Here is a 54547-nt window from a genome sequence, read left to right as displayed (position 1 = left end):
TCGGCCGCACCTTCACCTTCGCCAATTTCTCCGAAGCCTTCGCCTTCATGACCAGGGTGGCGCTGACCGCCGAGAAGATGGACCACCATCCCGATTGGTCGAATGTCTACAAGACCGTCAGCGTGACCCTGAACACGCATGACGCCGGCGGCGTGACGGCGCTCGACATCGAATTGGCGAAGAAGATGAACCGCTATTTCGGCGCTGAACACGGGCTGTCCAACGTCCAGGCCCGGCGCGGACCCGGCAAATCGGCGCCCGCATCTTGCAGCCGGGTTAAGCTTTCACCACATTTTGATCGGCGGACGTGCGCTGAGACGCGCATGAGGCCCGCGAGGAGAGATTGATGGCGCAAGAATCCGGTTTTGATTTCTTCGGCTTTGGCGACAAGCTGGCCGGCGAAGGCGAAGTGCGCGAAAAGTTCTGGCGCACGGCCAGGAAGGCCGCTCGGCAGATTCCGTTCATGGAAGATGTCGTCGCCGCCTATTACTGCGCCATGGACAAGAAGACGCCGCTGCGCGCCAAGGGCATATTGGTGGCCGCGCTCGGCTATTTCGTCCTGCCGGTCGACCTCATCCCCGACTTCATCTTCGGTCTCGGCTTCACCGACGACATCGCCGTGCTGACCGCCGCGATCACCGCCGTCAGCGCCCATATCACGCCCGCGCACCGGCAAGCCGCCAAGGACGCCATCGCCGATAAGAGCTGAAGTCCCGCCGGCCGAATCCCACCGCGACGGCTCGACCGCTGGACAGGGGCGTTCAGCGGCGGGTTAGAAGTCAAACTCTTGCCGTTTTCGTGGCCTCCAAGTCGCCAAAGGGACACCGAGCCGGCCGCTGACAAGGCGGCGGCGCGGAAATGGCGGCGGTTTCCTGGGGTGAAGGTCCTTTTCTCTTGGGAAATTCACCGTTTGGTAACCCAGATTAAATCAAAATGAAGCGACGGCAGGACGCCACGCGGCCCGCCTCCGCACCATTTGGAATACGGGAAAAACGATGCGCGGATTGATTGCACTAGTTTCGAGCCTGGTCCTGGCGGCCTCGGCGGCGCCGGCGCTGGCGCAGCAGGCGACCAAGATCGGCCAGCACAATGCCTGGGGCACCTACAGCTACCAGGCTTCGGGCGGCAAGGTCTGCTACGTGCTGACCGTGCCGACCGACAAGCAGCCGCCGACGCTCGACCATGGCGACATGTTCTTCTTCGTCAGCCAGCGGCCCGGCCAGCAAGTGTCCTATGAGCCTCAGTTCATCGCCGGCTACAATTTCCAGGAAGGTTCCAAGGCCACCGTCACCATCGACAAGAAGAGCTTCTCGATGTTCACGCGCGGCAAATCGGCCTGGGTCGAGAACGCGGCGGAAGAGCCAGTGCTGATCGCCGCGATGAAGACCGGAACCGACATGAAGGTGTCGGCGAAGTCGGGCCGCGGCAATCCCACGAACTATATCTTCTCGCTTAAGGGCATTTCGGCGGCGCTGTCCTCGATCGCCAAGTGCAAATAGGCCATCTTCGTTTTTGAACCGAAGGCCGGGCCGTAACGCCCGGCCTTTGCTTTTTCAGCCCAGCCCTGATTCCGGTGCGGCCTCCGCCCGCCGCCGCCGGATCGCCTCGGCGATGAACACCCGCGACAGGGCGTGATAAAGCGGCTCGTGCGAGATCAGCCGCGCCGTGCCGTAGCCCAGCATCGAAGCCAGCATCAGGCCGATGACATTGTCGTGATTGCCGGTCATTTCGAGGATGATGACGAAAGCCGTCATCGGCGCTTGCACGACGCCGGCGAAATAGCCCGCCATGCCGAGCAGGGCCGCGACGCCCGCGCTGCTCCCGAACATCAGGCCGAGCGAGCTGCCGATGCCGGCGCCGACCGCCAGCGAGGGCGCGAAGATGCCGCCGGGAATGCCTGAGATCATCGACAGCAGGCCGGCCGCGAATTTCTCGGCAAAGAAGAACCAGGGCAGCGGCGTGCCTTCGACCGCGCTGCGCGCCTGCGCGTAGCCGGTGCCGAAGGTCAGCCCGCCCGAGGCGATACCGATCACCGCGACCGCCAATCCGCAGATCGCGGCCACCAGCAGCGCGCGCCACAGCGGCTGCAGCGCGTTCCAGCGTCGGATACGCCGCGTCGCCTTCAACGCCAGCAACGAGAACAAGGCGCCAAAGCCGCCGCCGATGACGCCGCAGGCGATCACCAGCGGCCAGTCGACGGCAAACGAGATCGTCTCCTTGGACACGCCGAAATACGTGTAGTTGCCGAGCACGCCGAGCGAGGCGAGGCCGGCCAGGATGACCGCCGTCAGCACCAGCCCGTTGGTGCGCGCCTCATAGGTGCGGCCCATTTCCTCGATGGCGAAGACGATGCCGGCGAGCGGGGTGTTGAACGCCGCCGCGATGCCCGCCGCCGAGCCGGCCAGGATCAGGCCGCGCGCCTGCGCCATGCCGCCCCAGCGCGCCGCCTGCAGCATCAGCGACGCGCCGACCTGCACGGTCGGTCCCTCGCGGCCGATCGAAGCGCCGCAGAACAGGCCGACGATGGTGAGCGCGATCTTGCCCACCACCAGCCTGAGCGACAGGATATGGCTGCGGTCGTCATCGTCGCGCAGGTGGCGGGCGGCGATCGCCTGCGGAATGCCGCTGCCTTGCGAGCCCGGGAAGAAGGCGTGCGCCAGCCAGGCGCACAGGACAAAGCCGAACGGCGTGATGGCCAGCGGCAGATAGAAAGGCCAGCCGCCGTCATTGCCGATCACGACATGAAACAGCGCCTGCGCCTTGTCGGCCAGCACGGCAAAGAGCACGCTGATCAGGCCGATCGAGATCGCACCGGCCCAGAACACCAGACGCGGCTGCCAGACGCGGCGCGAGGCCCACATGGCGCGCGAACGCCGCAGCATGGGGTGTTTTCGCGATTGGCCGGCCATGTCTATCCTCGGGGGAAAACCCAGCCCTAACACAGGCATGACGCCGATCAAGTGTGAGTCTGCCGATCGACGGGATCAAAAGCCCACCGTCGCGGTTGTGTCCCTTTGAACAAGGAGCCCGCAGTCATGAGCTATGTCAGATTCGCCGCGATGATCCTGGTTTTTCTTCAGCCAGACCCGGGTGTGGATGGCCATCGTGATGGGCGCCGCCATGGCCATCGTCATGATCGGCTTCATGTGGGGGATGTACGAGAGCGTGGCCGCGAATATCGGCATCGTCATCGGCGGCATGCTGGTATTCGCTGGTGCCTTGTGGCTGGTCAGGAGCCAGGAAACCGTGAGCGACGTCTCCTACATGAAGGCCATGATCCCCCACCACTCGATCGCGATCATGACCAGCGAACGCGCCCATATCCGCGACCCGGAGGTGCGAAAGCTCGCGGATGGCATCATCGACGCCCAAGTGCGCGAGATCACGCAAATGAAGCGTCTGATCGCGCGGCTCGACGCCAATCCCCTGGCGGCCGGCGCTCCCGACCTGCCGTCCTACCGAGCCCGCGGGGCCGCGCCGCCACCGCCGGAAACCGACCAGAGCACCGGGATCAATACGCTCTCCATCGACAGGTAGGCGCGGGGATGGACGCGCGGAATATGGAAGCCGCTCGACCCGCCGGCCTCCAAGCCGGCGGGAACATCCTTGCGGGATCGTCACATGGCCATTTTTTCACATTCGGCCTGGGCCTTCTTGGTCGAGGTGTCGATCATGTAGGCTTTGCCCTTGGCGTCGGTCATCATCATCATGCAGTGCTTGATCGGCTTGGCCATCTTCATCATGTCGGCGCCCATCTTCGCGTCCGGCGTCATGGTGCCCATATGCCCGTCGGGCATGATCGCCGTCACTTGTCCGCCTTTCATCATGCTCATGGTGCCCATCGCGTCCTCGGCAAACGCCTGCGAGGCGCAAAGCGCGGCGAGGCCGGCAATGACGGCGAGCTTGATCGATTTCATCCTGCATACTCCCATTCTGTAGGGGCACAGTTGCCCCATTCAGGGTTCGAACGCGCGATGGGGATCGTTACGCCAACACGACTAAGTGATCGCCGCCAACGACATCGCGTCCACCGGCGGCGATCGTCCTTCACGGGGACGGTGGCGATCGGGACACCGACGGCGGACCCCAGTTTGGCGTGCACGGCATGACTTCGCGCTCAACCTGTGCTATGCGCCGCGCTTCATATCGGGCCGATGGATGAAATCGGCCGCAAACCGCTTATATCAGTGGAACCATGACCCTTTCGCTTGATCTTACCGCCGAAGGCGCCCGCGACGCTTTGCGCGGCCGGGCCGTGACGGCCGAAAAACCCTCGCTGATCGGCCTGACGCGAGCCGAGCTCGCCGCCGCTCTTGTCGAATCCGGCACCGTGCCGGAGCGCCAGGCAAAGATGCGCGCCCAGCAGCTCTGGCACTGGATGTATGTGCGCGGCGTTTCCGACTTCGCCGGCATGTTCAACATCTCCAAGGATCTGCGCGCCGAACTCGACAAGCATTTCACCGTCGCCCGGCCCGAGATCGTCGAGGAGCAGATTTCCGCCGACGGCACGCGAAAGTGGCTGTTCCGCTTTCCGCCCCGCGGCGCCGGCCGGCCGGTCGAGATCGAGACCGTCTATATCCCCGAGGAAGGCCGTGGCACGCTGTGCATCTCCTCGCAGGTCGGCTGCACGCTGACCTGTTCGTTCTGCCACACCGGCACGCAGAAGTTGGTGCGCAACCTGACCGCGGAAGAAATCCTGGCGCAGTTGCTCACCGCGCGCGACCGGCTCGGCGACTTCCCCGACCGCGACACGCCGGATGGCGCCATCGTGCCGGCCGAGGGCCGGAAAGTGTCCAACATCGTCATGATGGGCATGGGCGAGCCGCTCTATAATTTCGAGGCGGTGAAGAAGGCCCTGCTGATCGCCTCCGACGGCGACGGCCTGTCCCTGTCGAAGCGTCGCATCACGCTGTCGACCTCCGGCGTCGTGCCCGAGATTTTCCGCACCGGCGAGGAGATCGGCGTCATGCTGGCGATCTCGCTGCATGCGACCAACGACGATCTGCGCGACCTTCTGGTACCGATCAACAAGAAGTATCCGCTGAAGGAGCTGATCGCCGCCTGCCGCGCCTATCCCGGCCTCTCCAACGCCAAGCGCATCACCTTCGAATATGTGATGCTGAAGGACGTCAACGATTCCATCGAGGACGCCAAGGGGCTGATCAAGCTGCTCAAGGGGATTCCGGCCAAGATAAACCTGATCCCGTTCAACCCGTGGCCGGGCACCAACTACCAGTGCTCGGACTGGGAGACGATCGAGAAGTTCGCCGACTACATCAACAATGCCGGCTATGCCTCGCCGATCCGCACGCCGCGCGGCCGCGACATCCTGGCCGCCTGCGGCCAGCTGAAGTCGGAATCGGAACGCATGCGCAAGGTCGACCGGCTGGCGCTGGAAGCCATGATGATCGCGGGGCACGGCGAGGTGTGAGCCGCGATCTGCCCTGGGGCCGCATCGCTTTCGGTTTCTTTGGCTATCTTGCCGCCGTCCTGATTGCGGTCAACGTTACCGTGTTCGCGATTCTGGCGCCGAGCGCCCTGCCGGACAATGGGGCGTGGGGATCATTCTATGCCGATAAGCGCGATCTTGGACTCATGTACGCGTCGGGCTTCATGATTACGCCACCGACGGCATTGCCCGGTTTTCTATTGACGCTGTTCGTTGCGCGCCGGACAAGCTGGGTCGGATGGCTGCCATTAGCGTGCGCCGGCACGCTTAATGCCGTTCTTGCACTGGCGATCTTCGACATCGTCCTACAAGTGCCCGACCACGTCCCACTGAAGACGCCTCTGTTGGCAATGCCTCTCATGCTACCCTGCCTGATTGGTGGTTTCGCTGGAGGCATCGCTTACTGGGCAGTGGTCAGACGCTCCCTTCCAAGCAACGCAGAGTTTTTTTGGCCATGAACCGCCTCTTCGTCTGCTCGAAACGTATCACCATGATTGCAGTCGGCTACCTCGCCGCCGTGCTCACCTCGATCCTGGTGCCGGTGCTGCTGATCGTTCTGCTGGCAGGGATCGAGGACGGCAACTGGTCGATCATTTTCACATTCGACTGGCTGGCCTCCTTCCCGCTCGCCGTGTTGACCGTGGCGATCTGCGCGTTGCTGATCGTCGGTCCGGCGATCTTCGTCGCCGAACGGCTGGCGCTGCGAGGATGGTTCTACTTCGCCGTCACGGGCGCGGTCACGTCGATCGCCTTCGGTGTTTTTGTGCCGGGCTCCGCTGGAGGCTTCGTTTTCAATCCGGGCTTCCTGGGTTTTCTGGCCGCCGCCGGCATTGCCGCCGGCTGGGTCTACTGGCTTCTGGCCGGACGCAGCTCGGGTCGTCTCACGGGCCGTGACCCCAGATGAACCGTCTCGTCGCCTATATCGTGCGCTTCGCCATCATCCTATTCGGTTATGCCGTCGCCTCGCTGGCGGCGAGCGCTTTCCTCAACATCCTGTTCCTGGCCTCGCTCGGCTACGCGCCGGCGCAAGCGCATCCGGCGGCAACGGCATCGCTCTATTTTTCAATTCCCTTCGTCGCCCTGTTCGTCGCCTATTTCGGCTTCATGCCGGCGGCGATCGTCATCCTGATTGCCGAAATCCTCGGCCGGCGCGACTGGTTGTTCTACGCGCTCGCCGGCGCGGTTGTAGCGGGGGTTTTCCTCGGCCTCGTCGACAATGTCCGCGATTCCCCTTTCGCGGTCACCGAAGCCAGCGCCATCATGGCGGTGCTCGGTGGCGGCATGGTCGGTGGGATCTTCTATTGGCTTGCCGCCGGGCGCTGGGCTGGAAGCTGGTGGAAGGTTTCTACTTCGCCTGGGCCGTCAGGATCTTGAGCGCGAACGCCGAGAACACGCCGGCGAAGAGATAGTCGACCACCCGCGTCACACGGGGGCTGGCTTTCATCGCCGCCGAGAATTTTTCCGCCGCCAGCACCATCGGTACCGTCACCGGGATCGACAGCACGATGAACATGGAGCCGAGGAAGAACAGCTTCCCCGGCGCGTTCGGATCGTGCGCGGAGACGAATTGCGGCAGGAAGGTCATGAAGAACAGGATGATCTTCGGGTTGAGCAAATTGACGCCGAGTCCCGCCGCCCAGCTGCGCAACAAGGAAATCCGCGGGCCGGTCTTCTTTTCCGGCGAGAAAGCCGAGCCCTTGGCGATCGCCTGCCAGGCGAGGAAGACGAGATAGCCGGCGCCAAAGATCTTCAGCACGAAGAAAGCCATCGGCGAGGCGACGATCAGCGCCGAGACGCCGACCACCACCAGCGTGGTGTGGATCAGCGTGCCGCACAGCGCGCCGGCCATCGAGGCAAAGCCGGTGGCGCGGCCCTGGCTCAGCGTGCGCGACACGAACAGCGTCATGTCGGGGCCTGGCGTGATCGCCAGGATCACGGTGGCGATGGCGAACTGGATCAGCGTGGTGGTGTCGGGAATGAAGGACATGGCAGGCCCCGGGGGAACGCGTCGGCTATACAGGACCCGTCTCGCCGGCGCCAGATGGGGCCAGCGCGTCCTCCGGTGGAGTTGGAGCGGTTCGGCCAGTTTCGCCAGCTTACATTTCGCAGCTTACAGGCGGCGTTCTTGAGCGCCTGGTGACCGGCGGCATGGCCCGGGGATCGGTCCTCCCGATCAAGCCCGGCGTCGCACTGCCGCGCTGGATCAGCAACCTTGCGCCGCGTGCGCTTGCTCGCTTTGCCGTTCCTGCTAAAAGGCGCTCCGACAATCCGTGACGCCTTGCCTCAGGCGTCCGCTTTTCCACGGAGCAGAAATGTCCAAATTCAAAGACGTCAAGAAGGTCGTGCTCTCCTATTCCGGCGGCCTCGACACATCCATCATCCTTAAATGGCTGCAGACCGAACTCGGCGCCGAAGTCATCACCTTCACCGCCGACCTCGGCCAGGGCGAGGAGCTCGAACCGGCGCGCAAGAAGGCCGAGATGATGGGCATCAAGGACATCCGCATCGTCGACGTACGCGAGGAATTCGTCGCCGACTTCGTCTTCCCGATGTTCCGCGCCAACACCGTCTATGAAGGCACCTATCTCCTGGGCACCTCGATCGCGCGGCCGCTGATCTCCAAGCACCTGGTCGAGATCGCCAGGGAAACCGGCGCCGACGCCATCGCGCATGGCGCCACCGGCAAGGGCAACGACCAGGTCCGTTTCGAGCTTTCGGCCTATGCGCTCAACCCCGACATCAAGGTCATCGCGCCGTGGCGCGACTGGTCGTTCAAATCGCGCACCGACCTGATGAACTTCGCCGAACAGCACCAGATCCCGGTGCCGAAGGACAAGAGGGGCGACGCACCGTTCTCCGTCGACGCAAATCTGCTGCACTCGTCCTCCGAGGGCAAGGTGCTGGAAGACCCATGGAGCGAGCCGCCGGAATTCGTGCACCAGCGCACCGTGTCGCCGATGGACGCGCCGGATGCCGTCACCGAGATCGAGATCGAATTCCTGAAGGGCGACCCGGTCGCGCTCAACGGCAAGAAGCTGTCGCCGGCCACCATGCTGGCGGCGCTCAACGATCTCGGCCGCGACAATGGCGTAGGCCGGCTCGACCTGGTCGAGAACCGTTTCGTCGGCATGAAATCGCGAGGCGTGTATGAAACGCCGGGAGGCGCTATCCTGATCGTGGCCCATCGCGCCATTGAATCGATCACGCTCGACCGGGGTGCCGCGCACCTCAAGGACGAGTTCATGCCGCGCTACGCGGAGCTCATCTACAACGGCTTCTGGTTCTCGCCCGAGCGCCTGATGCTGCAGGCGATGATCGACAAGAGCCAGGAAGACGTCGAAGGCACGGTGCGGCTGAAGCTCTACAAGGGCAATGTCATGGTCACCGGCCGCAAATCTGGGAAGACGCTCTATTCCGACGCGCTGGTCACCTTCGAGGACGACCGTGGCGCCTATGACCAGAAGGACGCCGCCGGCTTCATCCGCCTCAATGCGCTGAGGCTGCGGACATTGGCCGCGCGCAACCGCAACAGCTAGACGGAATGCGCTGTCTCGGTCGATGCCCGGTGCCGCTGCTCTTTCTGGCGGCGCCGGTCATGGCTGGGGACTTCGCGCCCACCTCCCTGGACCTCGCCGCCCTCATCGAATGCAGGGCCGATCTGCCGGCGTATAATGGTCTTGCCCTCTGGCTGGGCGGTGAGCCAGACGCGGCGCAGACCCTTGGCTGGAAGGAGGTCGCTTCCGGCAATCCCTTCCTGCGGCAGTATCGATTGCCGGTCCCGGTCCATGTCTTCGGGCGCGAGACCGCGACGATCGTCTTTACCGCGACAGGGCCGATGGCCGTGCTTGATGGCATCGCAGCGCCGGACCTCGCCCGCCAGCTCGACGTCCCGGCGACGGTCTCGACGCCGGACAAGTTCCTCGGCGAGAAGGTCATGGCCGAAAGCAGCGAGGATGCCGGCGGCGTGAGCCTTGCCACGCGCATCACGCTCAACGTCTCGACCGTCGAGTCCCACCCCGGCAGGACGCTGGCCGGCTGCTCCTATGCGCTCGACGTGAAATGAAAAACCCGGCGCGGAGCCGGGTTTTTCGTTCAATGGCCGTGCGGATCGATCAATCGGCGTCGATCGCCGTGGCGATGCGGGCGATGGCCTGCTGATAGACGCTTGCGGAATTCCAGCCGGCGATCGCGCCCATATTCGACTGCGCGCTCGCGCCAGCCCGCCAGCCGTGACCCTTGAGGAAGTTGGCGGTGGAGGCCAAAGCGATCGCCTTGTCGCGCAGGTTTCCGCTACCGACCGCATACTTCAAGACATTTCCGGGCAGGAACTGCGTGTGGCCGATCTCGCCATGCATGGCGCCGACCGACGAGGCGGTCAACGCTCCGCGATCAACCAGCTTCAGGGCCGCGATGGCGTGCGGATGGAAGTAATCCGGACGGCGGCAATCATAGGCAAGCGTCACAATGGCGGAGACCGTGTTCTGGTTGCCCATGGAAGCACCGAAGCCGGTTTCCATGCCCCAGATGGCGAGCAGCACGCCCGGCGACACGCCGTAGTTGGCTTCGATCTGGTTGAACAGCGCCGCGTTCGACTTCTTCAGCGAACGGCCCTTGGAGATGATCGCCGACCCGCCGCGGCGTTTCATGAAATCGTCCACCGAGCCGCTGAAGGCCTTGTGGATGGCGCGGTCGGCGGAGATCGTCCTTGTTGCGTAGGTCGCGCCGGCCAGAGCAGCCAGACCCCTCGACCCGACACCTTCGGACTTGGCCTCGGCGGCGAAGTCCTGTTTCCAAGCGTCGAAGCCGGCGCCGGTCTTGCCGCAGCTGGCCGCCGCTTGCGCGCCGGTTGCCAGCCCGAGCACCGCCACCACCGCCGCCGCTAAAATCCTACCCTTGGCACGAAATGCCATGTTGTTCTCCTGGTTGCCTGATTCACGTCCCGTTTGCGAATTTGCCAGCGAAACGCGCATTTGTCACCGTCTGTGGCGCGATGCTGGCGAATGCCGGGGAATTTGCCTACGATCAAGTGATTATTATGGCGAGTGTCAGGCATGAAAGACGCTGATGCCGCCCATGGACCGGGGCAGGCGCGCCTGGACCGGCGAAGCAAAATAGTCGCGATTGACCGCGGAACACCGGCCGGTGGTTCGCGTTTGGGCACGGGCCGCCATGCATCCCTTTCAGATGAATCATGCATCCCTTCTGACGAATTGAGACCGAGATGAAACTTTTCGACTGCCCGCATTGCGGCCACCGTCTCTATTTCGAGAATGCCCAGTGCCTGAACTGCAGCAGTCTCGTGCTCTATGATCCCGAGGGCGCGCGCTTTGTCTTGTCCGGCGTCGACGGCGCGATCCAGTGCACCAATGCCGACGAATGCGCCTGCAACTGGATGGCCGAGCCGGGACAGGTCTTCTGCCGTGCCTGCGTGCTGAACCAGCTGATCCCCGATCTCTCGGTCGACGGCAATCGCCGCCGCTGGATTCGCGTCGAGGCGGCGAAGAAGCGCGCCATCTATTCGCTGCTCGCCTTCGGCCTGCCGGTGGCGCCCAAGCAGAGCCCGACGGACGAGATCGGGCTGGCCTTCGACTTCCTCGCCGATCCGATCGGCGGCGGCCCGGGCGGCGAACGGATTCTCACTGGTCACGACAACGGCCTGATCACGCTGAACGTCGCCGAAGCCGATTCAGCCGAGCGCGAAAAACGTCGCGTCCAGATGGGTGAGAATTACCGCACGCTGCTCGGCCATTTCCGCCACGAGCTCGGCCACTATTACTGGGACCGCCTGATCCGCGACGATCCGCAAAGGCTGGAAGCGTTCCGCGCCTTGTTCGGCGACGAGCGTGCCGACTACGAACAGGCGCTGAAGGCTTATTACGCCAATGGCGCGGCGCCCGACTGGCAGCAAGACCACATCTCGGCCTACGCCACCTCGCATCCGTGGGAGGACTGGGCCGAGACCTGGGCCCACCACCTGCACATCACCGACACGCTGGAGATGGTCCATGCGCTGAATTTCCCGCTCGGCCGGCTGGAGACGGTGGAGGCGAACGAACTGCCGCAGGGCGATACCGGGGGCGAGCCGCAGGCAGCACCCTCGGAGCCCGCCAACACGCCCGAGCCCTTCGACAAGGTCCTTGCCCGCTGGCTGGTGCTGTCGGAAGCCTCCAATTCGATCAACCGCTGCATGGGCTTACCCGACCTCTACCCCTTCGTCATTTCGGACGCGACCGCGCGGAAACTGGCGTTCGTACACGATCTTCTGACCGGCTTGCCGATGGAGGCCGGAACAAATCGTGAGTTGGCTCGCGCATTTTAGCCGGAACGCATGCGCTGCTGTCCCGTTGTCACCGCCGAGGGACTGTGAAACGGAGAGAACCCATGAAATCCTTATTGTTTCCCGCAATAGCCGGGATGCTGACCGCAATGTCGGGCGCGGCATTGGCCGATACCGCTGTCTCGGCAGTCACCGATCTCAACGTGCGTGCCGGTCCCGGCCCGCAATATCCTGTCATTGGCGTTCTCGCCGCAGGCCAGTCGGCGACGCTCAACGGCTGCATCGAAAACAGCAAATGGTGCACCATCGCCGAAGCTGGCGGCCAGGGCTGGGTCTATTCCGACTACGTCACCGCCGATTTCGGCGGCAGCCGCGTGGTGCTGACGCAGCGCCGCTCCGCCGTTGCCGTGGTCTCGCCGCCGGACGACATCGGCAACTATTCGACCGACTATACCGGTGCGATCATTTCCAGCGATCCGGTGGTTGGCGACTTTCCAGCGCCGCCGGCCGCGGTACGGACCTATGTCGACACCCATCGCCTCGACCCCGTCTATCTCGACGGCGAGGTGGTCACCGGCGCGACCCTGCCCGATACGGTCGAGCTGCGCGAAATTCCTGACTACAACTACCGCTATGTCTATGTGAACGGCCAGCGGGCGCTGATCGATCCGCAGACACGGCGCATCATGTACGTCGTGCGTTGACGCGATGCCGGCGGTCGCCGAAGCGGCCGCCGGCGAAACCTGGATTGGCCCCCGCGGCAGGCTGGCCCGCGCCTGCGTTCCGTGGGTGTGCGCGTATTCCTGCTGATATCGATTCCGGTTCCCGAAGCCATCAGCTGGATCAAGCAGCGATGGATTGGGATCGAGGACAAGCGTGACGATCGACGACACCGCCTTCGAGCGCTATCGCAACACGCCGAACGCCAGGACGACCTTGCCGCGCCTGTTGCTGGGAACGCTGATCGCCGTCCTGTTCTGGGCCGCCACCACCGCGGCCGTGCTGTTCGGTGGCACCCATGTTTACTTCGCCTGGCAGGGGGCGGCGGCTTCGCCATACGGCGTGGAAGGTTTTCTCGCCTCGCCCGTCGGCATCCTCTGCGCGCTCGCCTCTTTCGCCGGGATCTGGATCGGCCTGTGGATCGTGATGCGCTGGGTGCATGGCGAGCCGCTGTCGGCGCTGCTTGGCGCCGGCCGCCGCGTAGCGCGACCGGACTTCCTCAAGGGGCTGATCGCGGTGCTGATCACGTCGGCCTTGTCCGAAATCCTGCTCTATCTGCTGCAGCCCGGCATTGCGCGCGGCACGATCAGCCTGTCGTCATGGCTGCTGTTCGCGATCCAATCGCCACGCTCACCTTGCTGCAGACTTCGTCGGAGGAGGTGCTGTTTCGCGGCTATCTGCTGCGTGGCCTGGCCAATCGGTTCAGAAGCCCGTGCGTCTGGGCGCTGCTGCCCGGCCTGCTGTTCACCTCGCTGCACTGGAGCGGCGGTTCGTCGGCCGCCATCAACGCCAGCGTGCTGGTGTCGATCGCTGCCTTCGCGCTGCTTCTGACCCTCGTGGTCTACGCCACCGGCAATCTCGGCGCGGCACTTGGCGCCCATCTTGGCAACAACCTCACCGGCTTCCTGCTGATCTCGCATCAGGAGAGCTACAATTCCTTCGCCTTGTTCACTGCAAAGCCGCTCGAGGGACCGGGCTGGATGATATCGGATGCCATCCTCATTGCGCTCATCGGTATTGCCTGCAGCCTGCTGACGATTGTTTTGCTGCTGCATCCGCGCTCGCCGCTGAGGGTCTCAGCCCAGGTCCCCAACGGCCCGAGCACGGCCTGATCGCGGCCCGGGAAACGGCGCGGCACCGGCCTTGCCTTGACTCTCGCGCCAAATTCCTGTCTACAGCCCACCAATTCCGCGACGAGTATCCCTCCGAGCAAGCCGACCAGGATGCCGAAACCTCTTTGAGGCCGAGTGCTGTAAACAGATCCTGGAGGCCAACACCCGGCAGCGCTGTGCGCCCCCGGGTGCTTTTTGGTTTTGGGCTTTTGCTTGGACTGGCTTTTGCTTGGAGACTGGGCGCGAACGCATTACCTCTCGGGCACCATCCGGTGCCAGGGAAAAGGAAAACGAATGTTTGAATCGCTGCAGGAGCGTCTTGGCTCCATCCTGAACGGCCTGACCGGCCGTGGCGCGCTGTCGGAGGCGGATGTCTCGGCAGCGTTGCGCGAGGTGCGCCGTGCGCTGCTCGAGGCCGACGTGGCGTTGGAAGTGGTGCGGTCCTTCACCGACAAGGTGCGCGAGAAGGCCGTCGGCGCCGCGGTGCTGAAGTCGATCAAGCCGGGGCAGATGGTCGTCAAGATCGTCCATGACGAGCTGGTCGACATGCTCGGCGCCGAGGGTGTCGCCATCGACCTCAACGCACCGGCCCCGGTCGTCATCATGATGGTCGGCCTGCAGGGCTCCGGCAAGACCACCACGTCGGCCAAGATCGCCAAGCGGCTGACCGAGCGGCAGAACAAGAAGGTCCTGATGGCCTCGCTCGACACGCGGCGTCCGGCCGCGCAGGAGCAGCTGCGCCAGCTCGGCGAGCAGGTCAAGGTGGCGACGCTGCCTGTTATCGCAGGCCAGAACCCGGTCGATATCGCCAAGCGCGCCGTGCAGGCGGCCAAGCTCGGCGGCCATGACGTCGTCATCCTCGACACCGCCGGCCGCACCCATATCGACGAGCCGCTGATGGTCGAGATGGCCGACATCAAGAAGGTGTCGAGCCCGCACGAGATCCTGCTGGTCGCCGATTCGCTGACCGGCCAGGACGCCGTCAACCTGGCGAAAAGCTTCGACGAGCGCGTCGGTATCACCGGCCTGGTCCTGACCCGCATGGACGGCGACGGCCGTGGCGGTGCCGCGCTGTCGATGCGCGCCGTCACCGGCAAGCCGATCAAGCTGATCGGCACCGGCGAAAAGATGGATGGGCTGGAGGAATTCCACCCCAAGCGGATCGCCGACCGCATCCTGGGCATGGGCGACATCGTCTCGCTCGTCGAAAAAGCCGCCGAGAACATCGATGCCGAGCAGGCGGCGGCGATGGCCAAGAAGATGCAGTCGGGCAAGTTCGACCTGAACGACCTCGCCCAGCAGCTTCAGCAGATGTCGAAGATGGGCGGCATGGGCGGCATCATGGGCATGATGCCCGGCATGGGCAAGATGAAGGACCAGATGGCCGCCGCCGGCCTCGACGACAAGATGTTCGGCCGCCAGCTCGCGATCATCTCCTCGATGACCAAGGCCGAGCGCGCCAATCCCGACATTCTCAAGCACTCGCGCAAGAAGCGCATCGCCGCCGGCTCCGGCACCGATGCCGCCGAGATCAACAAGCTCCTGAAGATGCATCGCGGCATGGCCGACATGATGAAGGCGATGGGCGGCAAGGGCAAAGGCGGCGGCCTGATGCGCGGCATGATGGGTGGCCTTGCCTCCAAGATGGGCCTTGGTGGTTTGGGGGGCGGCATGATGCCCGGCGGCATGGGCGGCATGCCCGATCTGTCGAAGATGGACCCCAAGCAGCTCGAAGCCTTGCAGAAGCAGGCGCAGGCCGCCGGCCTCGGCGGCATGAAGGGCCTGCCCGGCGGTCTTCCCGGCGGCGGCTTGCCCGGCCTGCCCGGCGGCATGAAGCTTCCCGGCCTTGGCGGCGGTGGCGGCCTGCCCGGTCTCGGCAAGAAAAAGTGAGGACGCTATGAACGAAGAAAAGGACATGGCCGACGCCCGCACCATCCTGGCCGGCTACCGCGCCTCGATCGACAACATCGACGCGGCCCTCATTCACATGCTGGCCGAGCGCTTCCGCTGCACCAAGGCGGTTGGCGTGCTCAAGGCCGAGCATGGCCTGCCGCCGGCCGACCCGGCGCGCGAGCAGCAGCAGATCGCCCGCCTGCGCCAGCTGGCGCATGACGCGCATCTCGACCCGGATTTCGCGGAGAAATTCCTCAACTTCGTCGTCCGCGAAGTGATCCGGCACCACGAACAGATCGCCGCTGCCAACGGCGTGACGAAAACGGGTTGAAGAAACCCTGACTTATCAAACGAAATCAGAGCTTTTAGGAGAAAAGAAATGGCACTGAAGATCAGACTGGCCCGTGCGGGCTCGAAGAAGCGTCCTTACTACCACGTCGTCGTCGCCGATGCCCGTTCGCCCCGCGACGGCCGGTTCATCGAGTCGCTCGGCTCGTGGAACCCGCTGCTGCCGAAGGACGGCGAGCGCATCAAGGTCGACGCCGACCGCGTCAAGCATTGGCTGTCGCACGGCGCCCAGCCGACCGACCGCGTGCTGCGCTTCCTCGATGAGGCCGGCCTTGCCAAGCGCGAAGCCCGCTCCAACCCGAAGAAGGCCGAGCCCGGCAAGAAGGCGCAGGAACGCGCCGCCCTGCTGAAGAAGGCCCAGGAAGACGCCGCTGCCGCCGTCGCCTCGGCCGCTGCCGCACCGGCCGAAGCGGAAGCCGCTACCGCCGAGTAATCGCGTCCTATTCCTTGCGGGAACAAAATGGCGGGTCAAAAGCCCGCCGTTTTGTTGTTTGCATTTGTCACTCACCTGCCCTTTGCTGTTTCATTGGAAAGCTTCTGATTTCCGGCTGAGGATCGGATGGACGAACGGGCAGTCGCGGAGGAAATCCTGTCCGGCTTCGTCGCCGGAACCCTGTTGCGATGCCCCGAGGCCACGACAGGTGTCGTGGTGCTGAGCGGATCGAGCGGCCGCGTCGACGTCGGGCGCGCCAGGCTGTTTGCCGATGTGGGCGTCTCTGCCCTTGCCCTCCGGTGGTTTGGCGGCCAAGACCAGATCCCAGGCATATGCGAAATCCCCCTGGAGATTTTTTTCGCCGCGACCGACCGTCTTGTCGGTTTGGGATGCCGGCGCATCGTTTATGTCGGCACGTCCAAAGGTGCCGAGGCGGCCTTGCTCGTGGCGGCGCATGACCCGCGCATCGACGCCGTTGTCGCGATCAGCCCGACATCGGTGGTCTGGGGAAACATCGGGCCGGGCCGCGATGGCGTCAGCTGGCCCGAGCGGTCGTCGTGGACACTCAAGGGACTGCCGTGCCCCTTTGTTCCAGCCGACCCAAATTGGAAAGCAAGCTACGTCGATGGCCTCGTGTCCTACCGAGGGCTTTTCGAACACTGCCTGACCGCTTTCAAGGAGGAGGCCGACAGGGCCGCCATTCCCGTCGAGGAAATTTCGGCGACGGTCATGCTGATCGCGGGCGGCGACGACGCGCTGTGGCCGTCCCTGGAATTTGCCGCGTCGATTGTCCAGCGTCGGCAAGACGCCGGAAAGGCCACGCGCCTGGTTTGGGCCCCCGGCGTCGGCCACCGCATCGTCCTGCCTGGCGAAACCACCCCGCGCTCAAGCTCGCATGCGCATGGCGGCAATGACCGCGCCGATGCGGATCTGGGACGGGACGCCTGGCGATACATTCAGGAGCTGTTGTAGCGCGGCTCGCGGCGGCGGCTGTCTCAAGCGAGTCGCGGTCAATTCATCGATCGAAAAAACGGCGGGTAAAAACCCCGCCGTTTTGCTCTTCATGTTTGGACTGAGGCCGATCAATAACCGCTTGGGCAGCGATCGACATAGACCCGACCATGGCGATCGCGGTACCGGCATTGGCCGCTTTCGCTGGCATGGCCGATCAGCGCGCCGGCCACGGCGCCGACCGCACCGCCGACAACAGCGCCCTGCACCGGATCTCCGGCCACGGCCGCGCCAACCGCAGCACCGCCCAGGCCGCCCACGGCAGCCCCTTTTTCCGTTTGCGAACATGCACCCAGTGCCGTCGTCAGCACCAGAATGGTCAGTATTTTCTTCATTTGTCGTTCCTCTCACACGCGGATCGCCGTCTCGCCGCCAAGTGCTTAACTCTCAGACGGCTAATTTGATCCCGAGGAGAACGAAGATCGCGACGCTGCTCGCCCAAACAGACCGCATCGGCGGTATTGCCACCCGATGGCGTCAGGCGAAGTGGACGCTGTTCTTGGCTCGGAACAGCTATCGGCTGAACGGGATCAGCGCACGAACCCTGGGGTCGCGCAGATAGAGGCCGCCCCACAGGATGATGCCGAGATAGACGCCGAACAGCATGTGCGAGAACAGCGGATTGCCGATGCGCGCATTGGTGGCGATGGCGCCGCCCATATAGGCGGTGAGCAGGAGGGCGCCGAGCACGGAGGTGCGCGGCAGCGCGTAGAGCGCGGTCGAGACCAGGCCGATGACGCCCAGCATGCGCGCGACGTTGGGATCGGCTGGCCACCCAAGCGGCACCATCGTCTGGGTGACCACGTCGAGCGGCGGCAGCTTGATGGCGCCGTCGAAGATCATGAACAGGACGATGAGGCCGCTGAGCGCCCGGCCGGTCCACAGGGCGCCAGCCGAGACGGGCGCGGTTTGAGAAATGCTCATTGGGTGTCCTCCTGATGGTCAGCCCCTTTTTCGGTGGGGTCGACCCAAGGACGTTCCATGAGGCGTCGATCCGACAAATGTTCGGATTTTTGACGGTGCGGCGTTACGAAAGATAGAACTTTTCGGCCGACAGCATCTTTGGTGGCGTCTCGCCCAAGGCCTCGAACACCGAGATTTCGCAGACCCGGCACAGGCCGTCGAGCGCGAGGTCGTTGGCTTCGGTGCCAAACGGATCCTCAAGCTCTTCCGAAAGCGCGTCGAGGCCGAAGAAGGTGTAGGCGATCAGCGCCGTGAACAATGGCGTTGCCCAACCGGTGGTCGAGATCAGGCCAATCGGCAGCAGCAGGCACACGATGTAGGCCGTGCGGTGCACCAGCAGCGTGTAGGCGAAGGGCAAGGGCGTGCCGGCGATCCGCTCGCAGCCGGCCTGGATGGCGGTGATTGACGCCAGCCTCTCATCCAGAATGCGGAAACCGATCGTGTCGAGGTCGCCAGCCCGGCGCTGCGCATTGGCACGGCGGCCCATGCGCCTGACCATCTCGTCCGCCGGATTGGCGAAACTAGCGGCCGTCCCGGCTTCAGCCTCGATGAAGGCATGGACCTCCTTGACGCTGTCGATCTTGCGCAACTGGCCGCGCAGAAAATGACAGAAGGCCAGCGCTTCCATCAGCAGGGCGCGCTGCTCGGCCCGATCGGGAATGAGGCTTGTCGTGGCGCGGGCCAGATTGCGGATTTCGAAGACCAGCGCGCCCCACAGTTTGCGCGCCTCCCACCAGCGATCATAGGCGGCGTTGTTGCGAAACGACAGATAGATCGACAAGGTCACGCCCACCAGTCCGAAAGGCGTGATGTTGAAGACGCCGAGATCGAGCTGGAACCGGCGCGCCACGACGAGGATGACCGCCGAATAGATCGCGAAGCCGAAAATCTGCGGCAGGATGCGTGGCACCACCGAACCACGCATGATGAAGAACAGCTGCAGGAAGGTGGGGCGCGGACGAACGATCATTCGGGAGCCTTTCACGGGCGAGCGTCGGCCCTCAGCTCCTGTATTGTGCGATGCGGCGGCCATGCAAGCCCGGCCGCCAGCGACATTGCCATGTCGTCCGTGTGTCGACTACCGGTGTGTGCTGTTTGCGGATATTGAGAAGCTGCTGCCGTCCCGATGCAGGCGAGGAAAAAAATGACGGGCGAGACCGATCTGAGCACTCTGTTGGCGTCGATGATGCCGGAACTGCGCGATGGCATCTATGTCTTCGCCACGCTGGCGCCTGGCGTTCCACAGCCCGAAGGCCTCGAACCGGTCATGGCGTTTCGGGAGCGCGAAGGCACGACGCTGATCGTGACGGAGGAAGCCGCCCGGAGCACTGAGCTGACCGCCTCGTTCCGCTGCCGGATGATCACGCTGAACGTCCACTCATCGCTGGAAGCCGTCGGCTTCCTTGCCGCCATCACCGCGCGCCTAGCCGCCGCCGGCATGGGCGTCAATCCGGTCTCGGGTTTTTACCACGACCATCTGTTCGTGCCGGCTGGGCGGGCGGAGGAGGCGATGGCGATGCTGCATCAGCTCGCCAAGGACAGCGCTGGCTGAAATCAGCGCCTTCGGACGTAAAGAATGTCCGGCAATCCTTCCTCATTGGTCGAACCGTCGCCGAACGCTTCGGCGCGAAATCCGTGGCGTTCATAGAAGCGGCGGGCACCGCTGTTGGCCTGAAAGCAATATAACTTGACCACCGGCAAGATGGCGGCAGCCTCTTCCACTAGCCGGCTACCAATTCCTTGGCCCGTCCAGGCCGGATCAAGATAAAGCTGCTCGATCCATTCGCCTTTGACCGAAATGAAGCCAATAATGTCATTGTCGGCCTCGGCGATCGTCACCTGCTGGTTGGGCAACACGATATCTCGGATGAAAGACAAGTCCTGCTCCGGCGTGTGCAAGACCGGCATCCAGTCGAACGAGGCAAGCGCCGCACGCATGACCTTGGCGATGGAAGCGGCGTCGGAACCGATGGCCGGGCGCGGAGCGACTTTGATGTTATCGGTCATAACTACAAGCCTGTGACTGCCGCCGGTCGGTCGAGGAAAATGGACAGGCCAGCGCCGCCCCTCATCCCCCTGCCGGGACCTTCTCCCCGTATAGTGACGGGGAGAAGAGGGCTAACGGCCGGAGGCTGAGCCCGCGACGGCGGGCCGCCGGTCGTCCGGCGCCCTCGCGGAGGGCCAGCCGCGGCAGCGGCGATACGGCCCGTGAGCGAAGATTATGCCGCCTTCTTCTTCGGCTGGATCAGGCCGCGCTCTACCAGGAGCTCGGCGATCTGCACGGCGTTCAGCGCCGCGCCCTTGCGCAGATTGTCGGAGACGATCCACATCGACAGGCCGTTGTCGATGGTCGAATCCTCGCGGATGCGCGAGATGAAGGTGGCGTCCTCGCCGGCCGATTCCAGCGGCGTGATGTAGCCGCCATCCTCGCGCTTGTCCAAGACCTGGCAGCCCGGGGCGTCCCGGAGAATCTCCCGCGCGTCGTCGGCGGTGATCGGCTTCTCGAACTCGATGTTGACCGCTTCCGAATGGCCGATGAACACCGGCACGCGCACGCAGGTCGCCGTCAGCTTGATCTTGGGATCGAGCATCTTCTTGGTCTCGGCGACCATCTTCCATTCTTCCTTGGTAAAACCGTCATCGAGGAAGACGTCGATATGCGGGATGACGTTGAAGGCGATGCGCTTGGTGAACTTCTTGACGTCGACGCTGTCGGCGACGAACACCGCACGCGTCTGCGTGAACAGCTCGTCCATGCCTTCCTTGCCGGCGCCGGACACCGACTGGTAGGTGGCGACGACGACGCGCTTGATGGTGGCGAAATCATGCAGCGGCTTCAGCGCCACGACGAGCTGCGCCGTCGAGCAATTCGGGTTGGCGATGATGTTCTTGCGTGTGAACAGCGAGATCGCGTCCGGGTTAACCTCGGGCACGATCAGCGGCACGTCCTGGTCGTAACGGAAGGCCGACGAATTATCGATGACGACGCAGCCCTGCTTGCCGATCTTCGGCGACCATTCCTTGGAGACATTGCCGCCGGCCGACATGATGCAGATGTCAGTGTCGGAAAAATCATACTGGTCGAGCGGCCTGACCTTCAGCGTGCGGTCGCCGAACGACACTTCCGTGCCCATGCTGCGCCGCGAGGCGAGCGCCACGACTTCGCTCACTGGAAAGCCGCGCTCTTCCAGGATGTTGAGCATTTCCCGGCCCACATTGCCCGTGGCGCCGACTACCGCAACCTTGAAACTCATAAAAATCTCCTGTCCCTCTCCGCTTGGTTTTTGGAGAAAACCCGCCGGCCAAGTGCGGGTTCCGTCCCCCGGGCCGGACCCGGGAGAGGGTGGTTAGGCCAAGGGAATCACACCGTTTTGTTGGTGGTTTTGGTGGTTTTCTTGGCCAAGAATGGGGTTTTGCCGGGACGAGGCGACGCAGCGACGCGCCCGGCCCAATGGTTCGCATTGAGGCTGGGGGCATCGAATGCAAGAAGAGCCATCAAAAGGCAGCGCATCGAAAAACGATCCCGTTCGAAGCGGGCTTTTACGCGGTTTGCGGCAGGAGTCAATTGGCGGTACGCCGCATAGCCTTCACGGCACCCTGTACAAGAAGGGCGGCAGGAAGTACGAACGGCCAAGATTGTTTGGCTGGCGCCGCCAGCCCCCGGCATGTGCTCCATGATGAGCGCAGAACCCTGAATTCCGAAAGAACGAGATGTCCAACTTCGATGGTATTGTTCCCGCGCTGGCACAAGCGCTGGAAAAACGCGGTTATTCCGACCTGACACCGGTGCAGAAGGCGGTGCTGGAGCTCGGCCAGGCCGACGCGCTGGTGTCGGCGCAGACCGGCTCGGGCAAGACCGTCGCCTTCGGCCTTGCCATGGCGCCGACGCTGCTCGACGGCGCGGAACGTTTCGGCCCGGCAGCGGCGCCGCTGGCATTGGCGGTGGCGCCGACACGCGAACTGGCGCTGCAGGTGACGCGCGAGCTCGAATGGCTCTATGAGCCAACCGGCGCCACGGTGGCGTCCTGCGTCGGCGGCATGGATATGCGCACCGAACGGCGCGCGCTGGAGCGCGGCGCCCACATCGTCGTCGGCACGCCCGGCCGGCTGCGCGACCACATCACGCGGCATTCGCTCGACATGTCGACGCTGAAGGCCGTGGTTCTCGACGAGGCCGACGAGATGCTCGACCTCGGCTTTCGCGAGGACCTCGAATTCATCCTCGATGCCGCACCGGCCGAGCGCCGGACGCTGATGTTCTCGGCCACCGTGCCGCGCTCCATCGCCACGCTCGCACAGGGCTATCAGCGCGATGCCGTGCGCATCTCGGCCGCCGGCGAGGAAAAGCAGCATCTCGACATCGAGTATCGGGCGCTGAATGTAGCCCAGGCCGACCGCGAGAACGCCATCATCAACGTGCTGCGCTTCTATGAGGCCAAGAACGCGCTGGTGTTCTGCAACACGCGCGCCGCCGTCAACCATCTGACCGCACGCTTCAACAACCGCAATTTTTCCGTCGTGGCGCTCTCGGGTGAACTCAGCCAGAACGAACGCAGCCACGCGCTGCAGGCGATGCGCGACGGCCGCGCGAAAGTCTGCATCGCCACCGACGTCGCGGCGCGCGGCATCGACCTGCCCAATCTCGAGCTGGTGATCCACGCCGACCTGCCGACCAATCCCGAAACGCTGCTGCACCGAAGCGGCCGCACGGGACGTGCCGGGCGCAAGGGCGTCAGCGCGCTGATCGTGCCTAACAGCGCCCGCAGGCGCACCGAGCGGCTGCTGCAAAGCGCCAAGCTGACGGCGACCTGGGCGAGCCCGCCCTCGGCCGACGACGTGATGCGGCGCGACGACGAGCGCATTCTTGCCGACCCGGCTTTCGACGAACCGGTCAAGGATGACGAGCGCGAGTTCATCGATGCGCTTCTTAGCCGGCACGGCGCCGAACAGGTGGCGGCCGCCTTCGTGCGCCAATGCCGCGCCAGCCGCTCGGCGCCCGAGGATCTCATGGACGTCGCGCCTTTCACGCCATCGCGTGAAAGAGCGGCGGGCGAAAAATTCAGCCCTCGCGACGAGGCACCGAGCCGCCGCGACGATTTCGGCGCCAGCGTCTGGTTCTCGCTGTCGGTGGGGCGCCGCCAGAATGCCGAGCCGCGCTGGCTGATCCCGATGCTGTGCCGTGCCGGCAGCATTTCCAAGCGCGAGATCGGCGCCATCAAGATGCAGCCGGAAGAGACCTTCGTGCAGATCGCCGCCGACTGGGCGGAGCGCTTTCTCGCCGCGATCGGTCCCGACCGCAAATTGCAGGGCAACATCGTGGTCAAGCGGCTGGACGGCACGCCGGACCTGTCGCGGGCCGGCTATCAGCCGCCGAGCCCGGACAAGAAGCCGCATCGCGGCAAGGCGCCGTTCGACCCGAACGCGCCGAAGCGCAAATTCGAGAAGCGCGCACCGGCTTCAGTCGACCAGCGTCCGGCCACCACGCATGAGGCAAAGCCGTGGGCGAAGAAGCCGGGCAAGCCGAAATTCGACAACGCCGGTCCGCCAAAAAACAAGAAGGCGAAGAAGCGGCCTTCGTAAGAATCCAGACTGGCCGCGCTCTGCTTCAGGCCGGCCCTGATGGCCGCCCAGCTTGCCGACGCCAGTGTCGGCCGGAGCTGTCCGGCGATGTGCCCGGCCAGGGACGCGCGGCAGGCATCGGAACGCTTGGCTGTCATAGCTATGGGCGGCTTGCCCATGGGCTTGGGCCTGTGCCACATCTTTGGCAGGGAGCAGGCTATAAGGGGGCGGGCGGATGCGCGGCGAAGTGCTTCACTATGACCAGGACCAGGGCTTCGGCTTGATCACCGGAGCCGACGGCAGCAGCTACACTTTCACCCGCGAGAACCTGCGTCGGCAAACCGCCATGCCCAACGGGACGGCGGTCGAGTTCCAGCCGGGCGGCGGCCAGGCGCGAGACGTCTTTTCGATCGCTGGCCAAACCACCGCAAGCCCGGCCGTGAACTCGACGGTTGGCGCAGCAATAGATGCGGCACCGGCCCAAGCCGGCACCGCATCCACAGCCCGCGCACCGCAGGCGCAGCATTTCGGCCGATCCAGCGAGAGCGCAACCGCCGAACCCAGTGATCTCTGGGGCTATTTCTGGCGTGGACTGACGCAGAACTACTTCAACTTCGCCGGCCGCGCCCGCCGCAAGGAATATTGGGGCTATTGCCTGTTTTGGGTGGTCTGCCTGCTGATCGTCGGCGGCATCGGCATCTTCACCGATATCGAAATGGGCAATTTCGACACAGATGTCTCGGCGGCGGTGACGGTCGGCCTCTGCGGCACCTTCCTCTTGGCGACGCTCCTGCCCGGCCTCGGCATGACCGTGCGCCGGCTGCACGATATCGGCCTGTCGGGCTGGCTCTATCTGGTGATCCTGATCCCCAGCATCGGCAGCCTGATCATCCTGGTCTTCGCGCTGATCCCGACCCAGGCGCGTGAAAACCAGTGGGGACCGATACCGGCGGGAGTCAGGGTTTAGGAGCCAGATCCCTCGAAAGTCACTCCAAAAAACGACGGTTCAGCCGAACTTCGTATCACAGACGAAGATTCCGCTTGCAATTTAATCCGCGCACAGATAGTCTGTGTGCAGATTAAATAGGTGAATGGAGCAAGACGATGTGGACCAATGAATACACCGCGACTTCCCCCCTTCCTGCGCAAGCCATCTGGAACGCGCTCAAGGCCTTGCATGAAGGCCGCCTGACTTATGAAGGCTCCGATACCTTCGTGCTGCATGGGCCATTCGCCAAGGGCACCCGCGTCTCGGTGACGCCGGTCGGTCAGGACACGTTCGAATCGACCATCGTCGATCTCGTCGAAAACGTCACCTATGCCGATGAAACTTCGTTCGGCGACACCAAGCTGCTGTTCAGGCACACTCTGGTGCCTGTCGAAGGCGGCACGCAGGTGACGCACCGGCTCGATATCTCAGGCCGTTCGGCCGCCGAGGTCGGCCCGGAACTCGGGCCCCAGATCAGTGGCGATTTCGACGTGTCGATGGCCAAGTTGTTCGAGCAGGCGGAGGCGTTGGCGAACCATGGCTGAACTCGACACGCGCTTCAAGGGCGGGCCGTCGGAGAGCCCCGGCTTGCTGCTCTGGCGAACCACCATGCGCTGGCAGCGCGTCATGACGGCGGCGCTGGCGCCGCTCGACCTGACGCATGTCCAGTTCGTGCTGCTCGCCTCGGCGATGTGGCTTGGCCGCAATGGCGAACCGCCCAACCAGGTGCAGCTCGCCGCCCAGGCCGGCACGGAGGTGAAGATGACCTCTGACGTCGTCGCCCGGCTGGAGGCCAAGGGTTTGATCGCACGCGAAGCCGATTCCCGGGACTCCCGGGCCAAGGTGATCCGCGTCACCGCCGCCGGGGCGGCGGCCGCCCAGCAAGCGATCGTCGCCGTCGAGGCCGCCGACTCAGCGTTTTTCGAGCCGGTGGACGAGGCGCGGCTCGTCGGTCTGCTGCGGCAGCTTGCCGGCGAGATCCGCTGATTATCCCAGGAACTTGGCGATGATCGCGTCGCCCATTTCGACCGTGCCGACCTCGGTCATGCCGGGTGAGAAAATATCCTTGGTGCGCAGGCCCTGGTCGAGCACGGCGGCGATAGCGCCTTCAAGCTTGTCGGCTTCGTCGACCATGCCGAAGGAATAGCGCAGGCACATGGCGAAGGAGGCGATCATGGCGATCGGGTTGGCGATGCCCTTGCCGGCAATGTCGGGTGCCGAACCGTGCACCGGCTCGTACAGCGCCTTGCGCTTCTTGGTCTTGGCGTCAGGCGCGCCGAGCGAGGCCGACGGCAGCATGCCGATCGAGCCGGTCAGCATGGCGGCGATGTCGGACAGCATGTCGCCGAACAGATTGTCGGTGACGATGACGTCGAACTGCTTTGGCCAGCGCACCAGCTGCATGCCGCCGGCATCGGCCAGCATGTGGTCGAGCTTGACGTCGGAATAGCGTGCCTTGTGGGTCTGGGTGACGACCTCGTTCCACAGCACGCCCGACTTCATGACGTTGCGCTTTTCCATCGAGGTGACATGGTTCTTGCGGGTCCGCGCGAGCTCGAAAGCGACGCCCGAAATGCGCTCGATCTCGAACGTGTCGTAGACCTGGGTGTCGATGCCGCGCTTCTGGCCGTTGCCGAGATCGATGATCTGCTTGGGCTCGCCGAAATAGACGCCGCCGGTCAGCTCACGCACGATGAGGATGTCGAGGCCTTCGACGACTTCCTGCTTCAGCGAGGACGATGCGGCCAGCGCCGGATAGCAGATGGCGGGCCTGAGATTGGCGAACAGCTCCATGTCCTTGCGCAGGCGCAGCAGGCCGGCTTCGGGGCGCACCTCGTAAGGCACGGCATCCCATTTCGGTCCGCCGACGGCGCCGAACAGCACCGCGTCCGCAGCCATCGCCTTTTCCATGTCGGCATCGGAAATCGCCGCACCGTGCGCATCGAAGGCGCAGCCGCCAACCAGGCCCTCGTCGGTGACGAAGCCACTGCCGAGCTTTGCGTTCATGGCCGAGATCAGCTTCTTGACCTCGGCCATCGCCTCGGGGCCGATGCCGTCGCCGGGGAGCAGGAAAAGATGCTTCGTTGCCATGGTGAGCCGTCCTAGAAAGAATGCGTTTCGGTTTGCACAGCGTCCTTCGCGCGCCAAAGAGGCTCGCGGCGCTGTGCGACGCGGCCTTGCTAAACGCCAAGCGGTTGCAGCGCAAGGGGAGGACGAAGGACCTGTCGCCGCTGTCCCGCCGGCATGTCCAAGTTAGTGGCCACGGAAGATGCGCTCACCGGTGCGAGAGAATGTTGACCAGTCGGCCCAGCGGATCGCGCACATAGAAGCGCCGCACGCCCCAGGGTTCATCGGCGGGTCCGTATTCGACGGCGAAGCCGGCGCCCTTCATGGCTTCGAATGCCGCATCGACATCGTCCACCTCGATCGACAGATCCGGCACCGGCGTACCGGACCCGCCTTGCGTCATGAAGCTGACCTGCAGCTCCATCATGTCCTCGGAACCGTAGGTTACGATCCAGCCCTGATCCATCAGGATGTCGAGGCCAAGCACGTCGTGGTAGAAACGGTTCGCCGCCGCCGCGTCCGGCGTTTCGATATTGGCCACGATACGCCGGACCTTCATGGCGGAAGTCTCCTCACACGGTACGCCGCAGCGCCGTCACCTCGATCTCGATCTTCATTTCCGGCTTGTTGAGCTGGCAGACGATCATCGTGGCCGCCGGCCTGATGTCGCCGAATGTCTCGCCAAGGATCGGGAAGACGACATCCACGAAGGCCTGGTCGGTGATGTAGTAGTGCGCGCGCACCACGTCGGATATCTCGAAGCCGCCATCCTGCAACGCCTTGCCGATCGTCGCCAGGCAATTGCGCGTCTGCGCCTCGACACTGTCCGGCATCGTCATGGTGGCGTAATCGTAGCCGGTCGTCCCGGACACGAAGCACCAGTCGCCCTGCACCACCGCCCTGGAATAGCCGGCGGTCTTTTCGAACGGCGAGCCGGTTGAGATGAGCTTGCGCATGGGGGAGCCTCGCATTGTTGCAGCTACTCTGCGGGGAAAAACCGATCCTGCCATGGGCCAATGCGGATGGATCGGCGGTGCAGAAACTGTGGCCTCGACGGGCCAGCTTGTGCCCGGACGCCACAAAGGGAAATCGGCAAAGTGAACCGCCGCCACAATTTCTGCTTGCATTCAGGAACAAAAAGAGAACTATATATGTATCCGCGAGAGCAGACGCGGTCACTCCGGGGGGAGGAATCATTATGTCAAGCCGCACCGTCGCGCTCGCTCGCGCCTTCGTGGTACGGTTTTCGCGCGTGCCGGTGGTAGTCTTGACAGCGATGGCGGCCCAGGCCGGGCTTGGCTCTACGGCGCTTGGCGCGGGCATGGATTACGCCACCTGTTTCAGCGACGGCAAGGTTGGCGCCGACCAGCAGATCGCCGCCTGCACGCCCATCGCCGAGGACAGCAGCGAGATACCCGATCTGCGCGTGAATGCCTATTTCTGGCGTGGCCTTGCCTATACGCAAAAGAATGATATCGACCATGTCATCGCTGACATGAATGAGGTGATAGCGCTCGATCCGACTTACGTGCGCGCTTTTACCAACCGCGCCATTGCCTGGGAGAGCAAGGGGGACTTCGACCGAGCCGTGGCGGACTATACGGGCGCGATCGCGCTCACGCCGAACGACGCCAACCTCTACGCCTATCGCGCCAGGGCACTCGGCAAAGGAGGCGAGCATGATCGCGCTATTGCCGAGTGCGACAAGGCGATCGACATCGACCCCGCCAACGAGATCGCCTATGGCGTGCGCGGTGTCCAATGGGAAGACAAGGGCGACGCGGCGCGGTCCCAAGCCGACTATGACAAAGCGGAGAGCGTCCGTACCGACCCGGTCGCGCCTTATCAAGACCGCGTCCGCTCGTGGATCGCGAAGGGCGAGCGCAAGCGCGCTGAAGCCGACTGCAAGTACATAGCTGGCGTCGACGTGAGCAAAGGACGCGCTTGCAGCCACCTGATCGTGAAAGCTCTCGGCGACCCGCGCGACGGCGGCCCCGGCTCAAACCCCGCTTCTGCTCAAAATGCGATTGGAGTGGGGTGGCAGGAAAAGGGCGACCATACCCGCGCCATCGCTGCATTCGACGAGGCTATCCGGCTCAATCCAACAAGTTCCGCTTTCTACTTCAATCGCGCCAAGAGCTGGGGCTTAAAGAAGAATTATACCCGCGCGCTCACCGATCTGAATGAAGCCGTCCGCCGCAACCCGGCCAACGCCGAGGCTTATCGCGTGCGCGGGATGACTATGGCTCGAATCGGCAATTCAAAGGAGGCTTTTGCCGACCTCGACAAAGCGATTTCCATTAGTGCCGACGATCCAAAACCGTATTTTGAGAGGGCGCTTGTCTGGGAGACGAGCGATCCCAACAAGGCACTCGCCGATCTGGATAAGGCAATCGCGCTCGATCCGGCCAACGTGGGCTACCGCAACGAAAGGCTTCGCGTCCAGCTCGACAAGCGCAGGGCGAAGGGGCAACCCGTACTGCAGGCACCAGACACGGAGGACAATCAGGGTCCCGAGACCGCCGACACCTCCAACCCAGCCGCGATGCAAGCGGCGAAGCCTGCCGAGCCTCCAACGTATGAGCCGTTTCAGCCATACCCCAAGAAGGTGGATCATTCCGAGATCGTGGCCTCGACGCTCAAGCGGGGCCTGGAGCAACAGGCGCGTGGAAATCTCAATGACGCGATAGACTCGTTCAACTTTGCAATCGAACGCGACCCCTACAATGCCGACGCCTTCTACAACCGCTCGATCGCCGAGGCATCGCGAGGGAACGACGCCGTCGCCGCCAAGGACTGCCGGCGCGCCGTTGATCTCGACCCCAGGCGAACGGGTTCCTGCAACGACCATGCGTCGGCCGAACCAGCCGAGTCGGCTGCGGGAGGGACCAGGAACCCGGCAGCTGCGAAAGTCCTGATCGAGCGCGCCAAGGCGCGTCTCGCGGAATATAGCGCCGACAGCGCGCTCATCGATCTTGCCACTGCGATCCGCCTCGATCCCGACAATGCTGAAGCCTATCTGGCGCGAGGGCGAGCGAGGGCGACGAACGGGGACAAGGCCGGAGCATCGGCGGATTGCCGTCACGCGGTCGAACTCGATCCGAAATGGGCAGGAGCTTGCGACGAGCAGGTTGCAAGCGGCGAAAGCATGCAGTTGACTCCACCGAGGGTGGAACAGCCGAAACCCTCCGTCGCGGCCGGGGTTGAAATCCTGGCCCGGCAACTCAGCCAGGGTAAAGCAAAGCCAACCGAAAAGCTGCCCGCGTCAAAGATAACGGAGCTGGCTCAGGCGGCTCGCCCGGGCGTCCTGAGCGCAGTGCAGAACGGCGACACTTTCTCGGGTGCCGGAAAATACGAGCAAGCCATCGGGCAATATGAGAAGGCGATCGCCCTCGACCCCAATAGCCCGTTCGCCTATTTCGGTCGCGGCAAGGCCTGGGCCGCAAAACGCAACTACAGTCGAGCGATCGCCGACTATGATCGGGTGATCGATCTCCTCCCAAACTTAGAGTCGGCGTGGATTTTCCGGGGCATCGCCAAGACCATGTCGGGCGATGTCGACGGAGCCTTGGCGGATTGTAGCCAGGCCGCCAAGATTGACCCGGAAGCGAGCGACGCATTTGTCTGTTCCGCGTCGGCTTGGAGCGCCAGGGGCGACGCCGAGCGGGCGATCGCGGCCTACTCAGTGGCGATTAAGATCGACCCGAAAAATGCAGCCAGTTACTTCGGGCGCGGCATGGCACGAGTCGACATGAATGACTATGAGGGCGCCATTGCCGATTTCGATCAGGCGATAAAATTCGATCCTTACAATGTCAGCTATGTGACCGAGCGCATTACGGCTCTGGCCGCGAAGGCAAAAGACGCTGCTGCATCGGGTGCCGTTGGGCCTGAGCCGAAGAATCTAAAGGCTTTGACCGATCGTGGCTACACTATTCCACCTGCAGCCAGAGTGGCTTTCGAGCAGGGAGGGGTGCTGGATAACGAAAATGACTATGACGGCGCCATCGCGCAGTATGGCAAGGCAATCCTCCTGTTCCCTGCATTCCGGGACGCATATGTGGCCCGCGCCTTCCTTTGGGAGATAAAGGGCGATTATGCTCAGGCCATTGCCGATTTCAGCCTTGCGATCGCGATCAACCCCGACATTGGCGAGACCTATGGCGATCGCGGCCGCAACCTCAAATATCAAGGGGATTATGACGGAGCGGTGGCGGATTACGACAAAGCCGTCCGTCTTGATCCAACGAACGCCAGGAGCTATGCCGGTCGAGGCATGTTCCGAATGGCCCGGCGAGAAGACGCAGCAGCACTTGCCGATTTCGAGACTGTGCTCAGCCTCGATCGCAATAACGTTTTCGGTTACTTCGGCCGAGGAGCGATCGGCGTTCGCCAATCGAACTATGATGGCGCCATTGCCGATCTGAACCAAGCAATAAGGATGAAGCCGAATTTCGCTGCCGCTTATCAAGCGCGAAGCCAAGCATGGGAAGCCAAGGGAAACCACAAACGCGCCGAGGCCGACCGCAAGAAAGCGCTCAGCCTCGAAGCGAAATAAGCTTGTCCGTCGGAGTTGCATGGAGGTCGGTCCGACTGGTCCGATGGCGGGCTCACAACGGTGAGCCGGTGATGAATCAGGCTCGCAGTTGCGCCAGGACGCCTGCGATATCACCCATGCCCAATGCCGATGATGCGACCGTCTTCCACCCGAAAAAATGTCGCAGGAGGTGAAGTGTAGCGTCCGGCCGGTCGGTGCGACACCGAAATAGACACCTTGTGTGCCGCTGCAGACGAAGCTCGCGGCCACATGGTCCTTGTCGGCGACCACGACTTCCGTGACGACTTTGAGATCCGGCATTGCCGTCAGCCGCGCCTTGAAGAAAGCGACCGTCGCCTGTTTCGGACTGACATTGGCCGGCGGCGGTGCCGCGGCGCTCTGTTGATGATTCACATAGGTGTCGGCGAACAGTTCGGAGAAGGCGTCGATATCGCCCGCGCTCAATGTCGCCGCGAACCGTCCCGCCAGTGGTTGAGCCGAGCAGCCGCCCGGGCGAGGGTCGGTGTCAGCAAGCCGCCACCGAGAAGCAGCCCGGCTGCTGTCACTTGTCGCTGATTCTGCATCGTAGCCTCCGTCGGGAAATGGCGACGGAAGACCGTCGCGCTTGGCGACAGCGCTAGTTCGCCGACCCCAGCGCCTTGTCCAGCGCTTCCTTCACATCGGCCGGCCATGTCGCCAGCGCCGGCCAGGCGTTCGGATGGCCATTGTCGCCGCGGCGGGCGAAATAGAGCTGGTGCTTGGCCGGGTCGACGGCCATGAAGCCGTCATTGCCGCCACAATCATGCGGCACGCAGCCGCTGGCGAAGAAGGCGCCGGACGCGGTCTTTTCCGTGCCGCCGCCGACCAGCAGGCTGGTCGCCATATCGGGCATGTCCTTGCCGAGCAGCTTTTCGGCTTCCTTGTAGACAGCCTCATTGTGGAAGGCGTCGATGATGTTCTGGTACTTTTCCGGATCGATGTCTTTCCAGTCGGTGCCGGGTTCCGGCATGTAGGTGAGATTGCCCGAAATCGTCAGCCCATCCGTCGGCGACCACTGCAGCGCCGGCTTCTGGTCCCCCGGCAGGAGATAGGGCACGAAATAGATGGCGTTGTCGGACACTCCCGCGGGCGGCGCTCCGCACTCGTCCTGCTCGACCTTGGTGCTCTGGATGGCGCCGCCTTCCGGCTTCCAGACGATCACCGTCGCCGGGCCGCATTGATTGCCGCCATCGCCAACATCGAACAAGGCCACCTTGATGCCGCCAACCTCCACAATCTTGTCGAAGAAGAGATCGTAATTGCTGGCCAGCTGCTTACCGTCATAAGCAAGCACCTTCTCGCCGTCCTGCTCCGGCTGCGTGATGGTGAGGTGGCCGCCTTCGAACGGCACCGGCGCCTGTTTGTCGTCGTCAGCGGCGTCGGCGGCGTTGGCTCCCGCATCCTGATCGGGGTCCGGCTTTTCCACCGCCGGCGCCCTCTGCGCGGCGAGCGTCTGGGTCTGCGCGAGCCCGCTCGCGGCGGGCGTCAGCAACAAGGCCAGCCCGCAAAAGCCGGCAAGAAGCTGATGTCTCATGACTGTCCCTCCCTCGACCCGGCCCGGAAAGGACCCGGTCTTGGCGGCCGCTCAGGCCCAGGGGCGCAGTTCGGCGTTCTTCTTCTCGAACGAGGCGATGGCGCCTGCCTTTTCCATGGTCAGGCCGATATCGTCGAGCCCATTGAGCAGGCAGTGCCGCTTGAAGTCGTCGAGGTCGAAGGTGACCACGCCGCCGTCCGGGCCACGGATTTCCTTGGCTTCGAGATCGACCGACAGGGTGGCGTTGGAGCCGCGCGATGCGTCGTCCATCAGCTTCTCCAGGTCCTCTGGGCTGACGGTGATCGGCAGCACGCCGTTCTTGAAGCAGTTGTTGTAGAAAATGTCGGCGAACGAGGTCGAGATGACGCAGCGTATGCCGAAATCGAGCAGCGCCCATGGCGCGTGTTCCCTGCTCGAGCCGCAGCCGAAATTGTCACCGGCAACCAGGATCTGCGCCTTGCGGTAAGCCGGCTTGTTGAGCACGAAATCCGGATTTTCGGAGCCGTCGTCCTTGTAGCGCATCTCGGCGAACAGGCCGGTGCCAAGCCCTGTGCGCTTGATCGTCTTGAGATAATCCTTCGGGATGATCATGTCGGTGTCGACATTGACGATCGGCAGGGGAGCGGCGACGCCGGTGAGCTTGGTGAATTTTTCCATGGCTTTGGCCCGTGTTTTCGTTGCGGGGGGACTTGCTGAGGCTCGGTTTACACAAAGCCGCGGGCAAATAAAAGGCAACTGTTCGTGCGCGCCGGCACAAGGGCGCTGCGCAAAACAGCTTCGAATTCACCGCCCGATGGTGCAGTCTGGTCCAATGGTGGAAAACTCCCACGTTCTCTATGCGCGCGAACTGGCGCTCGGCATTCCCGAATTCCGCCGCGTGCTGGTGGAATCCGGTCTCGGCGAAGTCCGGCCCGTCGATGACGAGGCAAGGCTGAAGGCGATGCTGGAGGGCGCCAACCTGATCGTGACCGCCCGTCTAGACATGGCCCGTCTCGACAGGGCCGGTCTCGACATGGCCGGTTTCGACATGAGAGGCAGGCCGTTGATTGGCGTTGCCCGCTGCCTGACCGACTTTTCCTGGGTCTGCTACATCAGCGATCTTGCCGTCTCGGCCAAGGCGCAAGGCCTGGGCATCGGCAAGGGACTGATGGACGAGGTGGCCCGGCAGCTCGGACCGTCGGTCGCCATCAGCCTGATTTCCATGCCGGACGCTGTCAGATTCTATGAACGCATCGGCATGAAGCGCGTGCCCGACGCCTTCTGGATCTCCCGCAAGCGCTGACTTTTCTTCTGTGATCCATCCATCGTCAACGGTGAGCGACCTTGTCGCTTGACATGCAACCAAATGGTTGCATATTAAAGCCATGAGCATGGATGCCGTCTTTCGCGCCCTGGCCGACCCGACACGCCGGCAATTGCTGGACAGCCTCCATGCCAGGAACGGACAGACGCTCAATGCGCTGTGCGCGGAGATGGCCATGACCCGCCAGGCGGTGACCAAGCACCTGGCGATCCTGGAAGAGGCGAACCTCGTCACCACCATCCGCCGGGGCCGAGAGAAGGAGCACTACCTCAACCCGGTTCCGATCAATGAGATCGCCGAACGCTGGATCGGCAAATTCGAGCGCCACCGGCTTGATGCATTGAGTGATCTGAAGAAACGCCTCGAAAGGGAAGACTGATGAGCAACAGCTTCGTTTACGTGACCTATATCCGCACCACGCCGGAGAAACTCTGGGAGGCGTTGACCGACCCGGAGTTCAACCGGCAGTTTTTCCTCTGCTCCTATCAGGAGAGCGATTGGAAAGTGGGCTCCAGCTGGAAGCTGATCTTCCCGGACGGCCGTGTCGCCGACAGTGGCGAGATTCTCGAGATCGACCCGCCACGACGCCTGGTCATCAAATGGCGCAATGAATGGATGCCCGAGATCAGGCAAGACGGCTACACGCGCTGCACCTTCACCATCGAGCCCGACGGCGAGCTGATGAAACTTGCCGTCACCCATGAGGCGGACGGCCCGCACAGGCTGATCGGCAATGTCGCCAAGGGCTGGCCGCTGGTGCTGGCCAGCCTGAAGAGTCTGCTCGAGACCGGCAAGGGATTCGAGCGTCCGCCATCGAAAGCTTGAACTCGTTTCGCTAGCGGAACAAATTTCACGTGGAGGCATCGATGATGCACGCTCTCAGGGTGCGGAGCATGACCAATGGCGAGACGATCATGGCATCGGCCGAGATCGGCGCGCCTCCCGAACGCGTCTTCGGGGCGCTGGTCGGCAAGGAAGCCGAGCAATGGTGGGGGTCAGCCGATACCTACCGGATGGCCGACTGGTCGGCCGACCTTCGCGTCGGCGGCCGCTGGACTGTTGTCGTGCGCACGGCCGGCGGTAGGGACCTGCCGGCCGGCGGCGAATTCCTCGAAATCGAAACACCGCGCCGGATCGTGCAGACGTGGGCCCATGGCTGGGACCATCCCACGCTTGGCCGGCGACAAACCAGGGTCGCCTGGCTGCTGGAGCCTATCGCCGACGGCACGCGCGTCACCATCTGCCATGGCGGCTTTGGCGGGCGGCAAGAGGCGGCGGCTGAACATGCCGAGGACTGGGCCCGGGTGCTGGCCTGGCTGCAGGCGCATGTCGAGGCTGGTAGGCTGGCCGCGGCCTGATCGGCGAGCGTCGTCACGCACCCTCCGCACGCCTTGACCCATGCCTCTTCTGGTCCACATCCCTTGCATGGGAAAACAGGCATGTTTCATAGGCACGGCTGGCTGGGGCATTCCGACACGATACAAGAATAATTTCCCGCAACCGGGATCGCATCTCGAACGCTACGCCCGGCACTTTCCGATCGTCGAGATCGACACGTCCTTCTACAAGCCGCACCGTCGCGAGACTTACGAACGCTGGGCACACGCCGTGCCGCAGCACTTCCGCTTCGCGGTCAAGATGCCGAAGGCGATCACGCATGAGCGCCGTCTCGTGGACTGCAACGACCCTTTGCAAAGCTTTCTCCAGGAGGTCGAAGGTCTCGGCGCAAAGCTCAGCGTGCTTCTGGTGCAGCTGCCGCCGAGCCTGCCCTTCGAGCCCGATGTCGCGAGCGCTTTCTTCGACATGGTGGGCACCCGAACCGAAACTAGGCTGGTCTGCGAGCCGCGCCATCCCAGCTGGTTCGAAGCAGAGGCTGAAGCGCTTCTGGCCGATCGCCGGATCGCGCGCGTTGCCGCCGATCCCGCTCCGGTGCCACCTGCGGCGATGCCGGGCGGCTGGCCCGGCATCGCCTATTTCCGCTGGCACGGCGCGCCGCGCGTCTACTACTCCGACTACGATGCTGAAAGCCTCGACCGATTCAGCCGGCAAGTCGAGGCGGCGGCCGCTTCGGGTGCCGAGGTCTGGGGAATCTTCGACAACACGGCCGGAGGCAATGCGCTGGGCAACGCGCTCAAGGTTGACGCCCAGACTTCGTCATTCTAGGGCGAAGCAAGGAGCGCAGCGACGTCGCGCAGACCCTAGAATCCATGCCGCGACGTCGACTTGTCGCGACAATACGCGCCAATCGGCACCCCCTTCGTTCTGCGCCGTTAGAACACTACGACAACGGTAACGGCATGGATTCCAGGGTCTCCGCGACGTCGCTTCGCTCCTGCTCCGCCCTGGAATGACGAAGAAACTGAGCGCCTGGCAAACCCGCGAGGCAGCCCCTGACCTCAAATCACATTCAATTCCCGGAAGGCCCGCCCTTCGGCGACACGCGCGTAGCCAAATGCCGAGCAGTCGATCGTCCGGTAGCCGCCATGCACGATCAGTTCGGCCAGCGCCTTGCCGACCGCCGGCGCCTGTTGCAGGCCATGGCCGGAGAAACCGTTGGCGAACAGGAAATTCGTCACTTGCGGGTGCGGGCCGATCACGGCGTTCTGGTCCAGCGTGTTGTAGTCGTAGTGCCCGGCCCAGGCGCGCGTAGCCTTGATCGCCTCGAAGGCCGGGATGCGGGTTGCCAGCACCGGCCAGATCACCTCTTCAAACAGCGGCCAGTCGACGTCGAAGTCCCCGGGGTCGGCCGGGCCGTCGCCCTCTTCCGGCTCGGCGCCGCCGGTGAGGTAGACCGAGCCTTCCGGCCTGACATAGATGCCGGAGGGATCGACCAATAATGGCATGTCAGTGAATTTGTCCCGCGCGTCGAACACGAAGACGTTGCGCTTGCGCGGCTCGACCGGCAGCGAAAGCTGGGCAAGGGCGGCGACCTTGCCAGCATTCGGCCCGGCGGCATTGATGACGGTGCCGGCCTCGAGCCGATCGCCATTGTCGAGGCTGACGCCGGTGACGCGGTCACCCTGCCGCTCGACGCCGGTGACCGACGCGCTGATGAAGTCGATCTTCTTCTGCCGCAGCGCCTTGCGAAACAGCATCAGCATCGCATGCGCGTCGAACCAGCCCTCGCCGGTCCGGCCATAGGCGCCGGCGGTGATGCCTTCGGCCGACAGCCAGGGGAAGCGGCGCGTCAGCTGGTCGGCGTCCTCGAGCAGGATGTCGGCGCCCTCGGCGACCTGCGCTTCGTGGTTGGCTTTCAGGATCGGCAGCCCGGCCTCGCCGGCAAGGATGAGGTAGCCGCCCTCGCGAAAACCGATATCGGCGTCGGTGCCGAATTCTTCCTTCAGCCGCCGAAACAGTTTCAGCGTGAACTGCGACAGGCGGATGTTTTGCGGAATGGAGAATTGCTGGCGGATCGAGGCCATGGACAGCGTCGTCGCCGCATGGGCGAATTGCGGGTCGCGCTCGATCAGCGCGATCGAGCCGGAAAACCCTTCCTCGCGCAGATAGTAGGCGATCGAGGACCCGACGATGGCCCCGCCGATGATGACGATGTCGTAGCGCACTTTTTTCTCCGATCCGCCGTTCGCAATCTACGCGACCGGCAAAGTGATCTCGAAGCGCGTGCCGCGCTCGGAGTCAACCAGCCGGATCGTACCATCATGCGCTTTCAGGAGGGCCAGCACGATGCCAAGCCCCATGCCGGTGCCGCCCGTATCGCGTCGCGTGGTGAAGAACGGCTCGAAGATGCGCGCTTGGTTGCTTGGCGAGATACCGGCGCCGTCGTCGCTGACCAGCACGGTCGCCTTGCCGCCGGCGCTTGCGGCGGTGATCGAAACCAGCGTCGCGCCGTGCCTGGCGGAATTGTCGATGAGGTTGGCAAGCACGATCGCCGCGTTCTCGGCCGAGATGCGCAAGGCCAGGTCGCCACCGGCCTGGACTTCAACCGCCAACCTGGTGTCGACGGGAAGCAGGGCCAGCGCCGCGCCGACCGAGGTGCTTTCGCCGCTGGGTGCGAGGTTTTCGGCCCGCGCCAGATCGAGCAGCCGCCGGACCAAAAGGTTGAGCCGCCCCGCATCGGTGACGATATTGTCGGAGAAGCGCCGCCGCTCGTCATCGCCCATCGCGCTGCCTGAATCGCGCAGCAGTTCGGCCGCGCCCTGGATCGCCGTCAGCGGCGATTTGAGTTCATGCGAGACATGGGTGGCGAAGGTCTGGATGGCATCCGAGCGCGCCTGCAGTTTTTCGGCCATGTCGAGAAAGGCGGCGGACAATTCAGCCATTTCTCGCGTGCCATGGTGGTCGAGAGGCCGGATCGCGTCGCGCTCGCCGGCGGCGATGCGCTGGGTGCGGTCGATCAGCGCGTAGATCGGACGGCTGACGGTGCGCAGGAAGACGAGGCCGATGAGCAGCGTGCCGCCTAGGATGGCGATCGCCGCCGCCGTCACCTTGCCGCGTTCGCCATAGAGATGTTTTATGATGTTGTTGGGCGTCCGCGACACATAGACCGCGCCGGCGACCTTGCCGTCGACGGCCACCGGCAAAGCGACGAAGACGCGCACCCTGGTGCCGCGGCTGACCGAATAGAGCGGCGGCGCCGGCTGGTTGGGGATGCGCAGCCGGAGCGCGCTGGCATAGCGCCCGGCGAGCGCCTCACGCACCTCCTCGACCCCGGCAAGCGACTGCCCGATCTCGTCGCGCCCGGCAATCACGACACCCCGGGGATCGAGCAGCCGGAAGCCGGCCAGCGTGGTCTTCTGCGTCGCGTCGAGAATGCCCGCCAGCCGCGCGCCGATCGTGGCGAAAGCGGGATCGACCGTGGCGGGGATCCCCGCCGGCCGGGTCGCAAGCACGTAGTCCGAGGCGAGATCGAGCTGCGGCTCGATCGGCCGATAGGGCGAATCGAGATTGGCGCCTCGGCTCGCATAGCCATTGGCCGGCGGCATCGCCACGCCAAGCTTTTCCGGTGAAATGCCGGCGTCGCGGACCTCCTGCGCATAGATGGCGGCGACGGCCGCGCCCTGTGCGATCAGTTCTGCCTCGGTCTGGCGGATCAGCTGGTTCTCATAGAGGCGGAAGAAGAACAGGCCGACCAGCGGCAGGGACATTACCAGGATCAGGATGGCGACGACGACGGTGGCGAGGCGAGGCCGCCATTTGCGGCCGATCCACTTGCTGCCAATCGATTTGCTTGATGTCGTCAGCCGCATCGGCCGAGCCGGAAGCCGACGCCATGCACGGTCTCGATGACCTCCGGGCACCCCACGGCCGCCAGCTTGGCCCGGATGTTGCGGATATGGCTGTCGACGGTGCGGTCGGCGACATGGATCTTGCCGGCATAGGCGTTGGCCATCACCGCGTCGCGGTCGAGCACATGGGTGGGCCGCGCCAGAAACCCTTTCAGGATCGAGAACTCGATCGCCGTCAGGGCGAGCGGCTTGCCGTCGAAGGCGGCCGCGTGGCTGGCCGGCGCCAGGGTGAGCTTTCCCTGCGCGAACTGCCTGTCGTCGGCCAGTTCCGGCGCCGCCGGACGGGCGCGGCGCAGGATGACGTTGACACGGGCGACGAGTTCGCGCGGGCTGAACGGTTTGGTGACATAGTCGTCGCCACCCATTTCGAGCCCGAGGATGCGGTCGATCTCCTCGTCGCGCGCGGACAGGAACAACACCGGCACGTCTGATGTGTGACGCAGCCGCCGGCAGACCTCCAGCCCGTCCATCTCCGGCATGCCGATGTCGAGCACGACAAGGTCGGGTGTGCTTCGTTCGATTGCCTGCAGGGCGGCGGCGCCATCGGAGACGGCAGCCGTTTTCATGCCGGCCTTTTCCAGCGCGAAGCAGATCACTTCGCGGATATGCGGGTCATCGTCGGCGACGAGGATGTGATGCGGCATGGATTAGCGATCCGGCACGGGTTCTGCGACGCTGGGAACAATAGGCCGCCTGTTGTCGAGATAGCGAAGCAGGCGCCAGTCGCGGAAGCTCCAGCTTCGCCAGTTTTCCTGCAGGCCGCGATACCAGCCTTCATCGACACCGCGCAACCTTGCCAGTTCGCCGACGGCACCGGCATTGGCCGTCCCGCGCTGACGATCGAAGATGCGATCGAGCGCTGGAAACGCGTCCGGCCCGAGCGAGCGGAGATACCAGACGTCGAGCGGGATGCCTTGGCCGCTCATTTCGAGGGAATGGTCGACATTGTAGGTGGCGATCATGGCTGCGAAGTTGATGAAAGAGCAGACATACAGCGTTAGGGATAACGTCAGAAGATTGGCGGAGAGCAGCCATTCACTGGATTTTCCGAGCGCGATACGGGCGATGATCAGCGCAAGGCCGGCCGCCACCAGTCCCATCCAGACGAAAGTGGCGACGCGCCAGTAGGTCAGCGCATAGATGCCGACATAGAGGTCGAGCCGCAGGATCGACGAGACGACCAGCATGATGTTCTGCGCCACCCAGGCATAGACCAGCCGACGGATGAGCGGGTCGGCCGATGTTTCGCTGCCGGGCCTCAGCGCCGCAAGGACAAAACCGGCGGCCAGCAGCGCGGTGGCGATCAAGAGATAGGCGCCGCGATGCGCGTAGGCGGCGTAGCTCAAACCATCGGGAAGCGCGACCCCGCCCCACAGATAGGTGGCGTCGAGCCCGCTCTGCAGCGCAAACAGAATGTTGAAGACGATCAACGCGCGCAGGATGGCGGCCTTGCCGAAGACGATATCCTCGACGGCGTGCCTGTCGGCCGCTGGCTGGACATCGGCAGGAGGGTGATTTAGCCTGGCGATGCGGCGGTGAAAGCGCGGCAGGCGTGGCCGCAGAAAGGCCCAGACGCCGGCAAGCACGAATAGCCAGAAGGCAATCCGCGTCAGCTGGATAAGCTCGAGCAGCTTCATCAGATCGATCAGCGACAGCCAGTCTTCGATGACCGGATTGGCGGCGCCGAAAAGGGCGACGAAGACCGCGCCCAGCGTCAGCGGCATTACCCAGACCGCGATTGCCGCCAGCCTTATGCGATGTCCGCCGAACCGCCGCGCCGCTCTTCGCCATTGGAGAAAATCGCCGAGGAACCGGACCGGCGCCGCCAGTCCGAACAGCACGATCTGGCCGGCAATGCGCGGCGTGCGGTGTCGCAGCCGGCCGCGCAGCGAAAGCGCGAACGCCACCAGCGCGGCAAGAGCGATCCAGACGGACAAGGGACTGACAGTCTCGGCCAGCGGCAACAGCGCGACAAGCAAGGTGGCCGACTTGAGCCACACCTTGCCGTCGCTGAAGGCGGCGGGATGCACGGCAACCATCGCGGCGGCAATCAGGATGGCGAACAGCAGAACCGTGATGCCGGCGGGCTGGCCGTAGAACAGGAAATCGGCGAGCGCGACCAGCAGCACGGCGACGCCGAAGCGGCTGCAATAGCTTGGCGCGGCGCGGAAGAAAGAGGTCACGGCCTGATCTTCCTGATGGCGTTCCTTCGCGATGGCGGCGGGCTCTTGCGGACAGTTGGGATGGGAATTGCAGCGGGGTTGGCGCGTTGCGGGTCGACCAGCCACCAGCCTTCGCTGCGCAGTCGGTAAGGTAGACGGGGTTTTGCTCGCTTGTGCATGCCGCCTGTGTCGCAGGCCTGCAGGAAAGCGATGCGGCGGATCGGAGGAGGTTTTCCGCAGGCGCGTGCAGTTTTCGTGCAGGGCTGGCGGCTTGCCTCGCCCGACCACACACGGCATAGATCTGGCATGACCGAAACCTACCGACCGCGCCGCTCCGTGCTCTATGTCCCGGCCTCCAACGACAAGGCGCTGGCCAAGATCGCGCAGCTTGCCTGCGACGCCGTCATCATCGACCTCGAGGACGCCGTCGCCCCCGCCGACAAGATCGCCGCGCGCGAAAAACTGGCCGGCATTTTCGCCAACCGCCCTGATGCCAATGGCCGGCGCCGCGAGATGGTGGTGCGCGTCAATGCGCTGTCCAGCGAATGGGGCACTGACGATCTTGCGGCCGTGGCCAAGGCGGAGCCGGACGGCATCCTGCTGCCGAAGGTCGACACGCCGCGTGACATGCTCGAAGTCGGCGATGTGCTGGACGATAATTTTGCCCCGGACAGCGTGAAACTATGGGCGATGATCGAGACGCCCAAGGCCATGCTCAACATCGGCGCCATCGCCGAACTCGGCCGCGACCCCGCCTCACGCCTGGATTGTTTCATCGCCGGAACGAATGACCTGATCAAGGATACCGGCGTGCTGGCGACGCCGGATCGCGCCTATCTGCTGCCATGGCTGATGCAGATGCTGCTGGCGGCACGCGCCGGCGGGATCGACATGCTCGATGGGGTGTTCAACGAGTTCCGCGACCCGGATGCGTTCGCGCGTGAGTGCACGCAGGCAGCCGCCATGGGCTTCGACGGCAAGACGCTGATCCATCCATCGCAGGTCGAGGCGGCCAACCGTGCCTTCGCTCCGTCGGCGCAGGCGCTGGCCGAGGCGCGCGCGGTGAAGGATGCCTTCGCGCTTGCGCAAAACAGTGGCAAGGGGGTCATCGCGCTGAATGGCAGGATGGTCGAGCGGTTGCACTTGGCGCAAGCTGAAAAACTTCTGGCGAAAGCGGCCGCCATCGGCGCATGATATTCGCCGATTTGGGATACACGACAGGAATTGGACGATGAAACTCTACCGCTTTCTCACCGCCCCGGACGACGCCAGCTTCTGCCATAAGGTGACGGCGGCGCTGAACAAGGGCTGGCACCTGTTCGGCTCGCCGACCTACGCCTACGACAAGAAGACCAAGACCATGCGCTGCGGCCAGGCCGTGGTGAAGGATGTCGATGGCCAGGAATACGGGCCGGATACGAAGCTCAGCGACTGGTAGCCGCTGGCAAGGAGAGCATCAGGCGGCCTCGACAATATCAAGACGCACGGTAAGTCCGGCCAGCGCGGCAAGATTGATCAACGTGTCCAGACTGAAATTCGTGATCCTGCCCCGCAGGAGGTCGCTAAGGCGTGGCTGGGTAATCCCAAGCCGGTTGGCTGCTTCGGCCTGGGTAACGTCCCAACTCCGCACCCGCTGTTCGATAGCGATCAGCAAGTTGGAGCGCATGGTCATGTTGGCGGACTCGGCCGGAGTCTCCTCCAGTGCGTCCCACACGTTTTCAAAACTCTGACGGTCCATCGTCCTTACCTCCACTAGATTTGTCTGAACCGGGATGCGGCAAGATCCAAGTTTCGTTTCACTGTCTGTTGCGTCTTCTTCTGGAAGGCGTGCAGCACATAGACAGCGTCGCCTATGCTCGCGACGTAAAGCACCCGGAACGCGCCGGTGGCGTCGCGGACGCGGATTCCCGCACACCTGGGCCGACCGTCGTCATCGGCTTCCAGTCGCTTGGCTCTAGTCCGAGCTGCACCTTATGCAGCTGAACGCCCGTTTCCTTGCGTGCCGCCTCTGGAAAATCCCGGAGCTGGGCAAGAGAATCTCCGAGAAACTCTAAGCGCTTTGTTACTGGCATTGGTGGATTTATATCAAAACTTGTATAATTGCGCAAGGCGGTGATCCGGCCAATCGATGACCATAGCGGCGGCTCACCGACCATGCTGAGACCAACATGGTTAGGGATATCGACTGAGAAGGGAAGCGCGGTAACTTCTCTCTTCGTCACCTAGGGCGAAGCAAGAAGCGAAGCGGCATAGAGCCAGGAAGACGAAGGTACGGACTATTCAGCCGCCTCTTCGATCTTCTCCATATCATCGTCCGACAGGCCGAAATGGTGGCCGATCTCGTGGACCAGCACGTGGGTGACGATGTCGCCCAGCGTTTCCTCGTTTTCGGCCCAGTAGTCGAGCATGGCGCGGCGGTAGAGCGTGATGCGGTTCGGGCCTTCGCCGGTTTGCGGATTCCAGCGTTCGGCGATGCCGCGCCCCTCGAACAGGCCGAGCAGGTCGAACGGCGTTTCCAGCGACAGGTCGTCCATGATCTCGTCGGTCGGGAATTCGGCGATCTGGATGACGATCTCGCCGGTCAGCTTGCGAAAATCCTCCGGCAGGTGGGCGTAGGCCTCCAGGGCAAGGAACTCCAATTCCTCCATCGAGGGCGCAAGTTCACCATGCCAGGTGCGGGTCTTGTAGATGCGGGCCATGCTTTGTCCTTTGATCCCGGCATATAGGCGTTCGCGCTGGTCGAGGCAAATGACGCCTGTACGCCGGTGTCGCGCAGGAAGAGGAATAAATTCCTTGATGAGTCTGCTTGACTCTTCCGATCCCCTCTGGAATCTATAGGAACATAACAGGAACAATCGTGAGTGGAAGCTGACCGTCATGGCGATGACCGCCGTGGCGCGGGAGACTGTTTTTGCCCTGCGCCGCCAGATCGCGAAGATCGAGGGAACACTGCCCGAGCGCCTGCAGGCGCCGGCTGGCGCGCCCCTTGCTGACGCCGGCAGCGATCTGACGATCGTCCGGCGCGGGCTTGCCGCGGTCTTGCCGGACGCTTTCCTGCCCATCGGCATCGAGCGGCTCGATGCCGCGCTCAGCGGCGGCCTACCGAAAGCCGCCCTGACCGAAATCCATGGCCTGGAAACCCGCGATGCGGGCGCCGTCGCCGGTTTCGCTCTGTCGATCGTCAGCCTGATCCTCAACCAGGCGCAGGGGCTGCCCATCCTGTGGATCGGGACATCGGAAATTTTCCATGAGGCCGGCTTTCCCTATGCCAGGGGGCTGCATGCCTCGTTCGGCATCGAGCCCCAGCAATTGCTGTTTTCCGAGGCGCCCAGGCTTGTCGATGCGCTGTGGATCGCCGAGGAGGCGGCCCGCATGACCGCGCTTGCAGCCGTCATCCTGGAGATCCGCGGCAATCCGCAGCGGCTGGACCTGACCGCGACACGCCGCCTGCATGCGCGGGCGCAAGGTGCCGGCCGGCCGGTGTTCCTGCTGCGACAAGCGGCCGAGCCCGAACCGACGGCGGCGCCTGTTCGTCTGATTGTCGCTTCGGCGCCGGCCGTGCCGCGCGAAACAGTCGCCGGGCCGCTCGCCGGCTCGATCGGCCACCCGGCCTTCACCATCAGCATCGGCAAGAGCCGCACGGCCCTGCCTGGACAATTCACACTGGAGTGGAACCCCGATGAACGCAGATTCGATGAAAGAAGGGGCGAGGAAAGACGCAGGGCAAGCAACGAATGGGCAGAGAATCCTGTCCCTGTGGTTTCCCTATCTCGCGACAGAAAGGATCCTGCGGCAGCGTCTGGGGAAATCCTGGCGTTCCCGGCCGCCGGATCATCCGCAGCCATCTCATCCACCGCTCGTGATCAGCCATCGCCAGGGCAACGCGCAGCGCATCTCGGCCCTCGACGCGCGGGCTGAGGCGCTGCACCTGAAGCGCGACATGGGGATTGCCGATGCGCGCGCCATGCATCCGTCGATCGACATCGTCGAAGCCGATCCGGAGGCCGACCGGCGCCTGCTCGAGGGCCTTGCCGACTGGTGCGACCGCTACACGCCGCTGGTGGCGCTGGACGGCATCGACGGCCTGTTCCTCGACGTCACCGGCTGCACCCATCTGTTCGGCGGCGAACGCGCCATGCTGGACGAAATCCTGTCGCGCTTCTTCCAGCAGGGTTTCGACGTCCGCGCCGGGCTTGCCGGCACGCCCGGGGCGGCCTGGGCGGCGGCCCGCTTTTGCGGCGACCGCATCGTTCCATCAGGCGAGGAGGAAGCCCTGCTCGCGCCCTTGCCGCTGGCCGCCCTTCGCATAGCGCCGGAAACCCGTACCAGCCTGGAAAGCGTGGGGCTGCGCACGGCGGGTGCCGTCATGACGGCACCGCGCGCGCCGCTCGCCCGCCGCTTCGGCGCTTTGCTGCTCCAGCGCCTCGACCAGGCGCTTGGTCGTCTCGACGAGGCGATCTCACCGCGTCTTCCCGTCGCGCCGCTTTCGGTCGAGCGTCATCTCGCCGAGCCCGTCACGCTGACGGAGGAGATAGAGCGGCTGGTCGGCATGCTGGCGACGACCTTGAAGACCGACCTGGAACGCCGCGGCGAAGGCGCAAGGAGCCTGGCGCTGCTGCTTTTTCGCGTCGACGGCGCCGTCAGCCGCATCGCGCTCGGCACCTCGCGGCCGATGCGCGAACCCTTGCTGATCCGGAAATTGTTCCATGAAAGGCTGGCGGCACTCGAGCAGCATATCGATGCCGGCTTTGGCTTCGACCTGGTGCGCCTCTCGGTGCTGGCCGTCGCCGCTTTCGACATGCAGCAGGCCGATCTGACCGGCGAAGCGGCCGATGACGGCGCCGACATCGCCCTGTTCGCCGACCGTATCCGCGCCCGCCTCGGCGAGGGCGCGGTTCTGCAGCCGGTTCCCGTGGAAAGCCACCTGCCGGAACGCGCCGTCGCCGTCATTCCCTTCACCGAAGCCCCGCGCCGGACCACACCACCCAAGAAGCCGGACAGGATGCAGGCGCCGATGACCATCTTCCCGCCGGAACGACCGATCCGGCTGTTCCGTTCGCCCGAGCCCATCGAGGTGCCGGCCACCGAAATGCCGGAGGGACCGCCGCTGCATTTTCGTTGGCGCCGCGCGCTTTACCGTGTGACGCGCGCCGAAGGGCCGGAGCGCATCGCCGCCGAATGGTGGCGCGAGGCGCCGGGCGACGCGGCGGCGTCGACACGCGATTATTTCCGCATCGAGGATGCCGGTGGCCGCCGCTACTGGCTCTACCGGCAAGGCCTTTACGGCGGCGTCTCGCAAACCCCGCCGCGCTGGTTCATGCATGGGGTCTTCGCATGAACGCGCTGACCGTCATTCCTTATGCCGAGTTCGGCATCCAGTCGAATTTCTCCTTCCTGCGCGGCGCCTCCAAGCCCGAGGAGCTGGTGGTCGCGGCCAAGCTCATGGGCTTCTCCGCGATCGGGCTCGCCGACCGCAACAGCGTCGCCGGCGTGGTGCGCGCCTGGCAGCAGGCCAAGGTCGAAAAGCTTGCCTACCATCCCGGCTGCCGGCTGGTTTTTGGCGACGGCACGCCGGACATTCTCGCCTATCCCAGGGACCGTGCGGGCTGGGGCCATCTGTGCCGCATGCTCACCCAGGCTAATCTGCGTGACGAGACCGAAAAGGGCGCCACCCTGCTCCGGCGCGACGACCTGCTCGAATGGGGGGACCGAATGTCGCTGGCGGTCCTGCCCGATCTGGCGGCCGGCGCGCAAGACAGTCTGGCTTTGCTCCGTGAACTCAGGGATCGCTTCGGCAGGATCCTGCGGCTCGGCGTCTCACCCTGTTATGCCGGCCATGATCGCTTCCGGATCGAGCAGGCGGCGGCGTTCGCCGAGAGCACCGGCATCCCGCTGATGGCGACCAACGACGTGCTCTACCACACGGCCGAACGGCGCCCGCTGCAGGACGTGCTGACCGCGATCCGCCTCAATGTTCCGGTCGCCGAGGTGGGGCTGGAACTGACCGCCAATGCCGAACGCCATCTGAAGCCGCCGCTGGAAATGGCGCGCCTGTTCCGCCGGTATCCGCAAGCGCTGGCGGAGACGCTGCGGTTTGCGCAAGAGCTGACCTTCTCGCTCGGCGACCTTCAGTACAATTATCCCGACGAGCCGACGGAATCGGGTCTCGGACCGCAGGCGGAGCTGGAGCGACTGGCTCGGGAAGGTGCGGCCCGGCGCTTTCCCGGCGGTATCCCCGCCAGCGTGATAAAACGAATCCAGGAAGAGCTCGCCCTGATCGAGCGGCTGAATTACGCCCGTTATTTCCTGACCGTCCATGACATCATCAAATTCGCCCGAGGCGAAGGCATTCTCTGCCAGGGCCGCGGCTCCGCGGCCAATTCGATTATCTGCTTCTGCATTGGCATTACCGAGGTCGGGCCGGACAAGATCGACACGCTCTTCGAGCGTTTCATTTCCGAGGAACGCAACGAGCCGCCGGATATCGACGTCGACTTCGAGCATGAACGGCGCGAAGAGGTGATGCAGTACATCTATACGAAATACAGCTCCAAACGCACGGCACTCGCCGCCGCCGTCATCAGCTATCGCGGCCGTTCGGCGCTGCGCGAAGTGTCGAAAGCGATGGGCCTTTCGGAGGATGTCAGGGCGTCTCTCTCCGGCTCGATCTGGGGCTGGTCGACCTCGGAACTCGGCGAGAAGGAAGCCAGGGCCGGCGGCCTCGACCGCAGGGATCCGGTGTCACGGCATGTGATGGAACGCGCCAACGAGATCATGGGCTTTCCCCGCCACCTCTCCCAGCATGTCGGCGGCTTCGTCATCACCAGGGACCGGCTCGACGAGATCGTCCCCATCGTCAAGACGGCGATGGACGAGCGCAAGATGGTCGAATGGGACAAGGACGATCTCGATTCGGTGAAAATCCTCAAGGTGGATATCCTGGCGCTCGGCATGCTGACCTGCCTGCAGCGCGCTTTCACTTTGCTCGAGACCCATTACGGCGTGAGAGACGATTATGGCAGGCCATTGACCCTGGATACGATCGCCAAGGAGGATTCCCGTGTCTACGACATGATCTGCCGTGCCGATACGCTCGGCGTCTTCCAGATCGAATCGCGTGCTCAGATGTCGATGCTACCGCGTCTCAAGCCGCGCGAATTCTACGACCTCGTCATCGAGGTGGCGATCGTACGGCCGGGCCCGATCCAGGGCGACATGGTGCACCCCTATCTGCGCCGGCGGCAAGGCAAGGAAAAACCCGAATATCCCAAGGCGGAGCTGAAAGAGATTCTCGGCAAGACGCTGGGCGTGCCGCTGTTCCAGGAGCAGGCGATGAAGATCGCCATCGTCGCCGGCGGCTTCAAACCGGGCAAGGCCGATGAACTGCGCCGTGCCATGGCCACCTTCAAGCGCACCGGCACGATCGGCAATTATCGCCAGCAGATGATCGACGGCATGACAGGACGAGGCTACGAAAAGGACTTCGCCGAGCGCTGTTTCAAGCAGATCGAGGGCTTTGGCGAGTATGGCTTTCCCGAAAGCCACGCCGCCTCCTTCGCCCTGCTCGTCTATGCCTCCTGCTGGTTCAAGACCTTCTACCCGGACGTGTTCTGCGCCGCGATCCTGAATTCGCAGCCGATGGGCTTCTATCAGCCGGCGCAGCTGGTGCGTGACGCCCGCGACCATGGCGTCGACATCCGCGAGGTCGACGTCAATTTCTCCGTCTGGGACTGCACTTTGGAAAAGGCGCTTTTCGACCCGGCCCGCATCCTGCCGCGTCATGCCGAAATGCACGGTGTCATCGAGACTCAGCATGCGGTGCGGCTCGGCTTCCGGCAGATCAAGGGACTTTCCAAGGAACGCATGGAGGTTTTCGTCGAGCGGCGCGGCGCCGGCTACTCGACGGTCCGGGATGTCTGGCTGCGCTCCGGCCTCAATGTCGACGAGATCGAGAAATTGGCGCAGGCCGACGCCTTTCGTTCCATCGGCCTCGACCGCCGCGCGGCACTATGGGAGGTCCGCGCGCTTGACGGCAAGAGTGCCGCCGAGAAGCTGCCGCTGTTCGACCAGCCGGCGCTCAGCCTGCGCGAGCTGGAGCCCGAGACGAAGCTGCCGAAAATGCCGCTCGGCGAGCATGTCATCCATGACTACCGCTCGCTCGGCCTGTCGCTGAAGGCGCATCCGGTCGCCTTCCTGCGCGAGCGGCTCGACCGCGCCGGCATCACTCCCAATGCCAGCCTGCCTTCCGTGCGCGACGGCAGGCGGGTCTCCGTTGCCGGGCTGGTGCTGGTGCGCCAGCGCCCCGGCAAGGGCAACGCGATCTTTCTCACGCTGGAAGACGACAAGGCCGTCGCCAACGTCATCTTCTGGGAAAGGACCTTCACCCGTTTCCGGCCCATCGTCATGGGTGCCCGGTTTGTGAAGGTCACCGGAAAACTGCAGTCGGAATCAGGTGTCGTCCATATCGTCGCCGAGAAGATCGAGGACCTGACGCCCTGGCTGACCGTGCTGCTGGAGAAGGTCGGTGCGGCCGCACTGCCGGCCGCCGATCCTTCGGACCGCTCCGGCCAACCCGCAATTCGGCCCGCGATGCTGAAAGACGAACGGGATCTCGCAACGCTGTCGGAAGAGGCGGAGAGGGTCATGCCCAAAGGGCGTAATTTTCAGTAGGCCCGACCCACCTTCGTCATCCACGGGCGAGCAGGAGCGAAGCTCCGTCGCGGCGACCCGAGGACGACAAACGTGATGGGTTGCTCAGCCGTAGATCTGCTTGTGGATCTGGTAGAGCATTTCCGAACGGTCGGCGCGCATGTCGGCCAGATCGCGGCTGGAGAAGCTGTCGATTTCGGCGATGAGGCGATTGTAGTGCTTGCGCTTGGCGATGCTGGTGCGAGCGCGGGTCACGAGGTCGTTGAAGATCATAGCAAGGTTCCTTCTGTGCCGCATTCGGCGCGGCCGTTTCTTCCTCCCTTGATCGGTACGGATCATGACATAGGAATGGTGCGTTGCAAAAAGAAGATGTTGCAATGCACCATTGCAGCCAGCGCATAGCCGGTTAATGGCTTCCTAAGCTCCCGCACGACGCGCGGCCCGGGCCGGCAGGCGAGCCGCCTCCCATTTTGTCTTACAAATTAGCGTTACCCCGTCTTGCCAGATCGATTGCGGGCTGGCTTGATCCAATGTCACCTGATGCCTGGAGGAAACATGGCGGCCGCAGATTACTATGAAGTTCTCGATCCGCGTTTCGGGCGCCTGTTCAACGGCAACGCGCAGGTGGAGAAGCTGTTCACCGGCTGCCGGTGGGCGGAAGGGCCGGCCTGGTTCGCCGCCGGCCGCTATGTCGTCTGGTCGGACATTCCGAACAACCGCATGATGCGCTACGACGAGACGGACGGCAGCGTCAGTGTCTTCCGTCAGCCCTCCGGCAATTCCAACGGCAACACCGTCGACCGGCAAGGCCGGCTGGTCACCTGCGAGCATTCGGGCCGGCGCGTCAGCCGCACCGAGCATGACGGCTCGATCACCACCATCGCCGCCAAATGGAAGGGCAAGCCGCTGAACTCGCCCAACGACGCGGTGGTGAAGTCCGACGGCTCGATCTGGTTCACCGATCCGACCTACGGCATCGACACCGACTATGAGGGCGACAAAGCCGAGAGTGAAATCGGCGCCTGCCATGTCTACCGGGTCGATCCCGACACGGGCGATATCGAGGCTGTCATCACCGACATGGTCAGGCCGAACGGCCTTGCCTTCTCGCTCGACGAAAGCCTGCTCTATGTCGTCGACACCGGCCGCACGCATGGCGCCGAGAACCCGGCGCATATGCGGGTGTTCAACGTCGGCAAGCACGGCAAGAAGGTTTCCGGAGGCAAGGTGTTCGCCGACTGCACGGCCGGACTGTTCGACGGCTTCCGGCTCGACGCCGATGGGCGCATCTGGACGAGTGCCGCCGACGGCATCCATTGCTACGATCCCGACGGCACGCTGATCGGCAAGGTCAAGGTGCCGGAGGTGACCGCCAATTGCGTTTTCGGCGGCGCCAAGCTGAACTGTCTCTACATCGCCGGCACCACCTCGCTTTATTCGGTGCGGCTGATGGTGAATGGGGCCAAGACCTATTGAGTCTGCTGGAAACGCTTCTCTGGCGTCCCTTATTGGCCGTTTTGCGGGTAGCCACAGCGCCCGCTTCGCCGCGGCTTCCGGAGCCACCATCCTGCGGTTCGCCGGGGCGGAGTTCGAAGCCGCATGTCGGCGGTATCAGACACAATTCAAGGGGAGGGCGTCATGCCATTCGTCAACATCCGCATCGTCAAGGAAGTGATCGCCGCCGATCCGGCCGGCAAGAAGGCTGACATCGCCAGGAAAGTCACGGCGGCCATCATGGACGCCACCGGGCTTAGCAACGACGATGTCTGGGTGGTCTTCGAGGAAGTCAACGCCCGCGACTGGTATGTCGGCAAGACCGACGTGGAGACGTTGAGAGGCAAGAAATAATCCCAAGGCGCGATGAGCGCCGCAAATCCGGGCTCTGCTCAGGACGGTGAAGGTGCGGCGGCCGTATCCGCGCCTGCCGTGCGTCGGCCGACCGTACCTTCACCCGGTCGGCGCTTCGCCCAGCTCTCCAGCCAGTCGCGGCTTTGCATCTCGATCAGCCGCGATGCGGTTCGCTCGAATTCGAACACCTCGACGCCGCGCTTGGCCACATAAAGCGCGTGCGGTGGCGCCTCGGCGCTCACCACCAGCCGCGTATGATGGTCGTAAAGCGTGTCGATCAACAGGATGAAGCGTTTGGCCTCGTTGCGCTTGCCTTCGCCCAGTACCGGCACACGGTCGATGAAAACAGTCGAAAACCGCCCGGCGATCGCCAGGTAATCGCGCGCGCCGAGCGGCTTTTCGCAAAGGTCGGCGAAGGTGAAACGCGCCGCGTCACCAGCGGCGGCCGGCACCACCACCTTGCGTCCCTTCAGCGTCAGCGAGGTCTCGGCCGTCGGCGCACCGCGCGTCATCGCCTGCCAGGCCTCGTCGAGCGCCTGGTCGGCCGCCGCATCGGCCGGCGTGACATAGACCGGCGTACGGGCGAGCTTTTCCAGCCGGTAATCCTTGTCGCTGTCCAGCGACAGCACCTGCGCGTGGCGTTCCAGTATGGCGATGAACGGTAGGAAAAGCTGGCGGTTCAACCCGTCACGGTAAAGGTCTTGCGGCGCCACGTTCGAGGTGGCCACCAGTACGACCCCGTTGGCAAACAGTGCCGAGAACAGCCTGGACAGGATCATGGCGTCGGCGATGTCGGTGACCGAGAACTCGTCGAAACACAGCACCCAGGCCTGCTCGGCGAGCGCCTTGGCCACCGGCGGGATCGGATCGTCTTCCCTGACCGTGCCTTCCTTGCGCGCCTGCCGGTGTTTCTGGATACGGTCCTGCACATCGGCCATGAAGTCGTTGAAATGCACACGGCGCTTGCGCCTGACCGGCAGGAGCTCGAAGAACATGTCCATCAGCATGGTCTTGCCGCGGCCGACGCCGCCATGGATGTAGAGGCCCTTGACAGCTTCATGCGTCTCGCGCTTGCGCGCAAACAGCCAGCCCAGTGCACTGGACTTGTGCGCCAGCCGCTTGGCCGAGATCTCGACGGTCAGCCGGTCGAGCGCGGCGGCGATCTCTTCCTGCGCGGCATCGCGCTCGATCGCGCCTGATACCACCAGATGGTCGTAGCGCTGCCGGACGGTCGGATGTGTCTGAAGGCCGTCACGCAGATGCATCGATCACGTCATTGTTCAGAGCAGGATGCCCAGAGAAAGGGTGCGCCGAGATTGAGGTCACGCCGCCGGCATCACCTGAATGTCGGCATCTCCTACCTCGTAAGCGAGATCGGTTGCCCGTTGGAAGTCTGGCCGTCGAATTTCGAGCCGCCCGACGAATAGAGCCGCGCCAGCGAACCGCCATTCTCGTCATAAAGCGTCAGCTGCTTGCCGGCGACGTTCCACGACTTGATGCCGTCGATCGGCGCCGGGCAATGCAGCGGCCCGGCGCGGAAACCGGCGCCGAACTTGGTCTGCGGCGTCGCCACCTTGCAGCTCTGGCCGGAGACGCTGACGTTCCAGACACCGGCGACGGCCGCCGCGCTGAGATCGGCGGCACCCGCGGGCGCCGCGCCGTCCGGCGGCAGCGAAGCAACTTGCGTGTTAGCCGGCGCGGTCGGGAACCGCGACGGGTCGGTGGTGCCGGGCGAGGCCGGCGGCGGCAGCTGGTTGGAACTCACCTGGCCAGCGGGGGCTGGCTGCAGCGGCGCCGGTTGCTGGTCGTCCATCGACGAGAAGCGTGAGGTTGAGCAGCCGCTCGCAACGAGTGCCGCCAGGGATACGGCCACCAGGCCGCCTTTCGAAAAATTCATTACAACCTCCGTCGGATCCGGCTGGGGGGAAACCGTCCGCGCAATCTCACCTCCACCAAGATGGAGAAGGTGGCGAAATTTCAACCCGATATGGTTAAAATAGGGTTTGCGGTATGAATTGTTGCAAATTTATCGCACTCACCCGGCGAGCGGCGCACTCGGCACGAACACATATCCGTCCGGTCCGACGATATAGCACTCGCGCAGACCATGCGGCTTGTCGATCGCGCCGGCCAGCACGATGTGGCCATGCTCCAGCGCCGCGGCCTCGATCGCGTCGGGCTCCGCGCCATAGAGACGCAGTTCGATGCCGGCACCGCGCGTCTCCGTACCCGCGATGGAGCCCGTCATGGGATTGTCGAGATAAGAATGGTCCGCATGCAGCATGAACACCGATCCCAGAAGCTCGAGCGCGGCGAAATCCTCGTCGGCATAGACGATGCGGGCGCCAAGCACGTCACCGCAGAAGGCTTCCATCGCCGCCATGTCCGATACCAGCAGATTGACGCCGA

General features: G+C 64.0%; 58 protein-coding genes and 3 pseudogenes (2 of these 61 only partly in view). 35 read left to right on the top strand and 26 right to left on the bottom strand.

From position 1 onward, the window contains the following. The 3 genes and pseudogenes from LB516_RS10930 to LB516_RS10920 form a co-directional block, all read left to right on the top strand. Positions 1 to 203, top strand: a pseudogene (locus LB516_RS10930) (4a-hydroxytetrahydrobiopterin dehydratase) (its annotated part extends 88 nt beyond the left edge of the window); the annotation flags it as partial. A gap of 143 nt (positions 204 to 346) precedes the next feature. Further along, positions 347 to 709, top strand: coding sequence for a YkvA family protein (locus LB516_RS10925; protein WP_015314943.1), 363 nt, complete (start codon positions 347 to 349; stop codon positions 707 to 709). 286 nt (positions 710 to 995) lie between these two features. Further along, a complete protein-coding gene (locus tag LB516_RS10920; protein ID WP_224719520.1) occupies positions 996 to 1499 on the top strand; it encodes an invasion associated locus B family protein in 504 nt (167 codons plus the stop codon). A 54-nt stretch (positions 1500 to 1553) separates the two neighbouring features. Here LB516_RS10920 and LB516_RS10915 read toward each other — a convergent pair whose 3' ends face one another. Next, positions 1554 to 2909, bottom strand: a complete 1356-nt coding sequence (locus LB516_RS10915; protein ID WP_140822900.1) for a chloride channel protein — start codon at positions 2907 to 2909, stop codon at positions 1554 to 1556. A 187-nt stretch (positions 2910 to 3096) separates the two neighbouring features. Here LB516_RS10915 and LB516_RS10910 point away from each other — a divergent pair, with 187 nt between their 5' ends. Continuing rightward, complete coding sequence (locus LB516_RS10910) at positions 3097 to 3537, top strand: DUF305 domain-containing protein (protein ID WP_224719519.1); 441 nt, start codon at positions 3097 to 3099, stop codon at positions 3535 to 3537. Between the two features lie 80 nt (positions 3538 to 3617). On the opposite strand, the gene LB516_RS10905 is transcribed toward LB516_RS10910, so the two are convergent. After that, positions 3618 to 3917 carry a hypothetical protein gene (locus tag LB516_RS10905; RefSeq protein ID WP_224719518.1) on the bottom strand — a complete coding sequence of 100 codons (300 nt, stop codon included), beginning with the start codon at positions 3915 to 3917 and terminating at the stop codon, positions 3618 to 3620. A 278-nt stretch (positions 3918 to 4195) separates the two neighbouring features. Between LB516_RS10905 and rlmN the strand changes: the two genes are divergently transcribed. Genes rlmN through LB516_RS10885 form a run of 4 tightly spaced genes read left to right on the top strand, consistent with a single transcriptional unit; the run spans position 4196 to position 6823 of the window. Continuing rightward, complete coding sequence (rlmN, locus tag LB516_RS10900) at positions 4196 to 5431, top strand: 23S rRNA (adenine(2503)-C(2))-methyltransferase RlmN (RefSeq protein WP_140822894.1); 1236 nt, start codon at positions 4196 to 4198, stop codon at positions 5429 to 5431. Next, positions 5428 to 5907 (top strand): hypothetical protein, encoded by a 480-nt coding sequence (locus LB516_RS10895; RefSeq protein ID WP_224719517.1) that lies wholly within the window; start codon positions 5428 to 5430, stop codon positions 5905 to 5907. The genes rlmN and LB516_RS10895 overlap by 4 nt, the downstream gene beginning before the upstream one ends. Then, a complete protein-coding gene (locus tag LB516_RS10890; RefSeq protein WP_224719589.1) occupies positions 5904 to 6353 on the top strand; it encodes a hypothetical protein in 450 nt (149 codons plus the stop codon). The genes LB516_RS10895 and LB516_RS10890 overlap by 4 nt, the downstream gene beginning before the upstream one ends. After that, the gene (locus LB516_RS10885; protein ID WP_015314950.1) at positions 6350 to 6823 is read left to right on the top strand and encodes a hypothetical protein; all 474 of its coding nucleotides are present in this window, start codon (positions 6350 to 6352) and stop codon (positions 6821 to 6823) included. Before LB516_RS10890 ends, LB516_RS10885 begins: the two co-directional genes overlap by 4 nt. Here the strand turns inward: LB516_RS10885 and LB516_RS10880 are convergent. Next, positions 6795 to 7436: a LysE family translocator gene (locus tag LB516_RS10880; RefSeq protein WP_015314951.1), complete on the bottom strand. Its 642-nt coding sequence runs from the start codon at positions 7434 to 7436 to the stop codon at positions 6795 to 6797. The genes LB516_RS10885 and LB516_RS10880 overlap by 29 nt on opposite strands. Positions 7437 to 7761: 325 nt before the next feature. On the opposite strand from LB516_RS10880, the gene LB516_RS10875 reads away from it, so the two are divergent. After that, positions 7762 to 8985, top strand: a complete 1224-nt coding sequence (locus LB516_RS10875; RefSeq protein WP_224719516.1) for an argininosuccinate synthase — start codon at positions 7762 to 7764, stop codon at positions 8983 to 8985. A gap of 59 nt (positions 8986 to 9044) precedes the next feature. Beyond that, a complete protein-coding gene (locus LB516_RS10870; protein WP_411909928.1) occupies positions 9045 to 9512 on the top strand; it encodes a hypothetical protein in 468 nt (155 codons plus the stop codon). 49 nt (positions 9513 to 9561) lie between these two features. On the opposite strand, the gene LB516_RS10865 is transcribed toward LB516_RS10870, so the two are convergent. Continuing rightward, positions 9562 to 10359, bottom strand: coding sequence for a lytic transglycosylase domain-containing protein (locus tag LB516_RS10865; protein WP_015314954.1), 798 nt, complete (start codon positions 10357 to 10359; stop codon positions 9562 to 9564). Between the two features lie 311 nt (positions 10360 to 10670). Between LB516_RS10865 and LB516_RS10860 the strand changes: the two genes are divergently transcribed. The 7 genes from LB516_RS10860 to LB516_RS10830 all read left to right on the top strand — a co-directional run bounded on the left by LB516_RS10860 (position 10671) and on the right by LB516_RS10830 (position 17204). Next, entirely contained in the window at positions 10671 to 11768 is a 1098-nt protein-coding gene (locus LB516_RS10860; protein ID WP_224719515.1) for a putative zinc-binding metallopeptidase, read from the top strand. 62 nt (positions 11769 to 11830) lie between these two features. Beyond that, positions 11831 to 12430 (top strand): DUF1236 domain-containing protein, encoded by a 600-nt coding sequence (locus tag LB516_RS10855; RefSeq protein WP_015314956.1) that lies wholly within the window; start codon positions 11831 to 11833, stop codon positions 12428 to 12430. A gap of 615 nt (positions 12431 to 13045) precedes the next feature. Then, a complete protein-coding gene (locus tag LB516_RS10850) occupies positions 13046 to 13558 on the top strand; it encodes a CPBP family intramembrane glutamic endopeptidase (RefSeq protein ID WP_224719514.1) in 513 nt (170 codons plus the stop codon). A 294-nt stretch (positions 13559 to 13852) separates the two neighbouring features. Beyond that, the gene (gene ffh, locus LB516_RS10845) at positions 13853 to 15448 is read left to right on the top strand and encodes a signal recognition particle protein (RefSeq protein WP_015314958.1); all 1596 of its coding nucleotides are present in this window, start codon (positions 13853 to 13855) and stop codon (positions 15446 to 15448) included. A 7-nt stretch (positions 15449 to 15455) separates the two neighbouring features. Next, on the top strand, positions 15456 to 15782 hold the full coding sequence (locus LB516_RS10840; RefSeq protein WP_015314959.1) for a chorismate mutase: 327 nt from the start codon (positions 15456 to 15458) through the stop codon (positions 15780 to 15782). A gap of 48 nt (positions 15783 to 15830) precedes the next feature. After that, positions 15831 to 16232 carry a 30S ribosomal protein S16 gene (rpsP, locus tag LB516_RS10835; RefSeq protein ID WP_023774471.1) on the top strand — a complete coding sequence of 134 codons (402 nt, stop codon included), beginning with the start codon at positions 15831 to 15833 and terminating at the stop codon, positions 16230 to 16232. Between the two features lie 126 nt (positions 16233 to 16358). After that, a complete protein-coding gene (locus tag LB516_RS10830) occupies positions 16359 to 17204 on the top strand; it encodes an acyl-CoA thioester hydrolase/BAAT C-terminal domain-containing protein (protein WP_224719513.1) in 846 nt (281 codons plus the stop codon). Between the two features lie 110 nt (positions 17205 to 17314). Here LB516_RS10830 and LB516_RS10825 read toward each other — a convergent pair whose 3' ends face one another. The 3 genes from LB516_RS10825 to LB516_RS10815 form a co-directional block, all read right to left on the bottom strand. Further along, positions 17315 to 17578, bottom strand: a complete 264-nt coding sequence (locus tag LB516_RS10825) for a YMGG-like glycine zipper-containing protein (protein ID WP_015314961.1) — start codon at positions 17576 to 17578, stop codon at positions 17315 to 17317. 178 nt (positions 17579 to 17756) lie between these two features. Beyond that, positions 17757 to 18167 carry a DoxX family protein gene (locus LB516_RS10820; protein ID WP_140618262.1) on the bottom strand — a complete coding sequence of 137 codons (411 nt, stop codon included), beginning with the start codon at positions 18165 to 18167 and terminating at the stop codon, positions 17757 to 17759. Between the two features lie 103 nt (positions 18168 to 18270). Then, the gene (locus tag LB516_RS10815; RefSeq protein WP_140618264.1) at positions 18271 to 19176 is read right to left on the bottom strand and encodes a bestrophin family protein; all 906 of its coding nucleotides are present in this window, start codon (positions 19174 to 19176) and stop codon (positions 18271 to 18273) included. A gap of 174 nt (positions 19177 to 19350) precedes the next feature. Between LB516_RS10815 and LB516_RS10810 the strand changes: the two genes are divergently transcribed. After that, positions 19351 to 19758, top strand: a complete 408-nt coding sequence (locus LB516_RS10810; protein WP_224719512.1) for an ACT domain-containing protein — start codon at positions 19351 to 19353, stop codon at positions 19756 to 19758. Between the two features lie 2 nt (positions 19759 to 19760). On the opposite strand, the gene LB516_RS10805 is transcribed toward LB516_RS10810, so the two are convergent. Both LB516_RS10805 and LB516_RS10800 read right to left on the bottom strand, forming a co-directional pair. Next, positions 19761 to 20144, bottom strand: a complete 384-nt coding sequence (locus LB516_RS10805; RefSeq protein WP_224719511.1) for a GNAT family N-acetyltransferase — start codon at positions 20142 to 20144, stop codon at positions 19761 to 19763. 281 nt (positions 20145 to 20425) lie between these two features. Then, the gene (locus tag LB516_RS10800) at positions 20426 to 21460 is read right to left on the bottom strand and encodes an aspartate-semialdehyde dehydrogenase (RefSeq protein WP_224719510.1); all 1035 of its coding nucleotides are present in this window, start codon (positions 21458 to 21460) and stop codon (positions 20426 to 20428) included. A gap of 457 nt (positions 21461 to 21917) precedes the next feature. Between LB516_RS10800 and LB516_RS10795 the strand changes: the two genes are divergently transcribed. From LB516_RS10795 to LB516_RS10780, 4 genes are all read left to right on the top strand, one after another. After that, a complete protein-coding gene (locus tag LB516_RS10795) occupies positions 21918 to 23786 on the top strand; it encodes a DEAD/DEAH box helicase (protein WP_224719509.1) in 1869 nt (622 codons plus the stop codon). Between the two features lie 214 nt (positions 23787 to 24000). Next, positions 24001 to 24732 carry a DUF805 domain-containing protein gene (locus tag LB516_RS10790; RefSeq protein WP_224719508.1) on the top strand — a complete coding sequence of 244 codons (732 nt, stop codon included), beginning with the start codon at positions 24001 to 24003 and terminating at the stop codon, positions 24730 to 24732. A gap of 137 nt (positions 24733 to 24869) precedes the next feature. After that, complete coding sequence (locus LB516_RS10785; protein ID WP_224587118.1) at positions 24870 to 25298, top strand: polyketide cyclase; 429 nt, start codon at positions 24870 to 24872, stop codon at positions 25296 to 25298. Then, a complete protein-coding gene (locus LB516_RS10780; RefSeq protein WP_015314970.1) occupies positions 25291 to 25740 on the top strand; it encodes a MarR family winged helix-turn-helix transcriptional regulator in 450 nt (149 codons plus the stop codon). Before LB516_RS10785 ends, LB516_RS10780 begins: the two co-directional genes overlap by 8 nt. Here LB516_RS10780 and leuB read toward each other — a convergent pair whose 3' ends face one another. The 3 genes from leuB to LB516_RS10765 form a co-directional block, all read right to left on the bottom strand. Beyond that, complete coding sequence (gene leuB, locus LB516_RS10775) at positions 25741 to 26844, bottom strand: 3-isopropylmalate dehydrogenase (protein WP_015314971.1); 1104 nt, start codon at positions 26842 to 26844, stop codon at positions 25741 to 25743. Positions 26845 to 27028: 184 nt separating this feature from the next. Continuing rightward, on the bottom strand, positions 27029 to 27379 hold the full coding sequence (locus LB516_RS10770) for a VOC family protein (protein WP_224719507.1): 351 nt from the start codon (positions 27377 to 27379) through the stop codon (positions 27029 to 27031). 13 nt (positions 27380 to 27392) lie between these two features. Further along, positions 27393 to 27776 carry a RidA family protein gene (locus tag LB516_RS10765; RefSeq protein ID WP_140712221.1) on the bottom strand — a complete coding sequence of 128 codons (384 nt, stop codon included), beginning with the start codon at positions 27774 to 27776 and terminating at the stop codon, positions 27393 to 27395. Positions 27777 to 28018: 242 nt separating this feature from the next. On the opposite strand from LB516_RS10765, the gene LB516_RS10760 reads away from it, so the two are divergent. Then, positions 28019 to 31378, top strand: coding sequence for a tetratricopeptide repeat protein (locus LB516_RS10760; RefSeq protein ID WP_224719506.1), 3360 nt, complete (start codon positions 28019 to 28021; stop codon positions 31376 to 31378). Between the two features lie 201 nt (positions 31379 to 31579). Here LB516_RS10760 and LB516_RS29125 read toward each other — a convergent pair. From LB516_RS29125 to leuD, 3 genes and pseudogenes are all read right to left on the bottom strand, one after another. After that, positions 31580 to 31822, bottom strand: a pseudogene (locus tag LB516_RS29125) (nuclear transport factor 2 family protein); the annotation flags it as partial. Between the two features lie 172 nt (positions 31823 to 31994). Then, the gene (locus LB516_RS10750; protein WP_224719505.1) at positions 31995 to 32930 is read right to left on the bottom strand and encodes a hypothetical protein; all 936 of its coding nucleotides are present in this window, start codon (positions 32928 to 32930) and stop codon (positions 31995 to 31997) included. A gap of 51 nt (positions 32931 to 32981) precedes the next feature. Further along, entirely contained in the window at positions 32982 to 33587 is a 606-nt protein-coding gene (gene leuD / locus LB516_RS10745; protein WP_224682796.1) for a 3-isopropylmalate dehydratase small subunit, read from the bottom strand. 154 nt (positions 33588 to 33741) lie between these two features. On the opposite strand from leuD, the gene LB516_RS10740 reads away from it, so the two are divergent. The 5 genes from LB516_RS10740 to LB516_RS10720 all read left to right on the top strand — a co-directional run bounded on the left by LB516_RS10740 (position 33742) and on the right by LB516_RS10720 (position 36396). Then, positions 33742 to 34212 (top strand): GNAT family N-acetyltransferase, encoded by a 471-nt coding sequence (locus tag LB516_RS10740; RefSeq protein WP_224682797.1) that lies wholly within the window; start codon positions 33742 to 33744, stop codon positions 34210 to 34212. 82 nt (positions 34213 to 34294) lie between these two features. Further along, complete coding sequence (locus LB516_RS10735) at positions 34295 to 34612, top strand: ArsR/SmtB family transcription factor (RefSeq protein ID WP_015314978.1); 318 nt, start codon at positions 34295 to 34297, stop codon at positions 34610 to 34612. Then, entirely contained in the window at positions 34612 to 35058 is a 447-nt protein-coding gene (locus tag LB516_RS10730) for an SRPBCC family protein (protein WP_140660427.1), read from the top strand. The genes LB516_RS10735 and LB516_RS10730 overlap by 1 nt, the downstream gene beginning before the upstream one ends. 41 nt (positions 35059 to 35099) lie before the next feature. Next, positions 35100 to 35591, top strand: coding sequence for an SRPBCC domain-containing protein (locus tag LB516_RS10725; RefSeq protein ID WP_224592008.1), 492 nt, complete (start codon positions 35100 to 35102; stop codon positions 35589 to 35591). Positions 35592 to 35658: 67 nt separating this feature from the next. After that, positions 35659 to 36396, top strand: a complete 738-nt coding sequence (locus LB516_RS10720; protein WP_224719504.1) for a DUF72 domain-containing protein — start codon at positions 35659 to 35661, stop codon at positions 36394 to 36396. 233 nt (positions 36397 to 36629) lie between these two features. Here the strand turns inward: LB516_RS10720 and LB516_RS10715 are convergent, their stop codons facing one another. From LB516_RS10715 to LB516_RS10700, 4 genes are read right to left on the bottom strand one after another with little or no spacing between them, the layout of a single operon-like run. Beyond that, positions 36630 to 37796 (bottom strand): NAD(P)/FAD-dependent oxidoreductase, encoded by a 1167-nt coding sequence (locus LB516_RS10715; RefSeq protein ID WP_015314982.1) that lies wholly within the window; start codon positions 37794 to 37796, stop codon positions 36630 to 36632. Between the two features lie 27 nt (positions 37797 to 37823). Beyond that, entirely contained in the window at positions 37824 to 39440 is a 1617-nt protein-coding gene (locus LB516_RS10710; protein ID WP_224719503.1) for an ATP-binding protein, read from the bottom strand. Further along, entirely contained in the window at positions 39431 to 40123 is a 693-nt protein-coding gene (locus tag LB516_RS10705) for a response regulator transcription factor (RefSeq protein ID WP_015314984.1), read from the bottom strand. Before LB516_RS10705 ends, LB516_RS10710 begins: the two co-directional genes overlap by 10 nt. A 3-nt stretch (positions 40124 to 40126) precedes the next feature. Beyond that, the gene (locus LB516_RS10700; protein ID WP_224719502.1) at positions 40127 to 41662 is read right to left on the bottom strand and encodes a DUF4173 domain-containing protein; all 1536 of its coding nucleotides are present in this window, start codon (positions 41660 to 41662) and stop codon (positions 40127 to 40129) included. Positions 41663 to 41947: 285 nt separating this feature from the next. Here LB516_RS10700 and LB516_RS10695 point away from each other — a divergent pair, with 285 nt between their 5' ends. Together LB516_RS10695 and LB516_RS10690 are read left to right on the top strand one after the other, a co-directional pair. Next, the gene (locus LB516_RS10695; protein WP_224719501.1) at positions 41948 to 42835 is read left to right on the top strand and encodes an HpcH/HpaI aldolase/citrate lyase family protein; all 888 of its coding nucleotides are present in this window, start codon (positions 41948 to 41950) and stop codon (positions 42833 to 42835) included. Positions 42836 to 42872: 37 nt separating this feature from the next. Further along, entirely contained in the window at positions 42873 to 43079 is a 207-nt protein-coding gene (locus LB516_RS10690) for a DUF1737 domain-containing protein (RefSeq protein ID WP_015314987.1), read from the top strand. A gap of 18 nt (positions 43080 to 43097) precedes the next feature. Here the strand turns inward: LB516_RS10690 and LB516_RS10685 are convergent, their stop codons facing one another. The 3 genes and pseudogenes from LB516_RS10685 to LB516_RS10675 form a co-directional block, all read right to left on the bottom strand. Further along, positions 43098 to 43379, bottom strand: coding sequence for a helix-turn-helix domain-containing protein (locus LB516_RS10685; RefSeq protein ID WP_015314988.1), 282 nt, complete (start codon positions 43377 to 43379; stop codon positions 43098 to 43100). Between the two features lie 14 nt (positions 43380 to 43393). Beyond that, positions 43394 to 43713 (bottom strand): annotated as a pseudogene (locus LB516_RS10680) (type II toxin-antitoxin system RelE/ParE family toxin). 204 nt (positions 43714 to 43917) lie between these two features. Continuing rightward, the gene (locus LB516_RS10675) at positions 43918 to 44340 is read right to left on the bottom strand and encodes a metallopeptidase family protein (protein WP_140618287.1); all 423 of its coding nucleotides are present in this window, start codon (positions 44338 to 44340) and stop codon (positions 43918 to 43920) included. Positions 44341 to 44518: 178 nt separating this feature from the next. On the opposite strand from LB516_RS10675, the gene LB516_RS10670 reads away from it, so the two are divergent. From LB516_RS10670 to LB516_RS10660, 3 genes are read left to right on the top strand one after another with little or no spacing between them, the layout of a single operon-like run. Continuing rightward, positions 44519 to 45559 (top strand): ImuA family protein, encoded by a 1041-nt coding sequence (locus LB516_RS10670; protein WP_224719500.1) that lies wholly within the window; start codon positions 44519 to 44521, stop codon positions 45557 to 45559. Then, a complete protein-coding gene (locus LB516_RS10665; RefSeq protein ID WP_224682804.1) occupies positions 45501 to 46979 on the top strand; it encodes a DUF6504 family protein in 1479 nt (492 codons plus the stop codon). Before LB516_RS10670 ends, LB516_RS10665 begins: the two co-directional genes overlap by 59 nt. Continuing rightward, positions 46976 to 50311 (top strand): error-prone DNA polymerase, encoded by a 3336-nt coding sequence (locus LB516_RS10660; RefSeq protein ID WP_224719499.1) that lies wholly within the window; start codon positions 46976 to 46978, stop codon positions 50309 to 50311. Before LB516_RS10665 ends, LB516_RS10660 begins: the two co-directional genes overlap by 4 nt. 84 nt (positions 50312 to 50395) lie before the next feature. Here LB516_RS10660 and LB516_RS10655 read toward each other — a convergent pair whose 3' ends face one another. Next, a complete protein-coding gene (locus LB516_RS10655) occupies positions 50396 to 50563 on the bottom strand; it encodes a hypothetical protein (RefSeq protein WP_015314993.1) in 168 nt (55 codons plus the stop codon). A 282-nt stretch (positions 50564 to 50845) separates the two neighbouring features. Here LB516_RS10655 and LB516_RS10650 point away from each other — a divergent pair, with 282 nt between their 5' ends. Further along, positions 50846 to 51766, top strand: coding sequence for an SMP-30/gluconolactonase/LRE family protein (locus tag LB516_RS10650; RefSeq protein WP_015314994.1), 921 nt, complete (start codon positions 50846 to 50848; stop codon positions 51764 to 51766). Positions 51767 to 51928: 162 nt separating this feature from the next. Then, entirely contained in the window at positions 51929 to 52138 is a 210-nt protein-coding gene (locus LB516_RS10645) for a tautomerase family protein (protein ID WP_015314995.1), read from the top strand. Between the two features lie 38 nt (positions 52139 to 52176). Here LB516_RS10645 and zapE read toward each other — a convergent pair whose 3' ends face one another. The 3 genes from zapE to LB516_RS10630 form a co-directional block, all read right to left on the bottom strand. After that, positions 52177 to 53403 carry a cell division protein ZapE gene (gene zapE / locus LB516_RS10640; protein WP_224642678.1) on the bottom strand — a complete coding sequence of 409 codons (1227 nt, stop codon included), beginning with the start codon at positions 53401 to 53403 and terminating at the stop codon, positions 52177 to 52179. A gap of 92 nt (positions 53404 to 53495) precedes the next feature. Beyond that, positions 53496 to 54035 (bottom strand): protease inhibitor Inh/omp19 family protein, encoded by a 540-nt coding sequence (locus tag LB516_RS10635; RefSeq protein WP_015314997.1) that lies wholly within the window; start codon positions 54033 to 54035, stop codon positions 53496 to 53498. Positions 54036 to 54173: 138 nt separating this feature from the next. Beyond that, a protein-coding gene (locus LB516_RS10630; RefSeq protein ID WP_224719498.1) for a hypothetical protein crosses the window boundary here: on the bottom strand, positions 54174 to 54547 show its 3' portion. The gene runs 70 nt beyond the window's last position; only the last 374 of its 444 coding nucleotides appear in the window; the start codon falls outside the window, past its right edge — the gene reads right to left on this strand; it ends in the stop codon at positions 54174 to 54176.

Origin of the sequence: Mesorhizobium sp. CO1-1-7, from assembly GCF_020164885.1 — a bacterium.
Classification (GTDB): Bacteria; Pseudomonadota; Alphaproteobacteria; order Rhizobiales; family Rhizobiaceae; genus Mesorhizobium; species Mesorhizobium australicum.
Note: the sequence above shows the minus strand (reverse complement) of the source record. Positions and strands in the feature narration are given on the sequence as shown.

Coding starts and splice junctions, on each gene's coding strand:
- LB516_RS10830 (WP_224719513.1), top strand. CDS start 16,359: ATGGACGAACGGGCAGTCGCGGAGGAAATCCTGTCCGGCTTCGTCGCC.
- LB516_RS10760 (WP_224719506.1), top strand. CDS start 28,019: ATGTCAAGCCGCACCGTCGCGCTCGCTCGCGCCTTCGTGGTACGGTTT.
- LB516_RS10690 (WP_015314987.1), top strand. CDS start 42,873: ATGAAACTCTACCGCTTTCTCACCGCCCCGGACGACGCCAGCTTCTGC.
- LB516_RS10790 (WP_224719508.1), top strand. CDS start 24,001: ATGCGCGGCGAAGTGCTTCACTATGACCAGGACCAGGGCTTCGGCTTG.
- LB516_RS10880 (WP_015314951.1), bottom strand. CDS start 7,436: ATGTCCTTCATTCCCGACACCACCACGCTGATCCAGTTCGCCATCGCC.
- LB516_RS10825 (WP_015314961.1), bottom strand. CDS start 17,578: ATGAAGAAAATACTGACCATTCTGGTGCTGACGACGGCACTGGGTGCA.
- LB516_RS10885 (WP_015314950.1), top strand. CDS start 6,350: ATGAACCGTCTCGTCGCCTATATCGTGCGCTTCGCCATCATCCTATTC.
- LB516_RS10780 (WP_015314970.1), top strand. CDS start 25,291: ATGGCTGAACTCGACACGCGCTTCAAGGGCGGGCCGTCGGAGAGCCCC.
- LB516_RS10865 (WP_015314954.1), bottom strand. CDS start 10,359: ATGGCATTTCGTGCCAAGGGTAGGATTTTAGCGGCGGCGGTGGTGGCG.
- LB516_RS10740 (WP_224682797.1), top strand. CDS start 33,742: ATGGTGGAAAACTCCCACGTTCTCTATGCGCGCGAACTGGCGCTCGGC.
- LB516_RS10805 (WP_224719511.1), bottom strand. CDS start 20,144: ATGCGTGCGGCGCTTGCCTCGTTCGACTGGATGCCGGTCTTGCACACG.
- LB516_RS10705 (WP_015314984.1), bottom strand. CDS start 40,123: ATGCCGCATCACATCCTCGTCGCCGACGATGACCCGCATATCCGCGAA.
- ffh (WP_015314958.1), top strand. CDS start 13,853: ATGTTTGAATCGCTGCAGGAGCGTCTTGGCTCCATCCTGAACGGCCTG.
- rlmN (WP_140822894.1), top strand. CDS start 4,196: ATGACCCTTTCGCTTGATCTTACCGCCGAAGGCGCCCGCGACGCTTTG.
- LB516_RS10920 (WP_224719520.1), top strand. CDS start 996: ATGCGCGGATTGATTGCACTAGTTTCGAGCCTGGTCCTGGCGGCCTCG.
- LB516_RS10730 (WP_140660427.1), top strand. CDS start 34,612: ATGAGCAACAGCTTCGTTTACGTGACCTATATCCGCACCACGCCGGAG.
- LB516_RS10670 (WP_224719500.1), top strand. CDS start 44,519: ATGGCGATGACCGCCGTGGCGCGGGAGACTGTTTTTGCCCTGCGCCGC.
- LB516_RS10875 (WP_224719516.1), top strand. CDS start 7,762: ATGTCCAAATTCAAAGACGTCAAGAAGGTCGTGCTCTCCTATTCCGGC.
- LB516_RS10735 (WP_015314978.1), top strand. CDS start 34,295: ATGAGCATGGATGCCGTCTTTCGCGCCCTGGCCGACCCGACACGCCGG.
- LB516_RS10870 (WP_411909928.1), top strand. CDS start 9,045: ATGGCTGGGGACTTCGCGCCCACCTCCCTGGACCTCGCCGCCCTCATC.
- LB516_RS10725 (WP_224592008.1), top strand. CDS start 35,100: ATGATGCACGCTCTCAGGGTGCGGAGCATGACCAATGGCGAGACGATC.
- LB516_RS10675 (WP_140618287.1), bottom strand. CDS start 44,340: ATGGCCCGCATCTACAAGACCCGCACCTGGCATGGTGAACTTGCGCCC.
- LB516_RS10770 (WP_224719507.1), bottom strand. CDS start 27,379: ATGAAGGTCCGGCGTATCGTGGCCAATATCGAAACGCCGGACGCGGCG.
- LB516_RS10645 (WP_015314995.1), top strand. CDS start 51,929: ATGCCATTCGTCAACATCCGCATCGTCAAGGAAGTGATCGCCGCCGAT.
- LB516_RS10810 (WP_224719512.1), top strand. CDS start 19,351: ATGACGGGCGAGACCGATCTGAGCACTCTGTTGGCGTCGATGATGCCG.
- LB516_RS10820 (WP_140618262.1), bottom strand. CDS start 18,167: ATGAGCATTTCTCAAACCGCGCCCGTCTCGGCTGGCGCCCTGTGGACC.
- LB516_RS10635 (WP_015314997.1), bottom strand. CDS start 54,035: ATGAATTTTTCGAAAGGCGGCCTGGTGGCCGTATCCCTGGCGGCACTC.
- LB516_RS10905 (WP_224719518.1), bottom strand. CDS start 3,917: ATGAAATCGATCAAGCTCGCCGTCATTGCCGGCCTCGCCGCGCTTTGC.
- LB516_RS10765 (WP_140712221.1), bottom strand. CDS start 27,776: ATGCGCAAGCTCATCTCAACCGGCTCGCCGTTCGAAAAGACCGCCGGC.
- LB516_RS10840 (WP_015314959.1), top strand. CDS start 15,456: ATGAACGAAGAAAAGGACATGGCCGACGCCCGCACCATCCTGGCCGGC.
- leuB (WP_015314971.1), bottom strand. CDS start 26,844: ATGGCAACGAAGCATCTTTTCCTGCTCCCCGGCGACGGCATCGGCCCC.
- LB516_RS10750 (WP_224719505.1), bottom strand. CDS start 32,930: ATGAGACATCAGCTTCTTGCCGGCTTTTGCGGGCTGGCCTTGTTGCTG.
- LB516_RS10855 (WP_015314956.1), top strand. CDS start 11,831: ATGAAATCCTTATTGTTTCCCGCAATAGCCGGGATGCTGACCGCAATG.
- LB516_RS10655 (WP_015314993.1), bottom strand. CDS start 50,563: ATGATCTTCAACGACCTCGTGACCCGCGCTCGCACCAGCATCGCCAAG.
- rpsP (WP_023774471.1), top strand. CDS start 15,831: ATGGCACTGAAGATCAGACTGGCCCGTGCGGGCTCGAAGAAGCGTCCT.
- LB516_RS10650 (WP_015314994.1), top strand. CDS start 50,846: ATGGCGGCCGCAGATTACTATGAAGTTCTCGATCCGCGTTTCGGGCGC.
- LB516_RS10800 (WP_224719510.1), bottom strand. CDS start 21,460: ATGAGTTTCAAGGTTGCGGTAGTCGGCGCCACGGGCAATGTGGGCCGG.
- LB516_RS10785 (WP_224587118.1), top strand. CDS start 24,870: ATGTGGACCAATGAATACACCGCGACTTCCCCCCTTCCTGCGCAAGCC.
- LB516_RS10915 (WP_140822900.1), bottom strand. CDS start 2,909: ATGGCCGGCCAATCGCGAAAACACCCCATGCTGCGGCGTTCGCGCGCC.
- LB516_RS10720 (WP_224719504.1), top strand. CDS start 35,659: ATGGGAAAACAGGCATGTTTCATAGGCACGGCTGGCTGGGGCATTCCG.
- LB516_RS10685 (WP_015314988.1), bottom strand. CDS start 43,379: ATGGACCGTCAGAGTTTTGAAAACGTGTGGGACGCACTGGAGGAGACT.
- LB516_RS10795 (WP_224719509.1), top strand. CDS start 21,918: ATGTCCAACTTCGATGGTATTGTTCCCGCGCTGGCACAAGCGCTGGAA.
- LB516_RS10890 (WP_224719589.1), top strand. CDS start 5,904: ATGAACCGCCTCTTCGTCTGCTCGAAACGTATCACCATGATTGCAGTC.
- LB516_RS10815 (WP_140618264.1), bottom strand. CDS start 19,176: ATGATCGTTCGTCCGCGCCCCACCTTCCTGCAGCTGTTCTTCATCATG.
- LB516_RS10710 (WP_224719503.1), bottom strand. CDS start 39,440: ATGCGGCTGACGACATCAAGCAAATCGATTGGCAGCAAGTGGATCGGC.
- LB516_RS10860 (WP_224719515.1), top strand. CDS start 10,671: ATGAAACTTTTCGACTGCCCGCATTGCGGCCACCGTCTCTATTTCGAG.
- LB516_RS10925 (WP_015314943.1), top strand. CDS start 347: ATGGCGCAAGAATCCGGTTTTGATTTCTTCGGCTTTGGCGACAAGCTG.
- LB516_RS10660 (WP_224719499.1), top strand. CDS start 46,976: ATGAACGCGCTGACCGTCATTCCTTATGCCGAGTTCGGCATCCAGTCG.
- LB516_RS10695 (WP_224719501.1), top strand. CDS start 41,948: ATGACCGAAACCTACCGACCGCGCCGCTCCGTGCTCTATGTCCCGGCC.
- LB516_RS10850 (WP_224719514.1), top strand. CDS start 13,046: ATGGCTGCTGTTCGCGATCCAATCGCCACGCTCACCTTGCTGCAGACT.
- zapE (WP_224642678.1), bottom strand. CDS start 53,403: ATGCATCTGCGTGACGGCCTTCAGACACATCCGACCGTCCGGCAGCGC.
- LB516_RS10910 (WP_224719519.1), top strand. CDS start 3,097: ATGGCCATCGTGATGGGCGCCGCCATGGCCATCGTCATGATCGGCTTC.
- leuD (WP_224682796.1), bottom strand. CDS start 33,587: ATGGAAAAATTCACCAAGCTCACCGGCGTCGCCGCTCCCCTGCCGATC.